This is a genomic window from Campylobacter sp. RM16189, assembly GCF_012978815.1.
GTDB lineage: Bacteria > Campylobacterota > Campylobacteria > Campylobacterales > Campylobacteraceae > Campylobacter_A.
Genome location: NZ_LIWR01000007.1, coordinates 1 through 57,671, shown reverse-complemented (window position 1 = coordinate 57,671; position 57,671 = coordinate 1). Strand labels below are relative to the sequence as shown.

General features: G+C 36.5%; 55 protein-coding genes (1 of these 55 running past the window's edge). 21 read left to right on the top strand and 34 right to left on the bottom strand.

The window, feature by feature from the left end; all coding sequences use genetic code 11:
* A protein-coding gene (locus tag CDOM16189_RS06465) for a hypothetical protein (RefSeq protein WP_169974931.1) crosses the window boundary here: on the bottom strand, positions 1-39 show its start. 156 nt of this gene lie to the left of the window's left edge; 39 of the gene's 195 nt are visible here — the first part of the coding sequence; its start codon is at positions 37-39; its stop codon lies off the left edge, out of view.
* Complete coding sequence (locus CDOM16189_RS06460) at positions 32-286, bottom strand: helix-turn-helix domain-containing protein (protein ID WP_169974929.1); 255 nt, start codon at positions 284-286, stop codon at positions 32-34. Before CDOM16189_RS06460 ends, CDOM16189_RS06465 begins: the two co-directional genes overlap by 8 nt.
* A gap of 284 nt (positions 287-570) precedes the next feature.
* Between CDOM16189_RS06460 and CDOM16189_RS06455 the strand changes: the two genes are divergently transcribed.
* The 3 genes from CDOM16189_RS06455 to dnaK are packed head-to-tail and all read left to right on the top strand — an operon-like array spanning position 571 to position 3,802.
* Complete coding sequence (locus CDOM16189_RS06455) at positions 571-1,359, top strand: HrcA family transcriptional regulator (RefSeq protein ID WP_169974926.1); 789 nt, start codon at positions 571-573, stop codon at positions 1,357-1,359.
* A complete protein-coding gene (gene grpE / locus CDOM16189_RS06450) occupies positions 1,356-1,880 on the top strand; it encodes a nucleotide exchange factor GrpE (RefSeq protein ID WP_169974924.1) in 525 nt (174 codons plus the stop codon). The genes CDOM16189_RS06455 and grpE overlap by 4 nt, the downstream gene beginning before the upstream one ends.
* 35 nt (positions 1,881-1,915) lie before the next feature.
* Complete coding sequence (dnaK, locus tag CDOM16189_RS06445) at positions 1,916-3,802, top strand: molecular chaperone DnaK (RefSeq protein WP_169974922.1); 1,887 nt, start codon at positions 1,916-1,918, stop codon at positions 3,800-3,802.
* Positions 3,803-3,850: 48 nt separating this feature from the next.
* Here the strand turns inward: dnaK and CDOM16189_RS06440 are convergent, their stop codons facing one another.
* From CDOM16189_RS06440 to CDOM16189_RS06405, 8 genes are all read right to left on the bottom strand, one after another.
* Positions 3,851-4,252 carry a DUF4156 domain-containing protein gene (locus CDOM16189_RS06440; RefSeq protein WP_169974920.1) on the bottom strand — a complete coding sequence of 134 codons (402 nt, stop codon included), beginning with the start codon at positions 4,250-4,252 and terminating at the stop codon, positions 3,851-3,853.
* Positions 4,253-4,393: 141 nt separating this feature from the next.
* Positions 4,394-5,146, bottom strand: a complete 753-nt coding sequence (locus CDOM16189_RS06435) for a flagellin (RefSeq protein ID WP_169974919.1) — start codon at positions 5,144-5,146, stop codon at positions 4,394-4,396.
* A 50-nt stretch (positions 5,147-5,196) separates the two neighbouring features.
* Positions 5,197-6,504, bottom strand: a complete 1,308-nt coding sequence (gene hisD, locus CDOM16189_RS06430) for a histidinol dehydrogenase (RefSeq protein ID WP_169974917.1) — start codon at positions 6,502-6,504, stop codon at positions 5,197-5,199.
* A complete protein-coding gene (locus CDOM16189_RS06425) occupies positions 6,501-7,301 on the bottom strand; it encodes a 1-aminocyclopropane-1-carboxylate deaminase (RefSeq protein WP_169975104.1) in 801 nt (266 codons plus the stop codon). The genes hisD and CDOM16189_RS06425 overlap by 4 nt, the downstream gene beginning before the upstream one ends.
* A gap of 40 nt (positions 7,302-7,341) precedes the next feature.
* Positions 7,342-8,409, bottom strand: coding sequence for an OmpA family protein (locus CDOM16189_RS06420; protein ID WP_169974915.1), 1,068 nt, complete (start codon positions 8,407-8,409; stop codon positions 7,342-7,344).
* Positions 8,393-9,718: a MotA/TolQ/ExbB proton channel family protein gene (locus tag CDOM16189_RS06415; protein WP_169974913.1), complete on the bottom strand. Its 1,326-nt coding sequence runs from the start codon at positions 9,716-9,718 to the stop codon at positions 8,393-8,395. Before CDOM16189_RS06415 ends, CDOM16189_RS06420 begins: the two co-directional genes overlap by 17 nt.
* Before the next feature lie 8 nt (positions 9,719-9,726).
* Positions 9,727-10,791, bottom strand: a complete 1,065-nt coding sequence (fbaA, locus tag CDOM16189_RS06410; RefSeq protein WP_169974911.1) for a class II fructose-bisphosphate aldolase — start codon at positions 10,789-10,791, stop codon at positions 9,727-9,729.
* 17 nt (positions 10,792-10,808) lie between these two features.
* Entirely contained in the window at positions 10,809-11,621 is an 813-nt protein-coding gene (locus CDOM16189_RS06405) for a peptidylprolyl isomerase (RefSeq protein ID WP_169975102.1), read from the bottom strand.
* A 106-nt stretch (positions 11,622-11,727) separates the two neighbouring features.
* On the opposite strand from CDOM16189_RS06405, the gene nth reads away from it, so the two are divergent.
* Positions 11,728-12,360: an endonuclease III gene (gene nth / locus CDOM16189_RS06400; protein WP_169974909.1), complete on the top strand. Its 633-nt coding sequence runs from the start codon at positions 11,728-11,730 to the stop codon at positions 12,358-12,360.
* Positions 12,361-12,432: 72 nt separating this feature from the next.
* Here nth and CDOM16189_RS06395 read toward each other — a convergent pair whose 3' ends face one another.
* From CDOM16189_RS06395 to CDOM16189_RS06335, 13 genes are all read right to left on the bottom strand, one after another.
* Complete coding sequence (locus CDOM16189_RS06395; RefSeq protein ID WP_169974907.1) at positions 12,433-13,710, bottom strand: M20/M25/M40 family metallo-hydrolase; 1,278 nt, start codon at positions 13,708-13,710, stop codon at positions 12,433-12,435.
* A 2-nt stretch (positions 13,711-13,712) separates the two neighbouring features.
* A complete protein-coding gene (locus CDOM16189_RS06390) occupies positions 13,713-13,985 on the bottom strand; it encodes a heavy-metal-associated domain-containing protein (protein ID WP_169974905.1) in 273 nt (90 codons plus the stop codon).
* Positions 13,978-14,292: an aryl sulfotransferase gene (locus CDOM16189_RS06385; RefSeq protein ID WP_349304337.1), complete on the bottom strand. Its 315-nt coding sequence runs from the start codon at positions 14,290-14,292 to the stop codon at positions 13,978-13,980. The genes CDOM16189_RS06390 and CDOM16189_RS06385 overlap by 8 nt, the downstream gene beginning before the upstream one ends.
* A gap of 5 nt (positions 14,293-14,297) precedes the next feature.
* On the bottom strand, positions 14,298-15,389 hold the full coding sequence (locus CDOM16189_RS06380) for a transglutaminase family protein (RefSeq protein WP_169974901.1): 1,092 nt from the start codon (positions 15,387-15,389) through the stop codon (positions 14,298-14,300).
* A gap of 88 nt (positions 15,390-15,477) precedes the next feature.
* Positions 15,478-16,182: a carboxy-S-adenosyl-L-methionine synthase CmoA gene (gene cmoA / locus CDOM16189_RS06375; RefSeq protein ID WP_169974899.1), complete on the bottom strand. Its 705-nt coding sequence runs from the start codon at positions 16,180-16,182 to the stop codon at positions 15,478-15,480.
* Between the two features lies 1 nt (position 16,183).
* Positions 16,184-17,062: a bifunctional riboflavin kinase/FAD synthetase gene (locus CDOM16189_RS06370; RefSeq protein ID WP_169974897.1), complete on the bottom strand. Its 879-nt coding sequence runs from the start codon at positions 17,060-17,062 to the stop codon at positions 16,184-16,186.
* Entirely contained in the window at positions 17,028-17,753 is a 726-nt protein-coding gene (tlyA, locus tag CDOM16189_RS06365; RefSeq protein WP_169974895.1) for a 23S rRNA (cytidine-2'-O)-methyltransferase TlyA, read from the bottom strand. The genes CDOM16189_RS06370 and tlyA overlap by 35 nt, the downstream gene beginning before the upstream one ends.
* 30 nt (positions 17,754-17,783) lie before the next feature.
* Positions 17,784-19,721, bottom strand: coding sequence for an NAD-dependent DNA ligase LigA (gene ligA, locus CDOM16189_RS06360; protein WP_169974894.1), 1,938 nt, complete (start codon positions 19,719-19,721; stop codon positions 17,784-17,786).
* Complete coding sequence (gene folP, locus CDOM16189_RS06355) at positions 19,714-20,862, bottom strand: dihydropteroate synthase (RefSeq protein ID WP_170000863.1); 1,149 nt, start codon at positions 20,860-20,862, stop codon at positions 19,714-19,716. Before folP ends, ligA begins: the two co-directional genes overlap by 8 nt.
* The gene (locus tag CDOM16189_RS06350; RefSeq protein WP_170000862.1) at positions 20,859-21,479 is read right to left on the bottom strand and encodes a DNA polymerase III subunit delta'; all 621 of its coding nucleotides are present in this window, start codon (positions 21,477-21,479) and stop codon (positions 20,859-20,861) included. The genes folP and CDOM16189_RS06350 overlap by 4 nt, the downstream gene beginning before the upstream one ends.
* A gap of 5 nt (positions 21,480-21,484) precedes the next feature.
* Entirely contained in the window at positions 21,485-22,027 is a 543-nt protein-coding gene (locus tag CDOM16189_RS06345; protein WP_170000861.1) for a HobA family DNA replication regulator, read from the bottom strand.
* On the bottom strand, positions 22,024-23,223 hold the full coding sequence (locus tag CDOM16189_RS06340) for an aspartate kinase (protein WP_169974886.1): 1,200 nt from the start codon (positions 23,221-23,223) through the stop codon (positions 22,024-22,026). Before CDOM16189_RS06340 ends, CDOM16189_RS06345 begins: the two co-directional genes overlap by 4 nt.
* Positions 23,223-23,690: an RNA pyrophosphohydrolase gene (locus CDOM16189_RS06335; RefSeq protein ID WP_169974884.1), complete on the bottom strand. Its 468-nt coding sequence runs from the start codon at positions 23,688-23,690 to the stop codon at positions 23,223-23,225. Before CDOM16189_RS06335 ends, CDOM16189_RS06340 begins: the two co-directional genes overlap by 1 nt.
* 212 nt (positions 23,691-23,902) lie before the next feature.
* Here CDOM16189_RS06335 and hemW point away from each other — a divergent pair, with 212 nt between their 5' ends.
* The 5 genes from hemW to CDOM16189_RS06310 all read left to right on the top strand — a co-directional run bounded on the left by hemW (position 23,903) and on the right by CDOM16189_RS06310 (position 28,286).
* The gene (gene hemW, locus CDOM16189_RS06330) at positions 23,903-24,955 is read left to right on the top strand and encodes a radical SAM family heme chaperone HemW (RefSeq protein ID WP_169974882.1); all 1,053 of its coding nucleotides are present in this window, start codon (positions 23,903-23,905) and stop codon (positions 24,953-24,955) included.
* Positions 24,956-25,020: 65 nt separating this feature from the next.
* Positions 25,021-25,434 (top strand): Sec-independent protein translocase protein TatB, encoded by a 414-nt coding sequence (gene tatB / locus CDOM16189_RS06325; protein ID WP_169974880.1) that lies wholly within the window; start codon positions 25,021-25,023, stop codon positions 25,432-25,434.
* Positions 25,434-26,237 (top strand): twin-arginine translocase subunit TatC, encoded by an 804-nt coding sequence (gene tatC / locus CDOM16189_RS06320; RefSeq protein ID WP_169974878.1) that lies wholly within the window; start codon positions 25,434-25,436, stop codon positions 26,235-26,237. The genes tatB and tatC overlap by 1 nt, the downstream gene beginning before the upstream one ends.
* Positions 26,209-27,249: a tRNA preQ1(34) S-adenosylmethionine ribosyltransferase-isomerase QueA gene (gene queA / locus CDOM16189_RS06315; protein WP_502707257.1), complete on the top strand. Its 1,041-nt coding sequence runs from the start codon at positions 26,209-26,211 to the stop codon at positions 27,247-27,249. Before tatC ends, queA begins: the two co-directional genes overlap by 29 nt.
* 8 nt (positions 27,250-27,257) lie before the next feature.
* A complete protein-coding gene (locus CDOM16189_RS06310; RefSeq protein WP_169974876.1) occupies positions 27,258-28,286 on the top strand; it encodes a hypothetical protein in 1,029 nt (342 codons plus the stop codon).
* Positions 28,287-28,294: 8 nt separating this feature from the next.
* Here CDOM16189_RS06310 and ruvX read toward each other — a convergent pair whose 3' ends face one another.
* Genes ruvX through ilvC form a run of 4 tightly spaced genes read right to left on the bottom strand, consistent with a single transcriptional unit; the run spans position 28,295 to position 31,656 of the window.
* Positions 28,295-28,669: a Holliday junction resolvase RuvX gene (ruvX, locus tag CDOM16189_RS06305; RefSeq protein WP_169974874.1), complete on the bottom strand. Its 375-nt coding sequence runs from the start codon at positions 28,667-28,669 to the stop codon at positions 28,295-28,297.
* Positions 28,666-29,430, bottom strand: a complete 765-nt coding sequence (locus tag CDOM16189_RS06300) for a DNA-processing protein DprA (RefSeq protein ID WP_169974872.1) — start codon at positions 29,428-29,430, stop codon at positions 28,666-28,668. Before CDOM16189_RS06300 ends, ruvX begins: the two co-directional genes overlap by 4 nt.
* The gene (locus tag CDOM16189_RS06295; protein WP_349304336.1) at positions 29,427-30,632 is read right to left on the bottom strand and encodes a divergent polysaccharide deacetylase family protein; all 1,206 of its coding nucleotides are present in this window, start codon (positions 30,630-30,632) and stop codon (positions 29,427-29,429) included. The genes CDOM16189_RS06300 and CDOM16189_RS06295 overlap by 4 nt, the downstream gene beginning before the upstream one ends.
* 1 nt (position 30,633) lies before the next feature.
* Positions 30,634-31,656, bottom strand: coding sequence for a ketol-acid reductoisomerase (gene ilvC, locus CDOM16189_RS06290; RefSeq protein WP_170000860.1), 1,023 nt, complete (start codon positions 31,654-31,656; stop codon positions 30,634-30,636).
* Positions 31,657-31,806: 150 nt separating this feature from the next.
* On the opposite strand from ilvC, the gene CDOM16189_RS06285 reads away from it, so the two are divergent.
* From CDOM16189_RS06285 to rpsR, 6 genes are all read left to right on the top strand, one after another.
* Positions 31,807-32,625 carry an HDOD domain-containing protein gene (locus tag CDOM16189_RS06285; protein WP_170000859.1) on the top strand — a complete coding sequence of 273 codons (819 nt, stop codon included), beginning with the start codon at positions 31,807-31,809 and terminating at the stop codon, positions 32,623-32,625.
* Positions 32,622-34,544 (top strand): RNB domain-containing ribonuclease, encoded by a 1,923-nt coding sequence (locus CDOM16189_RS06280; protein ID WP_170000858.1) that lies wholly within the window; start codon positions 32,622-32,624, stop codon positions 34,542-34,544. Before CDOM16189_RS06285 ends, CDOM16189_RS06280 begins: the two co-directional genes overlap by 4 nt.
* Positions 34,537-35,523: a DNA polymerase III subunit delta gene (holA, locus tag CDOM16189_RS06275; RefSeq protein WP_169974864.1), complete on the top strand. Its 987-nt coding sequence runs from the start codon at positions 34,537-34,539 to the stop codon at positions 35,521-35,523. Before CDOM16189_RS06280 ends, holA begins: the two co-directional genes overlap by 8 nt.
* A gap of 84 nt (positions 35,524-35,607) precedes the next feature.
* Complete coding sequence (gene rpsF / locus CDOM16189_RS06270; RefSeq protein ID WP_169974862.1) at positions 35,608-35,994, top strand: 30S ribosomal protein S6; 387 nt, start codon at positions 35,608-35,610, stop codon at positions 35,992-35,994.
* A gap of 9 nt (positions 35,995-36,003) precedes the next feature.
* Positions 36,004-36,576 (top strand): single-stranded DNA-binding protein, encoded by a 573-nt coding sequence (locus tag CDOM16189_RS06265; protein WP_169974860.1) that lies wholly within the window; start codon positions 36,004-36,006, stop codon positions 36,574-36,576.
* Between the two features lie 20 nt (positions 36,577-36,596).
* Complete coding sequence (rpsR, locus tag CDOM16189_RS06260) at positions 36,597-36,857, top strand: 30S ribosomal protein S18 (protein WP_169942306.1); 261 nt, start codon at positions 36,597-36,599, stop codon at positions 36,855-36,857.
* Positions 36,858-36,963: 106 nt separating this feature from the next.
* Here the strand turns inward: rpsR and lon are convergent, their stop codons facing one another.
* Both lon and CDOM16189_RS06250 read right to left on the bottom strand, forming a co-directional pair.
* A complete protein-coding gene (lon, locus tag CDOM16189_RS06255; protein WP_169974858.1) occupies positions 36,964-39,378 on the bottom strand; it encodes an endopeptidase La in 2,415 nt (804 codons plus the stop codon).
* Positions 39,379-39,387: 9 nt separating this feature from the next.
* A complete protein-coding gene (locus tag CDOM16189_RS06250; protein WP_169974856.1) occupies positions 39,388-40,035 on the bottom strand; it encodes an outer membrane protein assembly factor BamD in 648 nt (215 codons plus the stop codon).
* Between the two features lie 155 nt (positions 40,036-40,190).
* Between CDOM16189_RS06250 and fliW the strand changes: the two genes are divergently transcribed.
* Genes fliW through hpf form a run of 6 tightly spaced genes read left to right on the top strand, consistent with a single transcriptional unit; the run spans position 40,191 to position 47,122 of the window.
* On the top strand, positions 40,191-40,574 hold the full coding sequence (fliW, locus tag CDOM16189_RS06245; RefSeq protein ID WP_169974854.1) for a flagellar assembly protein FliW: 384 nt from the start codon (positions 40,191-40,193) through the stop codon (positions 40,572-40,574).
* A 29-nt stretch (positions 40,575-40,603) separates the two neighbouring features.
* Positions 40,604-44,563, top strand: coding sequence for a hypothetical protein (locus CDOM16189_RS06240; protein ID WP_170000857.1), 3,960 nt, complete (start codon positions 40,604-40,606; stop codon positions 44,561-44,563).
* 4 nt (positions 44,564-44,567) lie between these two features.
* Positions 44,568-45,161, top strand: a complete 594-nt coding sequence (locus tag CDOM16189_RS06235) for a type II secretion system protein (RefSeq protein WP_170000856.1) — start codon at positions 44,568-44,570, stop codon at positions 45,159-45,161.
* Positions 45,161-46,090: a type II secretion system protein gene (locus tag CDOM16189_RS06230; protein ID WP_170000855.1), complete on the top strand. Its 930-nt coding sequence runs from the start codon at positions 45,161-45,163 to the stop codon at positions 46,088-46,090. Before CDOM16189_RS06235 ends, CDOM16189_RS06230 begins: the two co-directional genes overlap by 1 nt.
* On the top strand, positions 46,066-46,551 hold the full coding sequence (locus CDOM16189_RS06225; protein WP_249321592.1) for a type IV pilus modification PilV family protein: 486 nt from the start codon (positions 46,066-46,068) through the stop codon (positions 46,549-46,551). Before CDOM16189_RS06230 ends, CDOM16189_RS06225 begins: the two co-directional genes overlap by 25 nt.
* Positions 46,552-46,594: 43 nt before the next feature.
* Positions 46,595-47,122, top strand: coding sequence for a ribosome hibernation-promoting factor, HPF/YfiA family (hpf, locus tag CDOM16189_RS06220; protein ID WP_170000854.1), 528 nt, complete (start codon positions 46,595-46,597; stop codon positions 47,120-47,122).
* A gap of 42 nt (positions 47,123-47,164) precedes the next feature.
* On the opposite strand, the gene CDOM16189_RS06215 is transcribed toward hpf, so the two are convergent.
* The 5 genes from CDOM16189_RS06215 to CDOM16189_RS06195 all read right to left on the bottom strand — a co-directional run bounded on the left by CDOM16189_RS06215 (position 47,165) and on the right by CDOM16189_RS06195 (position 57,607).
* Positions 47,165-47,380 (bottom strand): 2-hydroxymuconate tautomerase family protein, encoded by a 216-nt coding sequence (locus CDOM16189_RS06215; protein ID WP_169974841.1) that lies wholly within the window; start codon positions 47,378-47,380, stop codon positions 47,165-47,167.
* A gap of 11 nt (positions 47,381-47,391) precedes the next feature.
* Positions 47,392-49,206, bottom strand: coding sequence for an ATP-dependent DNA helicase RecG (gene recG / locus CDOM16189_RS06210; protein ID WP_170000853.1), 1,815 nt, complete (start codon positions 49,204-49,206; stop codon positions 47,392-47,394).
* Entirely contained in the window at positions 49,196-50,422 is a 1,227-nt protein-coding gene (locus tag CDOM16189_RS06205; protein WP_170000852.1) for a M16 family metallopeptidase, read from the bottom strand. Before CDOM16189_RS06205 ends, recG begins: the two co-directional genes overlap by 11 nt.
* The gene (locus CDOM16189_RS06200) at positions 50,419-51,471 is read right to left on the bottom strand and encodes a dehypoxanthine futalosine cyclase (RefSeq protein WP_170000851.1); all 1,053 of its coding nucleotides are present in this window, start codon (positions 51,469-51,471) and stop codon (positions 50,419-50,421) included. Before CDOM16189_RS06200 ends, CDOM16189_RS06205 begins: the two co-directional genes overlap by 4 nt.
* A gap of 166 nt (positions 51,472-51,637) precedes the next feature.
* Positions 51,638-57,607, bottom strand: a complete 5,970-nt coding sequence (locus CDOM16189_RS06195) for a hypothetical protein (RefSeq protein WP_211436598.1) — start codon at positions 57,605-57,607, stop codon at positions 51,638-51,640.
* Between the last annotated feature and the right edge of the window lie 64 nt (positions 57,608-57,671).

The window sequence follows — 57,671 nt, the reverse complement described above, 5'->3', positions numbered from 1 at the left end:
TTCAAGCGCTGCTCGCTCTTTTTGTGTTAATCTATCCATCAGTTCTTCCTATAAGTTTTTTTATCTTTTTTATCGTATATAGCAAATCTTCATCATCAAGCTCGCATAAAAGTTGACATACTGCAATAGCAGCTTGAGGTTTAGATACTCCAAGTCTCCAATCTTGATATGTTCTCATGGATATTCCAAGATTTTTAGCCATCTGAGCTTGAGAAATCTTCTTGCCCATATTTTTTGATTCAACAGCATTATGCAATAAATTAAAAATATCGCTTATCTCTACCATTTAATAATTATACGATATTTATTATTAAATATACATAAAATATTGTTTAAATAGCATTAATATAGATAAAATATAATTTTAATAGTAGTATTTATACTTTTAATAAATTATTTTATACGTAATTACGTATATATTTATATAAAATTTGTATTAAAACCACAAAATATAGCTTAGTCTATTAGACTAAGATTATCTAAATAATTTTCTTTAATTTTATCACTTGACATTTATACACTCAATGTTGTATAATGCACTTAGCAATTAAAATAAAAGAGTGCTAATATATGAAAATAAGCAAAAGAGATTTAATACTTGAATCAATCATTCAAGCCTATTTGAGCGATAACTCTCCGATAGGTTCTAGCGAGCTTGGTTCTCGTATGTCAGTATCAATTCCTGCTTCTACGATCAGAGTATATTTTAAAAAACTATCTGACGAAGGTGCAATAACACAATTTCACATCAGTGGAGGCAGAATTCCTACGACATCGACAATGAATGCTTACTGGCAGAGTCACTTAAATTTCAAAGATGAATTTTTGATACATAATGAGAGATTTTTAAAGATGCTTGTTGACAGCATGGAAATTTATTGCATGATTTATGGCGATAGAGAGCAAAATTTAGAAGAAATTTTGAGAGTAAACGACAAATTTTTAATTTTAAATTTTAACTATGACGAGATTGTCTTAAAATTTGATCCAAGGGTTGAAAAATTTCTAAACAATCTAATTGGAGCAAGCCTAAACAAACTTGAGCAGATCTCTATGCAAGTTGGTTTAAATGAGCTTAAAAATAAGATAAAGGAGTTAAAGAGAACGAAAATTTACTTTCAGGAGAATGAGGGTGTAGCCTTTAATATGTTTAAGGACGAGAGATTTAGGATGATTTTAGATCCCAGCTTTGAACATCTGATGGCTTCAAATTTGACATTTTCTCCACTTTTTGAAGAAAGTTTTATAGGCATAAAATGCAAGGTTAATTATCTTGATAAAGAAGCCAAGATGATATGCGCAGGCAGTGTTTATGCAGATTATGAAAAATTTTTTAACCAAATAAAGGATGTGGCATGAATGAAGAGATAAAAGCGGAAGATCTAATACCTGCCGAAGGAAGTGACGAGAGTATTAGCTTCGGCAGTGATAGCTTAAAAAATCTTGAACTGCAAAAACAGATTGATGAGCTAACAGATAAGTATTATAGGGCCAATGCGGATTTTGAAAATATAAAAAAACGCTTTGAAAAAGAGAAAATAGACCTAGCAAACTACGCTAATGAGAAATTTGCCAGAGATCTCTTGCCTGTAATTGATGCGTTGGAGATGGCTGTAAATTTTGATCCGGAAGGAGATGAATTTGCACAAAAAATAAAAGATGGAATAAATATAACAATAGATCAGTTTAGAAAATCTTTCGAGAAAAACGGGATAACAGCCATTAGTACGGATTGTGAATTTGATCCTAATGTGCATAATGCAATGCTTCAAGTAGAAAGCGATGGGCATGATAGTGGTGCGATAGTGCAAGTTATACAAAAAGGCTACATGATAAATGGCAGAGTATTGCGCCCTGCCATGGTTACGATAGCTAAATAAATTTAAGAAATAAAATTTAAACAAAAGGATAGAAAATGGGAAAAGTTATAGGAATCGACCTTGGTACAACAAACTCTTGTGTGAGTGTTTACGAGCGAGGAGAGAGTAAGGTAATACAAAACAAAGAGGGCAAAAACACAACTCCTTCTGTTGTCGCTTTTACCGATAAAGGTGAAGTTTTAGTAGGCGATAGCGCTAAACGTCAAGCGGTTACAAACCCTGAGAAAACAATTTATTCTATAAAAAGAATAATGGGCTTAATGAGTAATGAAGATGCTGCAAAAGAGGCTAAAACAAGGCTTCCTTATCATGTAGTTGATAGAAATGGTGCCTGCGCTATCGAAATAGCCGGCAAGGTATATACTCCTCAAGAAATTTCGGCTAAAGTTTTGATGAAGTTAAAAGAGGATGCCGAAGCTTACCTTGGCGAAAAGGTTATAGATGCGGTTATTACAGTGCCTGCGTACTTTAACGATAGCCAAAGAAAGGCTACCAAAGAGGCTGGAACCATAGCCGGATTAAACGTACTTCGTATAATCAACGAACCAACTGCAGCGGCTCTTGCCTACGGACTTGATAAGAAAGAAGCAGAAAAGATAGTAGTATACGACCTTGGTGGCGGTACTTTTGACGTAACCGTTCTTGAAACTGGAGATAATGTAGTAGAGGTTCTTTCAACAGGCGGTAATGCGTTCTTGGGAGGCGATGACTTTGATAATCGCTTGATAGATTGGTTGGCTGACGAGTTCAAAAAAGAAAACGGAATCGATCTAAAAGGCGATGTAATGGCGCTTCAAAGACTAAAAGAAGCTGCAGAAAACGCCAAAAAAGAGCTTAGCTCCGCTCAAGAAACAGAGATAAATTTACCATTTATCACGGCTGATGCGACAGGTCCTAAGCACCTTGTTAAAAAGCTAACTCGTGCAAAATTTGAGTCTATGATAGAAGATTTGGTAGGAGAGACCATATCTAAGATAAACGAGGTTGTAAAAGAGGCAGGGCTAGATAAATCTGAGGTAAAAGAGATCGTTATGGTTGGTGGTTCTACGCGCGTGCCGTTAGTTCAAGAAGAGGTTAAAAAGGCTTTCGGCAAAGAGCTAAATAAATCCGTAAATCCTGATGAAGTGGTTGCCATAGGTGCGGCGATACAAGGTGCGGTTATCAAAGGCGACGTAAAAGACGTATTGCTTCTTGACGTTACTCCGCTAAGCCTTGGTATCGAAACACTTGGCGGCGTGATGACAAAAATTATAGAAAAAGGCACAACCATACCTGTTAAGAAAAACCAAGTGTTCTCAACTGCAGAAGATAATCAAAGCGCGGTTACAATACATGTATTACAAGGCGAAAGAGACTTCGCTAGAGACAATAAATCACTGGGTCAATTTAATCTAGAGGGCATCCCGCCAGCACCTCGCGGAGTACCTCAAATAGAGGTAGAATTTGACATAGATGCAAACGGAATTTTAACTGTTTCCGCAAAAGATAAGGCAACAGGCAAAGCGCAAAACATCACTATCTCAGGCTCAAGCGGTCTAAGCGATGACGAGATAAACAAGATGGTAAAAGATGCTGAGCTTCATAAAGAAGATGATAAAAAACGTAAAGAAGCTGTGGAAGCTAGAAATCAAGCGGACAGCTTGGCACATCAAACAGAAAAGAGCCTAAGTGAGCTAGGGGACAAGATTCCTGCTGACGATAAGGCTAATATAGAAAAAGCTCTAAACGAGCTAAAAGAGACTTTAAAAGATGAGAGTGCTTCAAAAGAACAGATAGATGCAAAAGTAAAAGCTCTAAGCGAGGCAAGCCATAAACTAGCGGAAGCTATGTATAAAAAAGATGATAACGCTAATGCAAATGCTGATGCAACTTCTAAAAATAAAAAGAAAGATGACGACGTAATAGACGCCGAAGTAGAATAAAGCTCAAAAGGGATGGCGATTACAATAATCTTCCATCCCTATTATATTTTACTTCTCTCCGCACTCAAAAATTTGTGCTTTAATTTTAAAACTATGGATTGGTAAATTTGCCTTATCACAATAATAAAGACTATTCCCGTATCCACAAATTGCGACCTCATTCAAAATTCTAAGTGTTATTCGCTTGCCATTACCAGCAACTGCAACTGCTTCATTTCTAAGATCGTTATAGGCACCTTTTCTTAAAGTATTATAAGTTGCACCAACTCGTCCTGCAACTTCATCACTACCTTCTATTTCGCCAAGCGTCTTACAATTATACGGAGTACCATCCACAAGCGCAATACCTCTTGCATCTTGCGCCAATGGCTTTGGTAAAAATGCTACACCACCACAACCTGCCAATAAAATAGTTAAACATACAGTAAAAGTATATTTAAATTTTGCCATTCATTATTCCTTAAAAAATATTACTAAATTATAATTAAAAAAAGATTATATTCATTTAAAATTAAAAAATTGTTTAATTTTAATATTTTTAAGAATAAAAAATTAAGAAAGGAGAGTGTATCTCTCCATAAAAATTTAATTCTATCCAAGCAGTCTAGTGACTTGATTTTGTAAATTTACGTTGTTATGCGCTTGAGCCATAATGGACGCATTTAGTTTTAAATTATTGCTATTTAGGTCATTTATATTTTTAGCCATATCATTATTTAGCATATTATTTTCACTTGATTTAAGCGCTACATTTTTAGTTAAACTAGAATTTATGCCAGAAATCATTGCGTTTTGAATTGATCCAATCTCTGCGCGTAGTGAATTTACATTGGATATAAATTTATGTATGCTATCTTGATTAGCCACATCAATATCAGATGAGTTAATGGATGATAAATTTAGCCCTTGCATGCCGTTTTCAGTTAAAAAGTTCATCTCACCACTAAAGATATTCTTTCCGTTAAAGCTTGCTTGAGAAAGACTATCGTTCATAGATTTTACTAAAGCTGTAGCCTCACTTCTTATCATTCTTCTTTGGTCGCTATTTAAAGCGGCATTATTAAAAGACACGGATAGCTCGTTTATCCTATCTGCGCTCTTTGTGATATTTGCAAGAGTGCTATCCGCGATTTGAAGCATCGCTATAGCGTCATTTGCATTTGCAATACCCTGCTCTAGTACAGAGCTTTGAGTTTTTAAATTATCAGCTATTATTAAATTAGCACTATCTATGCCACTTATAGAACGCTCGGCAGCTATATTCTTTAACGCTTTATCGCTACTATTTTTAGCCTGTTCGAGATAGTGATTGTTTAAATTTGCACTGTATCCTGCTAGTTTCATATCAAATTCCTTTAAATTTTGCACATTATACAAATTATCTTATAAATTTCTTATATACAAGAACCTTTTATCTCATTATACCTTACTTCCACAGAGCGCTTATGAGCTGTCAGTCCCTCTGCTTCCGCAAACCTCATGCAGGCAAGCCCTAATTCGCTTATGCCTTTAGATCCAACAGAGATAATAGAAGTTTTTTTCATAAAATTTTCAACCCCAAGAGGAGAGTAAAATCTAGCACTTCCACCCGTAGGAAGAGTATGGTTTGGTCCAGCCAGATAATCCCCCATGGCTTCAGGAGTAAAGTGCCCTAAAAATATAGCCCCTGCATGCTTAATATCATTCATAATCTCAAGAGCATTATTTGTAGCAATTTCCAAGTGCTCTACCGCAAGCTCATTCATAAGAGACACACACTCGTTTATATCTTTTGCTACTATTATTGCACTTTTATTTTTTATACTTGCTCCAGCTATTTCGCGCCTTTCAAGACTCTTTAATTCCCCATTTATATGCTCTTGAACCTTGGTTGCAAAAGCTTGATTTGGAGTAATTAAAAATGCACTTGCAAGCTCATCATGTTCGGCCTGAGATAGCATGTCTATAGCTATATGGCGAGCATTTGCGCTCTCATCTGCTATTACGCCTATCTCGCTTGGTCCAGCTATCATATCTATATTGACATCTCCATATACAAGCTTTTTAGCAGTTGCCACATAGATATTACCAGGCCCTGTGATTACATCTACTTTTTTAATTAAATTTGTGCCATACGCCATAGCCGCAACAGCGCTCGCACCGCCTACTTTAAATGCCTCTTTTATACCGCATACGTGCATAGCTGCCAAAAGTAGCTTGTTTACTTTTCCTTCAACTGCAGGAGTGCAAACAACTATCTCTTTTACGCCAGCTACTATAGCAGGAATTGCATTCATAAGAAGCGAGCTAGGATATGCTGCCTTGCCACCAGGGATGTAGAGCCCGGCCCTATCAATAGGGGTGTATTTTGCGCCAAGAAGCACATCGACACTATCTCTTTTGGTCCAAGTCTTAGGTATGCTTTTTTCATGATAAGCCTTAATGCGATCATAGGCTAAGTTTAACGCCGCTCTTAGCGAATCGTCAATATTATCATAAGCGTTTTGCATATCTACTGGACTTATTTTAAAGTTACTTTCGTTAGGATTCCAGCGATCAAATTTAGAAATCTGCTCAAAAAGCGCCCTGTCTCCTTCTTTTTTAACATCATTTAAAATTCCAGAAACCACCGGCATAACATGACTCATATCCATATTAGACCTATTTACCAGCTTATCAAATTTCTCTCTAAAATCAGTATCTGTTGTAAGTAAAAATTTCATCTTATCTCCCTCATTTTTATCTTTCTTTCATATCTTATTTTTTGACTAATATTACCTAAAATTCCACCTTGATGGATATATAAAATTTCATTTTTAAATCTATCCAAATTTGCAAAAAGTGTCAAAAGCCCTACAGGATCATAGATTAGATCAAACTCTATGCCTGTTTCTTTTAAAATTTCTTGCCAAATTTCATAAAGCTCAAATTTTAAATCCCCATAGTGATATTTTTTATGAGGATTTAAAATTTCAACCTTTGAATTAGCATCTAGAGCCAAAATCTCGCTTTTTAGGTATTTTACGTCTCCTACACAAGGACAAGTAAATACATCAAATTTAATATGCTTAGCTAAAAATGCTGCACTAGTTCCGGTGCCAGATGGCAAAAAAATATCAAAAATTTTAGAGTGTTTATTGGCCCAAGACTCAATCTCTTTGGCTTGAGAGATAAAGCCCATTTCGGCCTCTTTTTGCCACACTCCTTCGTTTATAAGCAAAGAGTCTTTGCTACTTGCTAGCTCTCTTGCCTTTTGTTCTCGATCTTTATCTATAAAAATTTGCATTCCGTTTTCAAGTGCTAATTTAAAATTTCCGATCGGATTATCGGCTAAATTTGAGTTTAAGCTTGAAACCACATAATAAAACTCAAGCCCCTTTATTTTAGCAAATAAACTTAAGCTATACATCGCATTTGATTGGCTAGAACCATAGCTTACGACTCTCTTGATACCTCTTAAGTCGGCTTTTAAAAAATACTCAAGTTTTCTGGCCTTATTTCCATTAAATTCTCCGCCTATCAGATCATCGCGAAGCAGATAAAAATGAAGTCCCTTAAAGCTAATTTTGTGAATATTTTCTATTTTGTTGCTCCAAAAACTTCTCTATCTCTTGCATAGCCTCTTTGTCCGAAAATGAAATTTTAATCTCAATTCTTTTTGAAGCTTCGACATCTTCCATACCATCTTTAATAACAAGATCGCTAAAACTACGCCCGCTTGCCATCAGATACTCTTCAAGTCTCTTATCTTTATTCCAAGAATAGATAAACTGAAGCACTTCATAAGCTCTTTTTTGAGATAGATCAAGGTTATATAAATAGCTGCCTATAGAATTTGTATGTCCTTCTATAACGATTTTATCTATATGTTTTAATATCTCTTCACTATTTAAAATAGCTTCAAAATAGTTCTGCAATATCTCTTTTAGATGCTCTTTAGAGCTCTCTTTTAATTTGTATGAGCCGGTATCAAAAAGTATAGAGTCAGGAAGTGCGACTACACCGGATGCCGGATCTATATTTACCTTACTTCCAAGCTTATCTTTTAAATTCGATATTACATTTGAGCGAAGTAAGCTAATATTTTTTATCTTGTTTTTAGTATCGTTATAATCAGACTCCAAGGCAAAGTATCTGGAATTTTCTAGTTTTAAATTTGACAACAACTCATTTATCTGTATCTCTTTTTGATTTAGGGTTTGCAATGTTTTAGAAAGTTCAAGACTTAGATCTAAAATAGTCTTATTTGCATCATCAAGCCTATTTTCATAGGAAGAGGTTATACTTTCGAGTTTATCTTTTTGAGCCTTTGTGGCTTCTAGCTGCTCTTTTACTATCTGATTTATATCTACAAGCTCTCTGTTTTCACTCTTTGCGGCATTTAAATTTACAAAAATTTCTTGTATTATCTTCTCTTGTTGTTTTAGTTCATTTTGAGATATTGTGATATTTCTCTCTTGTTCTTTTAAATTTGACTGAAGTTTTATCAGATCGCTTTGGGTTAAAACATATTTAACGACAACTGCTCCTATTATAAGCATAAAGACAAACATAAGCCCAGCCATTAAATCGGCATAAGATACCCAAAAGGTCTGATCTCCGTTTTGTTCGCTATTTCTTATCTTCATTTAACATGCTTGCTTTTTCTATTGTTTGCAAGATCTCACTTGCTTCTTTATCAAGCTCGTCAATATCCTGTTTTAGCTCATTAATAAGATTTATATTGTCATCATAGGCTATATTTTCTTCATTAAAAGCCTCTTTAAAAGCACTCATTCCTTCTATTAGGCTAGTCTTAAATCCATCCATAGCTTGTTTTTGTTTTTCCAATATCTCATCGCTAAAAGTATTAAGTGAGGTGTTGAAATTTTTAATATTATTTTCTAAATCTATAACGCTTTTTTCAAGCTTTAATATGCGCTCATTTCCTACATCATAAAGCTTATTATACTGCTCTGAAAATTTCATCTGCATATCTTTGATATTGATATTAAATTTGTTGATAACATTTAAAATTTCGGCATGAATTTTAACTAGATCCCTTTGATCTTTTGAGGATTTTAAAAGGGCTGTCATGGTCTGTTTTATATGTTCGCTGCTAAGTTTTACAGCATCTCCCTCTGTTTTTACAATATCGCTAAATACTTTAAATTTATTATCTATAGTCTTATTAAGTTCTGCAAAAAATTCTTGATTGCTTACATGCTCAAATATTACACCTATCTTTTCAAAATGGCTTAAATTTTCTTGCAAAAATCTTCTATCAATCTCTTCTTTAGTCCAAAAAAACGAACTTGTAGAATTCTTTTGTCTTCTAACTAAAATTTCAAAACGACTCATTCCGTATTTTTCAAAAAATATCCACCAAAGAGCTAAGAATATTCCGTAAATTGAGACATAAAATGCGGTAGCAACGCCACTTAAAAGCATTGAAATCTCTTTTTCAAGCCCAATAGTATTTGATGAGTTAAACTCAGGCATAGATAAAGCTATACTTATAAATGTTCCCAAAATTCCAAACATAGGAAAGATGCCAGCACCCACTGAAGCAAAATTTTCATTTCTTAAATTTCTAGTATAATACTCTACAAAATCATCGAAACTAGCGTTTGACTTCGTATCTTTTCCGATCACCAAGAGATGTTTGATAATATACTCTTTTAAATTTCTCTTAAAATCAGCTCCACTTTGCTCAAAGTGACAATAGGCAAGCTCGGCGCTGTTTTTAGCAAAAATCAAAGCGATAAAAAGTATTATACCCATCATTATGACAGTATGAAGACCCACTTTAAAATCTATAACTTTAAAATAACCAAGAAGAACAATAACATATATAGCAATCGGCAAAAATACTATTTTTAAATATACCAGAGCCGACTTTCTATTCTGCGCTTCAGGCAGAGCAAGTTCGGCTAAGGTATCGTTTTTTAAACCCATATACAACCTTAATTTCTATTCAAGCAGTTTAAATCCTCAAATGCTGTAAGTAGGCGTTTCACCATAGACTCTTCTCCGCCTCTTAGCCATTTTCTAGGATCATAATATTTTTTATTAGGTTTATCATCACCTTCAGGATTTCCTATTTGACCTTGCAAATAGGCTCTATTTTTTAGTTCATATTCCCTCACTCCATCCCAAAACGCCCACTGAGTATCGGTATCTATGTTCATCTTAATTACACCGTAGCTAACAGCATCTTTAATATCTTTTAACTCACTTCCACTTCCACCGTGAAATACGAAATTTACAGGTTTTTTGCAAGTTGTGTTAAATTTTTTACTAACAAATTCCTGAGAATTTTTTAATATTTCAGGTCTTAACACCACATTTCCTGGCTTATAAACTCCATGAACATTACCAAAGCTGGCCGCAATGCTAAATTTATCGCTTATCTTGCCAAGTCTTTCGTAAGCAAGAGCCACATCTTCAGGTTGTGTGTATAAAAGAGCATTATCTACGCCAGTATTATCGACACCGTCTTCTTCCCCGCCGGTTACTCCAAGCTCGATTTCTAGACTAATTCCTAGTTCGCTAAGCTCTTTTAAGTATTTTTCGCAAATTGAGATATTTTCTTCTAAACTCTCTTCGCTAAGATCAAGCATATGAGAGCTAAAAAGTGGTTTGCCGTGAAATTTCTTATATTCACGGCTAAATTTAATAAGTTCATCTATCCATGGGAGCAATTTTTTTGCGGCATGATCAGTATGAAGGATTACAGGCACACCGTAATGCTTAGCCAATAAATGCACATGTTGCGCTCCTGCAACCGCTCCAAGAACGGCTGCATTTTCACAGGCCTTACCAGCATAAAATCCGGCTCCACCGTTTGAAAACTGAATAATAACAGGTGCTTTAGCTGTCTTTGCGGCTTCTAATACTGCATTTACCGAATTACTTCCTACAACATTTACCGCAGGGATCGCAAACCCTTCGCTTTTAGCATATTCATAAAGTTTATTAACATCATCTCCTACCAAAACTCCTGGCTTTACGATATCCAAAACACCCATTTTGCACCTCTTTTTAATTATTTATATTCAACTTTTGCTTTAGCGCGAAGATCATCGCCACGTTTTTTCATCTCGTCTCTAAATTTTTCCATTTTTAAATTACTCTCGATGTGGCCTTTAACCTCATTAAGAGTAGCTGTTCCTGCATTTTTAGAGTCCTCTTTAAATATTACGTGATAACCAAACTGTGTTTGAACAGGTTTTGTTGTAATTTCACCTTTCTTAAGTGCAAAAGCAGCATCTGCGAATGGTTTTACCATTTGAGATTGACCAAACCAGCCTAGCTCACCGCCGTTAGCGCCTGAACCGGGATCTATTGATTTAGCTTTGGCTATCTCTTCAAATTTTTTAACTAAAGCATCTCCTTTTAGACCTTTTAGCTGATTTATTATATCAACTGCATCTTTTTCAGCAGATACTAAAATATGTTTAGCTTTAGCTTGTGCAGGCTCTGCAAATTGATCTTTATTTTTATCGTAAAAATCCTTCACATCTTTTTCGCTTACTTTAATATCGTTAAAAATTTTTCTCATCCAAACATCTAGCGCTACATTGTCTTTTAAAGTCTCTATAGCATTTTTATATTCGCTATCTTTCTCTATTCCGCTTTTTTTAGCCTCTTTAGTAAGAAGCTTTCTAGCTATAGTCTCGTCTATTACCTTTTTTTGAGTATCTTTAGGAAGTTGTTCAATAGTTACTCCAGGCATAGCACCAAGTGTAAGTTGCACATCTTTTTCTTCTATATTCATACCATCAACAGTTGCATAAACAGCTGCATTTAGGCTCATAGCAGCCGCTAAACTCAAAGCTCCAAACAAAACCTTATTCATCATGCGAATCCTTTTAAAAAAATTTACGCTCGATTATACCAAGAAAGTTGTTAAGAATAGGTTATAATTCATTGAAATTTTAAACTAAAAAGGCTGAGTAATATCATTGAGAACGAAAAAAGATATACAAAATATAAAAAATAAATTTTTAGCAAATTTTGAAAACGCAAGAAGCGAACTTCAGTTTAGAAACCTATATGAACTCATAGTATGTGTGATGCTATCTGCACAATGCACCGACAAGAGAGTAAATCTAATAACACCTGAGCTTTTTAAGGCATATCCCGATATAAATTCAATGGCAAATGCAAATTTGGCGAGCGTAAAGATGCTGATACAAAGTTGCAGCTTCTTTAACAACAAGGCTGAAAATTTAATCAAAATGGCAAAAAGTGTTATGGAAAATTTCGGCGGAGAGATTCCATTAAACGAAAAAGATCTGGTAAGTCTTGCCGGAGTCGGACAAAAGACCGCTCATGTAGTACTTATAGAGCATAACGGCGAAAATTTAATGGCTGTGGACACCCATGTATTTAGAGTCTCTCATAGACTTGGTTTAAGCAGCGCTAAGACTCCTGAAGCCGTAGAAATAGATCTAACCAAGGCTTTTAAAACTGATCTAAATATACTTCATCAAGCTATGGTCTTATTTGGCCGATATACCTGCAAAGCGGTTAAACCAAAGTGTGAAGAGTGCTTTATGAGTGAGCTTTGTAAAAGCAAGGATAAGAGAATTTAAAATTTAAGGAGTGCAAATCAAACCATATCATGACTGATTTGCACTTAAAATTATTAATTAATATGCAAAAATCTACTGCATACGTGCAACTATATTTCTAACGACCTTATCCATCATCTCAACCGACTCTATCTCGCAGTGCTCGTTTACCGAGTGAGGCGAGTGGATGTTCGGTCCGATAGAGCAAGCTTCAAGGCTCGGTTGCTTGCTTACTAAAATTCCGCATTCAAGTCCGGCATGAACGGCTGAAAATTTAGCTTCAGGCTTAAATTTCTTAAGCTCTTCAAGCACTACTTCGCTAAACTCGCTAATCGACGGACTCCAGTTAGCCGAGCGGTCCCTTACGCTAACGTCAAAGCCAAGAGCATCAGCTAAAGTCTTAGTCTCAAAACCTACGATATCAAGCCCTTCTCTAGTCATAGCTCTTCCGAAGAAGTCAAATTCCACCAAGCCATCTTTTTGCTTGACGGTTGAGAGATTTATGCTGTTATTTACCATATTTAGCTCGACATTATAGCTTCTTACGCCTTGCGGGAATGAGTTGATAAGGGCTAAAATTTTACCGCTGTGAGCCAGCACCTCGGCACTATCTTCATTAAGAGCAACTACTTCTACAAGGCCGTCTGATTTTAGCTCTTGCGCGCAAAGCACCTTACATCTTGCATTTGCAGGGATAGAGTTGCTTCTTTCGCCAAAGTCAAGGCTGATCAGCTCACAACCGTTTTCGGCTAAAAATTTGCCGATTATCTTTATGGAGCTTGGGATGTTTTTATGAATTTCATTACCCGAGTGACCACCCGGAAGTCCGGTAACGCTTACTTCATAAACTTTTCCGCTTTTTTTAACTTTTTCATCGCTTACCTTTGCGCTTACGTTTATACCGCCTGCGCAGCCTAAAGTCACACGATCATCTTCTTCGCTGTCTAAATTTAACAAATTTGGAGCGATAATCTTACTTTTAAATCCGTTTGCGCCTACAAGCCCAACCTCTTCATCATTTGTAAACAGACACTCTAAATTCGCAAACTCTCTCATCGCACCCATCATCATGGCTACGCCTATGCCGTTATCTGCACCTAAAGTTGAGTTTTTAGCTCTTAAAATCCCGTTTTCTTCGATAAGCTCTAGCTTTGGAGCAGCACCTACGCAAACCATATCATAGTGGCTTTGAAGGCAAATTTTAGGATTTCCTTTGTGAGCGTGTATATTTCCAAGCTCGTCCACATCTACATTAAAGCCTTGAGATTTGGCAAATTCTACCAAGAATTCTCTCATCTGTTCTGTCTCATAGCTACAATGAGGAATTTCGCAAAGCTTTTTAAAGTCGCTCATAACGTCATTTTTTTGCATTTCTACTCCTTTAAGTTGTTTATTATCTTACCTTTATAGCCTGTGGTTGCTACCGCGTCTAAGAGTTGTTGCTCGCTTATATCTTTAAGCGTTTTAACAACTGCCGTCTTATCGCGCAAACTAGCCTTTACCTCTTTTACGCCATCTACTTTTAATAGCGCTTTTCTAACCATAGCCGTACAAAGCGGACAGTGCATCTCCTCAACCAAAATAACAACTTTTTGATCGGCAAACGAAAAAGCGCAAAGAAAGATAAGAGCGATAAATTTACGCATAGATAGCCCCCAAAACTTCAGGATATGATAGCAAAATAAACACAAAAACAGCTAAAAAAACATATATCAAAAGCCATTTTTTGCCTGTTTTTTTAAGCGAGCAACTTCTATCTTTTTTAAAAAAATAAAATATAGAAAGAGCCAAGCAAACAAGGGCAAGAATACTTAAAATCCCTCTAAATTCGCTTAGCTGCTCGGCAAAACCAAAAAGAGTAAATGTAGATCCAAATATCAAAAAAACAAGTGCCGGCAAGCAGCAAAGTGTAGCCGCAAAAGCACTTATTATCGAAGCGATGGCTAAAAACACACTTCTCAAGCTTTTAACTCTTGTGCGGTATAGTCGTAGCTAAAATCTTGTGGCGAATAATAATTTGCCGTATTTCCGTCAGTTTCCGCATACGGATAGCCGAAGTTATTTAGCGGGATTTGCTCAGGCTCGGGCTTCAAGATGAAGTCGCGTCCGTAGTTAAAGCCTACCCAGCACATCTCCCAGTTACCAAAGAGATATTCGCGAATTTTGTTTAATTTCTCATCGCTATTGCTTAGCTTTTCACCTAGACGCACTTTAGTAACATCGGCAGGATCTACGGGTATCCAGCCGTATCCTTTAAGATAAAATTCCGCTCTACAATGCTGTCCGCCTGAAATTTTAGCAAGTCCGTTTTCATCCGCCTTGCCCATCTCGTTTGAAAATCTGCTTTGACCGACTCTTATGCCAAAGAGCTCTCTAGCAGGTATGCCAACCGCCCTGCAAAGCCCTACGAAAACGGAGTTTATATCGGTGCATTTGCCCACGAGCTTTCCGCTTTCAAGTATCGCTTTTACATCTCCTAGACCGCATCCTATGACGCTGTTATCCCGCTCCATAGTATTTGCCACCCAAGTGTATATAGCTTTTGCCTTTTCAAGATCGCCCTTTATGCCTTTTACGATCTCTTCGGCTTTTTGCTTTACTATGCCTGTATTTGGGATTTGTTTAGTAGGTTTTAAGAAAAACTCTATCTCAGGGCTAAGTTTTTCGTTTTCGTTGAAATTTACCTTGCTAAAATCAGTATTTCTCTCCTGTGTCCGGACACGAAATTTAAGCTCTAAATTCGCATCTTTTTCATCTTCGCCAAATCCCGCATAAAGCGTAGGTATCACAAGATCTGAGATATAGTGTTCTTTTGCGTTTGTCGATACATCATAGTTGCTTACAAGCTGCTGATATTCGTTACCGACAAGAAGCGGAACCCAAAGCCTGCTAAGCTTACCCTGCTCTTTTAAACTATGCTTTAAGCTAACGTCAAAAATTCTATTTTTGTTAGGCGTCTTAATCGCCTCACTATTAGCTAAAACAACATTAGGCGCAAAACTAGCCGCACCGACAACCGCACTAAATTTGAAAAAATCACGTCTTTGCATGAAAATGCCTTATATAAATATAGTTGCACCGCAACTCTTAAGAGGTATTTTACTTGCTAATTACTAAAATTAGTTTGAAATTTTTATACTACTTAAATGCTATAAATGTGGCGAAATTTGCCCATCTAAACAAGCACTCCACACTCTTAAATCCCGCATTTAAAGCAAGCTCTCTGTTTTCGGCTTCAGTGTATGGTATCAGCACGTTTTCAAGAGCTTCTCGCTTTTGAGCGATTTCGAATTTAGAATACCCTTGATTTAGCTTGTAGTTTTCGTAAATTTCGATGATATTTTTACTTAATGTCTTATCTTCAAATATCATCTTTTCGCTAAAGACGAAAATTCCGTTTTCATTTAGGCTCTCATAAATTTTGCCCACGAATTCCTGTCTTTTTATAGGGCGGATAAACTGCAAAGTATAGTTCATCAGCACCGCATCTTGCACACCTAAATCGCACTCTAATATATCGGCAAGCTCAAGGCTTATGTTAGCTCCATACGCTCTTATCTTTGCGTTTGCGTTTTCAAGCATGGCGGCTGCGTTATCTATGCCGCGCAAATTTAGATCACTTCTTGCCTCATAAAGCCTAAGTAGCGTGGAAGCCGTAGAGCAGCCAAGATCGATCACGCAAGCCTGCTTTTTCAAAGTCTTTACAAGAAATTCCACGATAAGACCTTGCGCGATATCATAGTGTGGCACCGAGCGGTTTATCATATCATCAAAGACACTAGCCACTGCAGCGTCAAATTCAAACTGCTTTTTTATCGGCTCTTTAAAAATTTCATCTCTCATCTTACGCCCTGCTTCCAACTACCATCTTATCGTCTATATATAGATCACAAGTTCCCACAAACTGCGAAGCCTGCTTGATATCAAGCCTGATCTGCTCTTTTAGCTCGCTTAAATTTCTAAATTTCATATTGCCGCGAAGTCGCTTGATAAAGCATACCGCTACATGGCTGGCACTTGGTATGTTTTCGTTTATCACGTGAGTTTCTACGCTAAATTTGCCATCCGTGCTTAAGCGATTGCCGATAAAAGTTACCGAGCCATAGGTATTATAGCCGATTCTTGTGCGCGTTGCATAAACGCCCTCGATAGGCAAAAGATAGTTTTTTACATCCAAATTTAGAGTCGGCACAAGCTCTTTTTGCCCTATTCCTTGACCTTTGATCACATCGCCTTCGATTGAGTATTCGCGTCCCAGTAGGTGATTTGCCTCATAAATTTTTCCCTGTTTTATAAATTCTCTAATAGCCGAGCTATGCACACCCATCCCGTCAAAACAATATTCTTGCACGATATCAACTTGCCCGTCAAAAATTCGCTTTAAATCATACTTGTCCCACGCTCTGTTTCGCCCAAATCTAAAATCAAATCCCACGACTATCTTTTTTAAATTTTTAAAATCTCTTTTTAAAAGATCGATAAATTCAGGTCCGCTCAAGCCTTTTATGTCTGCAAAATTATATAAAAAGCAAGGATATCTCGAGTATTCAGCGCGTTTAAGCTTTGGAGTAAGATTGGCTTTATCCTTATCTATAACAACTAGTCCGCCAAATTCGCCCAAACGATCCAAAAGCTGCCTATGTCCGCGATGAACTCCATCAAAATGCCCGATCGCAACAGCCGTTATATCAGACTTTGTTAAAAGAGTAGAAAAATTCGGCATTTCCTTCCTTTCCTCTTATCTCGCACTGCTGGCATGCTCTTAACACTAAGCCCAAATTTGCAGCCGCAAGCTCAAATTTAGCCCTTGCTTGCGACACCGCTTTAGCATCGGTTACGACGCCTTTTTTGTTGCGTTTAGCCTCGCGCCCTACTTCAAACTGGGGCTTAAAGAGTATTATTATATCCTTTTTTGCGACTCTAAAAATATCAGCCAGTATCTGAGTTGCTGAGATGAAGCTCACATCGCAGGTTACTACATCAAATTTCATACTTTCATCTTCAAATTTCGCCTCGCGAGCAAACTCTCTTATGTCGGTATCTTCTTTTACCTCGACCCTACTATCGCTTTTTAAGCTCTCATCAAGCTGGCTATTGCCCACATCAAGCGCGGTTACTCTACTTGCGCCCTCTTTAAGCAAAATTTGCACGAATCCACCTGTACTACTACCGATATCAAGAGCTGTTTTGCCCTTTAAATCAAGCTTATAATGTTCTAAAAAGCTCTTTAACTTAAGCGCTCCTCGTCCGACATAAACCTCTTCAAGCAAATTTATCTTGTCATCTTCGCCAGCTTCTTTATTTGGCTTTGTCTCAACTTCGCCGTTTAGTAAAATTTTACCCGATTTTATGAGCTCGCTAGCCTTGTTTCTGCTGATATCAAGCCTTTGTGCCACAAACAGATCAAACCTCATCACAACCCCTAAAAACAGCCAAATTTAACCTCAAAGCATCTCCACAAGTTCTTCTTCGCTTATCACTCTAACGCCAAGTTCGCGCGCCTTATCAAGCTTACTTCCGGCTTCACTTCCAGCCAAAACAAAATCCGTCTTTTTAGAAACCGAGCCTGAAACCTTAGCGCCGTGAGCCTCTAAAATAGCCTTAAATTCATCCCTGCCCTTACTAAGTGTGCCCGTTATCACAAAGATTTTGCCGCTTATATCGCTTTGTTTAACTTCAAATTTCTCAAATTTCGGAGTTACGAAGCTTAAAAGCTGGGCTAAATTTTCTCTATTTACCTGCATAAACTCCACATAGCTCTCAGCCATCGCGTCACCAAAACCGTCAATGCTCATAAGCTCCTCATAGCTAAGTTCTAGCCACTTGTCGCCAAACTGTCTTGCTATCTTCTTAGCCGCAACCTCTCCGATATGCTCGATACCAAGACCGGTTATGAAGCTATGCAGATTCGGAGTGCGCGCGATATTAATAGCATTTAGCAAATTTGAAATTTTCTTATCCTTAAAGCCCTCAAGACTTGATAATTCATTTGCGCTAAGCCTGTATATATCGGCTATTTTATTTACAAAACCCGCCTCAAACAGCTGATTTACGATAGCTTCGCCAAGCCCGTCGATATTTAGACAGCGCTTTGAAGCGTAGTGGATGAGTGAGTTTATGACGCGTGCCTTGCACTCTAAATTTTGACACTTGATAAAAACCCCTTCATCAAGCAGCATAGTACCGCAAACCGGGCAGTTATGCGGACGCTCTATCGGCGTTTCGCAGCCGTTTCTGCGCTCTTTAAAGACTCCCGTTATCTTTGGTATCACATCGCCTGAGCGGATAATGCTTATAAAATCACCTTTCATAACGCCAAGGCGCTTAATCTCATCGAAGTTATGAAGAGTGGCTGATTTAACCTTAACGCCGTCGATATTTACCTCATCAAGCACGCCTACGGGAGTTACGACACCGCTTCTTCCCACCTGAAGCGCCACATCAACAAGCCTTGTCGTCTTTTCAATCGCAGGAAATTTATAAGCGACCATAAATTTCGGGAATTTTTCGGTGTATCCAAGCTCGTTTGAAAACGCTACATTATCAACTCTTACGACCATTCCATCCATCATAAATGGCTTATTTTCACGCAAATTTAGAAGCTCACTGTAAGCGGTTTTTATCTCTTCAAGATTAAGGCAAATTTTAAAAAACTCCTCGCGCTCAAAGCCAAGCGAATAGATAAACTCCATGATCTCAGAGTAGTTTTTAAGCCCTAAATTTTGAGCACCATACCCCCACGGACGAAACTGAAGCCGTCTGCTCGCCGTTATCTTGCTATCAAGCTGCCTTAGACTACCTGAGGCTGCGTTTCTAGGATTTGCAAGCTGGGTTTCGCCTCTTTGCATGCGAGCTAAATTTATCTCGTCAAAATCACTCTTTGAGATTACAACTTCACCGCGAATTTCGATCTTGCCGCTATAAGCGATAGTTGTCGGGATATTTTTAATCACCCTTGCATTTGTCGTTACATCTTCGCCAGTTATGCCGTTACCGCGAGTTATAGCGCGTTTTAGCTCGCCGTTTTCGTAAAGAAGATTAAGACTAGCTCCGTCAAATTTAGGCTGGATAACAAATTTTTGACCGAGCTTATCGCCTCGGTTTAGCCAAGCTACCAGCTCTGCTTCGTCAAATATATCCTCCATGCTCCACATGCGCTCTACGTGATCAGCCTTTACAAAGCCCTCGCTTACCTCTCCGCCGACTCGCTTAGTCGGTGAAAACATCGAAATTTCAGCAGGGTTCATACGCTCAAACTCAAGCACTCTGTGATAAAGCTCGTCATACTCCTCATCAGTCGCGATCGGAGCATCATCTTCGTAATACGCCTTCGCCCACAAATTTAGCAGATCAACGCTTTTTAGATACTCTTTTTTATCCATTTTGGCTCCAAAGGCTTAAATTTCTCATCGCTTCATCCATCTTAAACATCTGCACATGCTCGCTTACATCGTGTGTTCTTATTATGCTTGCACCGTTTTCAAAGGCTTTTTGATGCAGATACAAACTCCCCGGGAGTCGCTTGCTAACCTCGCTTGGGCTATAAAAATTTATGACGGACTTTCTGCTTGCGCCAACCAAAAGAGGCAAGCCAAAGTGCAAAAAATGCTCCAAATGCTTTATCAAAAGCAAATTATCTTGCGGAGTTTTTCCAAAGCCGATACCGACATCAAGCACGATATCTTCACATCCCAGCTCGCGCACTTTAGCGATTTTATCCGCGAAAAAGCTATCTATCTCGCCGAGTAGATCATCATAATGCGGACTGTCTTGCATATTTTCAGGACTGTTTTGCATATGCATGAGGCAGTACTGCACGCCGTACTTAACGGCAAGGCTAGCTAAATTTGTATCTGCCGTGATATCATTTATCATCTTAAAGCCGTGATTTAGGGCGTATTCAAGGCAGTATTCATCAAAGCTATCAAGGCTAAATTTCGCCTTTTCATGCAAATTTAGGCGGTAAATTTCAGCCACGATATCCTTAAGTCGCTCAAACTCGATTTCAGCGCCTACGTATTTACTGCCCGGACGCGAGCTAACCGCGCCCACATCGATATACTCAGCACCTTCTGTTATCATTGCTTCTATCTTTTTTATACCGCTTTTTGTATCTACTCTGCTTTGGGCGTTAAAGCTATCTTCATTTACATTCACAACACCCATGATTTGGGGTTTAATTGGTTTTTTAAAGCTTGATTTTAAAAATTTAGCCAAATTTTTAAGTCCAAAATCCTGCGCAGCTTCTTTTTTTGCAAGCTCTTTTATCTGTGCATCGGTTGCGATTAAAAGCGCAGTTGAGTTCTCGCCGTTTAAAATCGTATCTTTATGCGTTACAAGCTCGGCTCCTATGCTAAGCGCGTCTTGTTTTAGTATGTTTGCAGCAGGCGATCGGATATCTTTTAAAAGGAAAAAATTTAGATTCGCCTTTTTTTTCATTATCGCCTGGCCTTCTTTGCTTGGGCTAATAAATTTGCAAATTTCATCGAAATTCGTGTCTTGATTTATCTTAAAAATTTTCACCTTCGGCCCTTTTCATATATCATCAGCAAAATCGGCGTTAAAAGCGCATGTGATTTCGTATTTAGCTCGGCAAGTTTAACCGCCTTGTAAAAGTAGCTTAATTCATCTTGACTAAATTTAACTCCCGCTTCGCTAGCTTCTAGGGCAATTGACGAAATTAACTCCTTTAGCTCGTTTTTACCGAGCTTGTCGGCTCTTTCAAGTTCGATTTGTTCGTCTATGAAGCGATAAATTTCTTTTAACTCAAGACGAGTGAAATTTAACCCGCTTTTTATGCGTTCTTTTTTTATAAGCCTATTTTCAGTGATTAGACGTGAGCGAATCGTTTGAAGTAGCATGTTTTTAGATTCACAAGCGATTATAAATTTAATATTTCTAGGAGGCTCTTCTATGATCTTAAGGAGTGAATTTTGAGCTTCTATGCGAAAATTTTTAGCCATCACGACAAGCAGTTTTTCGCTATTTTCTGCGATATAAGCCTCAGCTATGACCTCTTTTGCATTTTCAAGCAAGAAATCTTCGGTTATAAAAAATCTTAAAAAATTTGGATCATAAAGCCTTAAAAGCTCCTCCTTTAAAGCTTCAAAATCACTCGTGATAACAATCTTGCTATGCATGAAATCTAAAGCATCACTTTAGCAAAGAGCGCGGCATCAATGCTTTTATCAAAAAGTTTATAAAGCGATAAAAGCTTAATATCCAAAAGCTCGTCGCTTGAGCTTAGATAAAAGCTGTTTTGCGCCTGCTCGTCAAACAGCCACATGTAGCTATCATCCTTGCCTTTGGCTATCTGCGCGCTTTTGTCGTTGCTTTTTCCGACGTAAAAGAAGACATAGCCGTTTGGAAAAGCAAGGCTTAGCATATCCTGCAAAAGAGAAATTTCTTCTTTTGAAGATATTGAGTCAAAAGACGGATAAAGAGCTCTAAGTGAGAAAAATGGCAAGACAGGACGCGAATTTGTGGGTTTATTTATATTTTTTAAAAAATATTTCTCAAACCAAAACCTTTCGCTATCGGTTATCAGGATAAAAACGCGCCCTTCGAGTAAAAATTTTAGCTTTGATGCAAGCAAAGGCGTCCATTCCGTGCGCCTTTCTTCCATCCAGCTCATTAGCGAGCCTTCATCTCTAATTGCCTCTAATGTCCACTTTATAAAATCACTCATTGGTCTAGCTTGTATGCCTGATGTAGCGCTCGAACCGCAAGTTCTCCATATTTTTGATCTACTATGACTGAAATTTTAATCTCGCTTGTTGATATCATCTGTATATTGATGCCCTCTTTTGCAAGAGTTTTAAACGCCAAAGATGCTACACCACTATGGCTCTTCATACCAACGCCCACTACCGATACTTTTACTATATCTTCGCTATACTCCACATGTTTTGCAGCGGCTAATTTATCCATGCACTCTTTTGCTACAGCAAGTTCATTTTGGGGAACGGTAAATCCTAAATTTGTAGTGCCATCTTGCCCTACGTTTTGAATTATCATATCAACATTTATGTTTTTTTCTGCCAAGGCCGAAAAGATCTCAGCTGCGATTCCAGGCTTGTCCACTACTCCTCTTAATGTTACTCTCGCTTGGTTTCTATCAAGTGCTATTCCGCTTACTAAAACTGCTTCCATATTCTCTTCCTTTGTTATCAATGTTCCTTCATTATGATTAAAACTACTTCTTGTGACTAAATTTACATTTAATTTTTTAGCCAGCTCAACAGAGCGATTTTGCAATACTTTCGCACCCAAGCTTGCAAGCTCAAGCATCTCATCATAGCTTATCTTATCAAGCTTTTTAGCTCTGCTTTCTATTCTAGGATCTGTTGTATAAACTCCGTCCACATCTGTATAAATTTCACACAAATCAGCGTTTAAAGCTCCTGCAATGGCAACAGCGCTTAGATCACTTCCTCCGCGTCCTAAAGTAGTGACATTTCCATCCTGATCTATACCCTGAAAGCCAGCCACGACCACTATCTTACCATCATCAAGCTCACTTCTCATACGCTTTGTGTCTATCATCTCTATTCTTGCTCTTGTATGAACATTATCTGTTATGATTCCAGCCTGCCTTCCAGTAAGTGCTACAGCCTTATAACCCATATTATTAAGAGCTATTGTAAGAAGTGCACAAGTAACTCGCTCGCCAGAGCTTAAAAGCATATCCATAGCTATAGTATCGGCATTTTTAGTAAAATAATCGGCATACTCTATAAGCTGATTCGTAACTCCGCTCATAGCTGAAACTACCACTACTAAATCGTTGCCCGCTTTTTTATTCTCAATCACTCTTTTGGCAACATTTTCTATTCTATCAAGCGTTCCTACGCTTGTTCCGCCGTATTTTTGAATGATTAGCATTAGATAAATCCTTTCTTTTTAAAGTATCCCATAACTTTAGTGTAAATCGGTTTTTTAAAATGATTAATGTCATTTAACGCCTCATCGGTAGGGACAAATTTATACTCATCAAATTCAGGGGTTTTAGTCTTAATGTCTATCCTAGCTCCGGCCTTTAATCTTACTAGAAAATATTTTTGAGTTTGACCGTCATAGGGATATTTTTTAGCTTTTAAGACATTTGGTGGAAAATCATAACTAAGCCAGTCAGGATACTCGCATAAAATCTCAACCTCATCGGTTCCGATCTCTTCCTTAAGCTCTCTTAAAAGAGCCTCCCTAGGCTTTTCTCCTTCATCAATCCCACCTTGCGGAAACTGCCAAACACCTTGCAAATCACATCTTTGAGCTATAAAAACCCTACAATCAAAAGGGTATGTGGCAGCCAAAACAACGGCGGCAACGTTTGATCTGTAGCTTTTTTGCATAGATTAAAACCTAAATGTAAAATTTGATAGATTTTAACTTAAAAGAGTTTATATCAAGCTTTAAATCGAGCTTTTAAAAAGATAAAGAGCAACTTGATTTTACATTTTCACACGTTTGTATTTAATTCAAAAAAGATGCCACTAAAATATAAAACTATGTGAAATACAAACTTTTGTATTATAATTAACTCAATTTTAAACGTAAGGCAAAAATGCTCCTATATATACATATTCCGTTTTGCGAAAGTAAATGTCCATACTGCGCCTTTGGATCGCTTGTAGGCAAAGAAAATTTAGCCAAAAGCTATTTTAAAGCTTTGATAGATGACCTGAAAGCTCAAATTTGCAAATTTGATGTTAGGAAAAATAGTATAACAAGCGTTTTTATAGGAGGCGGTACTCCAAGCGTGATTGATGCAAATTTATATGAAAATTTATTTTTTGAAATTTCTGCATTTTTAGCTTCGGATGCCGAAATAACGGCCGAAGCAAATCCGAATTCAGCAAATTTAGTTTGGCTAAAAAAGATGATGGGCTTTGGGGTAGACCGCATTAGTTTCGGAGCTCAAAGCTTTTTTGAAGATAAGCTTAAATTTCTTGGTAGGACTCATAGCTCATTTGATGTATATGAAGCAGTAAAAAACGCAAAAAAGGCAGGATTTGACAACATAAACGTAGATTTAATATATGGCACAAAATTTGATACTAAAAAACGGCTTGATATAGAAATAGAAAATATAAAAAATTTAGAGATATCTCATCTGTCGGCTTACTCTTTAACCCTTGAAGAAAAGACCCCATTTCAAGGCAGGATAAGCTATAAAAAGGATAGTCCGATACTAGCTAAATTTCTTATAAGCCAGATAGAAAAAATAGGCTTAAAACAGTATGAGATATCAAATTTTGGTCAAATTTGCAGACATAATCTTGGATACTGGCAAGGACAAAATTATCTTGCCATAGGAGCTTATGCAGTAGGATTTATGAATGAATTTAGATTTAGAAATAGTGACAATTTAAACGCCTATATAAAAAATCCGCATGAAAAAAATATAGAAAATCTAAGCTTGAAAGAGCAAAATTTAGAGCATATATTTTTAGGAGCTAGAAGTATAGTTGGGATTGAGGCTTCAAGATTATCAAAAGAGCAAGTTGCTAGAGCCAAGATTTTACACAAAAATAAAAAGCTTAATTTTAGAGATGGGCGATATTTTGCAACAAATTTTTTACTAGCAGATGAAATTTCTCTCTTTATAGTTAACTAATTTATAGAAAATTGAGCAAAAAGCTGATAGAATATTTGATTTAAAATGTAAATTTAGGATATTAAATGTTTGGTATGAGTTTGCCCGAAATAATTATCATAGCAATCATAGCAGTTTTGTTTCTAGGTCCGGATAAGCTTCCTAGTGCAATGGTTGAGATAGCTAGATTTTTTAAAACTATTAAAAAAACAGTCAATGATGCAAAGGCTAATTTTGATCAGGAGATTAAAATTGCAGAGCTAAAAGAAGATGCGAAAAAGTATAAAGAAAACATCACAAAAACTACTGAAAGTGTTCGCAAGAAGCTTACTTTTGAAGAGCTTGATGAGCTAAAAAAGGGCGTAAATGATGTAACCGGCGGACTTAACAAGAATATATCAGACATAAAAAGCAGTATTGACAATATAAAAAATCCACAAAATATAGTAAAAGATGCGGTTTTGGGCGATAAAAACAACGAAGAAAAGAAAGAGGCATAATGTTTGAAGAGTTAAAACCGCATTTAGTAGAGCTTAGAAAGAGGCTTTTCATAAGTGTTTCTGTTGTATTTGTAATGTTTATTGTGTGCTTTAGCTTCTGGAATCCAATCCTAGCTATCATGACCGCCCCTCTTAAAAATGCTCTTCCGGCCGGAAGCAATATCATCTTTACTCAGGTTCAAGAGCCATTTTTTACAGCTATGAAGGTAGCGTTTTTTGCCGGATTTATGTTTTCACTTCCTGTAATATTCTGGCAATTTTGGCTATTTGTAGCACCAGGACTTTATGAAAATGAAAAAAAATATGTAATTCCTTTTGTATTAGCAGCTACATTTATGTTTTTAGTTGGTGCTGCGTTTTGTTACTATGTGGTAATTCCTATCGGCTTTGTATTTCTTATAAATTTTGGCGGAGAATTATTTACCGCACTTCCTAGCATAGGGCAATATGTAGGCTTTTTTACTAAGCTTTTAATAGCTTTTGGTATAGCCTTTGAGCTTCCTGTTATCACTTTTTTCTTGGCTAAATTAGGACTAATAACCGACGCAACACTTAAAAATTCGTTTAGATATGCGGTGGTAATTATATTTATATTTTCTGCCATTATGACTCCTCCTGATATCATAAGCCAATTTTTAATGGCAATCCCTCTAATAGGGCTTTACGGATTGTCTATTTTTATAGCCAAACAGATAAATCCGGCTCCAAAAGAAGAGGAAGTTCAAGAAGAGTCAAAAGAAGAACCTAAAAAGCAGCAAGACAGCGACGATGACGATGACGAAATATACTACAATGGCGACTGATATAGATCTGCTATCAAGCTACGACTACTATCTTCCACCAAATTTGATAGCCTCCACTCCAACATTGCCAAAAGAGGAGGCAAGACTGCTTGTATATGAACGGGGCAAGGACAAAATACACCATCTGAAATTTAAAAATCTACACGAAATTTTACCGGATTGTTCCATTATTTTCAACGATACAAAAGTAGTAAAAGCCAGAATTTTAGGCAAAAAAAACAGCGGAGGATCAAGCGAGATACTGCTAAATACTCCTCTTAACGATAATAAATTTAGCGTCTATATAAAAGGCAAAGTAAAAATAGGAACTTTAATAAAATTCGATAAAGATTTGGTTGCGAAAGTTTGTGAAATTTATGAAGATGGTACAAGAGTGGTTGAATTTACTCAAAACGGCCAAATTTTAGATGCCGCCAGTCTATTTGACCTACTTGAAGAGATAGGGCATGTGCCGCTTCCTCCGTATATAAAAAGAGCTGATAACAAAGATGATGAGAGCTGGTATCAAAGCATATTTGCAAAATATCACGGCGCAGTAGCAGCTCCTACGGCAAGCCTTCACTTTAATGACGAGATGATAAAAACACTAAAAAAAGATCATGATATAAATTTTCTCACACTTCATGTCGGAGCTGGGACATTTAAAAGTGTAGAGTCTGAAATCATAAGGGATCATCTTATGCATGGCGAGTTTTATCAAATCCCTAAAGATACTCAAGAGCTAATAAATTCAAATAAGCCGATTTTAGGTATTGGAACAACAGTAACAAGGTGCGTAGAGGAATTTGCAAGAAGCAAAATATCAAGCGGCGAGTGTAAGCTATTTTTGAATTTATACAATAGACCTATTCGTCAAAACTATCTTCTAACAAATTTTCATCTTCCCAAGTCAACCCTCATAATGCTAGTAACAAGCTTTATAGGTCTTGATAAGACAATGGAAATTTATAAAACGGCAATTGAAAAAGAGTATAAATTTTACTCTTATGGTGACGGAATGCTAATTATTTAGGATAAGCAATGGAATTTAGCGCAATACTTTTCATAATTCTTTTTCTATATCTAATGCTGCTTGTAGCATACTATATACATTCTAAAAATTTAAATGAAAAATTTACCAACAAAAGAGTTAGGCTACTTAGAAAAAACCCTGAGTTTCAATCCGGTAATACAAGAAGAAAAATAGCACAAATGGATATATTAGAAAGCATGTTCTTTCTAATGAATTCATTAAACGAAGATTCAAAAAAAAATAATAACACAGTACTGCTTGATTACAACATGAACTATCCAAGGACATTTGATGCGGATTTTTCCAATGTCGTTAAACTAACAGATGCGCTAACTCAAATAATGCTCTTAAATTTGTCAAATTCAACAATAATTATTAAATTTTTATTAAGCAATTACAGTAAAAGACAGATCAAATTTACAATCTCAGTATGGGCCAATAATAGTTTTTACACAGATTCCATAAATAAAAGTATGATACATACGACTATGACACCGAAAAGTAGAAAGTTTTTTCGTTTAGCCCAAGAAATATCGAATAAAAATGGTTCCGCAGTATCGTTTCAATATGAGTCAAAAGGATATTTAAAAGCATCTGCCGACATATCCCTTGATCTTTCAGACGCTAAAACGGATACGCTTGAAGGATTAAAAATAGAGTATCCAAAAAACTTTACTGTATTAATAGCCGAAAAAAATCAATATTCGTTTGATATTTTAAAGAAAGAACTTGAATTTATGAATATTGACGTTAAACCAACTTCTGATCTAAACATAATCAAAAGACATATAGAAGATAATATTTTTAGACCGGATATGGTGTTTATGCAAGCAGATATTATAGATGATACAAACTTAAAAGATATAGAGAGTTATCTAATAAATAAAAAAATATGCTTGGTTATAATCAAAAACAATCATGATGGTTTAAAAATAAATCCTAATATATACGTGCAATACTTATCTCAGCCCTACACTCCAGACACTCTAATTTGTATTATTAACAATGCCTACAAACACCGTTATCATAGAGTATAAAAATATAACTATACTTTAATATATCTCTTTAAAATAATCATCGCAGCTATGCTGTCAAGCTTGCCGTCTCGTTTCGTGTCCGTATAAATTTCGCTTGCTTCAAAGCTACTCATCGCCTCATCGACATAGACTATCTCGCCGCTAAAATTTAGAAGCGATACGAAGTGGCTTATGCGCCTTCTCATCTCATCTTCGCTACTTCCACCAAGTGGAATGCCTACGACTAAGGTTTTTGCATTTAGCTCTGATAAAACGGTGCTCACGTCGCGAGCTGCTTGGTTGCGATTTTTTCTAAGAACTGGTTTTTGAGGCATCACTACGCTACCTACTGCCAGAGCCACTCCAATTCTTTTTAGCCCCACATCTATAGCCACTATGCTCATGCCAGATTAACCCTTAAACCTGAAATTTTCAGCCTGCCAAGAAGCTCGTATTCGTAAATTTGACTACCGAATTTTGCCAAGGCATCATCTAAATCTACTCCATTTTTGCAAAATTCTAAAATTTCATCTTTTGTGACATTTGCTACTTCGCCAAATCGCGTAGCAAATTTATCAAAATCATTTATTAGTTCGGCTTTTTTAAGAGCCAAAAGCTCATTTGTTCCTCTACTATCATTAATCCTTTGAGGCAAAACGTAAATTTTAATACCAAGTTCATATGCCATTCTTGCACTCTGCATTGAACCACTTAAAAGATCGGCTTGAGCCACGATAAGAGCTTGAGATAGGGCCACCACTATACGATTTCTCTGCAAAAACTGATAACCTCTAGGCGTAACATCCGGAGCATATTCGGTTATGGCAAGAGAATTTCGATAGATCTCATCTATCATTTTAGCATTTGATTGAGGATAAATTCTATCAAGTCCATTTCCAAAAACGGCTATAGTATTAGGAAAGGCTCCTTTATGGGCCGCTATATCCACACCAATAGCAGCTCCACTAACCACACAAACTCCAGAATATGATAGGATTTTAGCCAGATTAAAAACACAATCCTTGGTATATGCGCTAGCCTTTCTAGAGCCTACTATAGAGACCAAAGGCATATTTAAAAGCTCTAAATTTCCTTTGTAGTATAGCTGATCGGGAGGATTTTTAAGCCTATTTAGCTGTGACGGAATTTTACTTAAAGTATTCACAGGGCATCTTTTAGATAGACTACTTCAACGTCTTTTAAAATATCGCCGCTCTGCCTTAAAACTTCAAGTGTATTTTTATAAGGATGTCCTATAGCTATGGCCTTTGAGTTCTTTTTAGCTAATTCTATAGCATATTTGAGCTGTTTTCTAATAGTATTCTTATCATCCTGATGATCTAAAAACACATCCCTTACGATATATGGCATAGAATGATTTCTAGCAGCTTCTTCAACCTTGCTATTTGATATGGTCTTGCTATCTATAAAAATAAGATTTTCATTTTTTACAGCCCTCATCATCCTATTCATAGCATCAAGATCACTCGTAAATTTACTTCCGGTATGATTATTTATATACATTAGTTCCGGAAAATCTCTTTTGATATCACGTAATCTTTTTAAAATTTTATCATAGCTATCGTTGGTATGCAGGGTATTTATCTCCTCTTTTTTAAATCCATGAGCCTGCATTGGTAGATGAATCATATAGAATTTAAACCTTTTTGCAAGCTTTGGGGTATCAGGATGATGCTTTGTCGGAGGAAAAATAGACGGAGTGAGCTTTAAATTTATAGCCTTTACGGCATCCACCTGATGCTTATAGGCAATATCGTCGATTATAATTACTAATTTTGGTTTAGAAGAAGATGATCCCTTGCTATCTAGCGTAAATTTTTGATTTTTATCTACATCATTTTTTTTATCTTTTTTTGTTGCATTTCTCTCTACAATCTCTATATGAATTTTATTTCCAGACTCACTTATCTTTCGCTCTTTTGGTTTTATTAACTCTTTTTGTTTAGATAAATTCACATCATTTTTCTCCATGCTCTTTATTATATTTTTTATAGCACGGTTTTCATTTTCAGTTAAATTTAGATCCTTTATTGATCTCTTTTTTTCTAAATTTGACTCTTTGTTTTTTGTTCTTTCTTGTGCTTTTGACTCAAATTTTAGAGCAGACTCTTTTTTAGCACTATCTCTTTTTATCTCTTGTTTTTGACTATCTAAGTATTTTTCTATCTTATTTATAATTTGTATATTATTATCGCTTTTACTATATAGATAGTTAAGTAGAAAATATGTAACAGCACCTACGCCTAAAGCTATAAGCAGGATTATAAAATAGCTCCAAAAGGAGCGTGTTTTAGCACTATGCTTTACACGCCTTTTGGTAGTTTTTCTCTTTGTTCTTGGACTCAAATTAATTTTTGCTTTGATCTACGATTTTACCTGCGCTTATCCAAGGCATCATAGCTCTTAGCTTTTTGCCGGTTTGATTTAGTAGGCTTCTTTCGGCAATTCCTCTTTCGGCATTCATCCTTACATATCCTGCTTTGCGCTCAAGGATAAAGTCTTTTGCAAATTTACCGTTTTGAATCTCTTTTAAAATTTCCTTCATAGCCTTCTTGCTATCTTCGTTTACGACTCTTGTTCCGCTTACGTAGTCGCCATACTCAGCTGTGTTTGAGATAGAGTAGCGCATATCCGCCATTCCACCTTGATACATCAGATCAACTATCAGTTTTAGCTCGTGCAAGCACTCAAAATACGCCATCTCAGGCTCATATCCTGCTTCAACCAGCGTTTCAAAGCCCGCATTTACCAAGGCGCAAAGCCCGCCGCAAAGCACTGCTTGCTCGCCAAAAAGATCGGTTTCTGTTTCATCTTTAAAAGTAGTTTCGATGATGCCTGTTCTTCCGCCTCCTATCGCACTTGCATAGCTAAGAGCAAGCTCTTTTGCTTGACCTGATGCGTTTTGCTCAACTGCGATTAGATCAGGGATACCGCCACCTTTTACAAATTCGCTTCTTACGGTGTGACCAGGAGCTTTTGGAGCTATCATTATCACATCGATTCCCTCAGGAGCTTTGATCTGTCCAAAATGCACGTTAAATCCATGCCCGAAAGCTATCGCATTGCCCTCGCTTAAATTTGGCTTGATCTCGTTATAAAAAATTTCAGCCTGCATCTCATCAGGGGTTAAAATCATAATCACATCTGCCATCTTTGAAGCCTCGCTCACGCTTTTTACCTCAAAGCCCTTAGCTTCCGCTTTCGCCCAGCTTTTTCCGCCTTTTGCAAGACCGATGACAACCTTTACTCCGCTATCTCTTAAATTTTCAGCGTGAGCGTGTCCTTGAGAGCCAAAGCCGACAACAGCGACTGTCTTACTTCTAATAAGACTTAAATCGCAATCTTTGTCATAATAAATATTTACTGCCATGTTTTCCCCTTTTTTGCCATAAATTTTGCAGATTATACACTCATACAACTCAAATATCACTGAAATAAAATAATTTTTATCATTTAAGTTTTTTAACAAGCCATTTAGTGTAAAATGCCGAAAATTAATTTAAATTTAAAGCGTGAAAATATGAATCAATCAATATATAAACACATTAAGACACTTCCACCGCTTGATGATACGGTTATTAAAATTCAAGCTATTTGTGCTGATGAAAATAGCTCTCTTGGAGATCTTGCACAGATAATAGAAAAAGACCCGATGCTTACGGCAAACATTCTTCGTTCGGCAAACTCTCCGCTTTATGGTTTTAGCCGCGAGATAACTACTATCTCAAGAGCCGTTTCACTCTTTGGAATGGCTACAATTCGCGGTTTTGCGCTGTCAAGTGCTGTAAAAAAGAGCTTTAGAATAGATCTTGATCCATACGATATCACAAGTCAGGATTTTTTAAATATATCAATAATGCAAAACGCCCTAATGTACAACTGGTATAATAAGATAAACCCTGGCGCTTTGGCTATCTTATCTCCAGCTTCATTCATGCTTGAAGTTGGTAAAATAGTACTTTCTCACGAGCTGATCGAGACCGGAAAAGCAAATGAGTTTAAACATAAACTAAAAGATATATCAAACCCATTTGATCTTGCCGAGCTTGAAAATGAAGTGCTTGACATATCAAACGAGATTGTAACTGCTAAAATTTTTGAACAGTGGAATTTGGAATCAGAGCTCGTTGATTCTATATTTTTCTCAAATTCTCCAGAAGATGCGCCTGAACATATAAAAATGTATTCAGTAGCCCTTAGAATCGTAAAAAATGCGGTAAATATCTTCCATCAGCTTGACGATGAAAGCATACAAAACACGCTTCCGTTCCTTGACGAATACGGCTTTGCTCACGATAAATTCCTAGAAGCCGTGGCTAAAGTAAAAGCTAATTTGTGAAAGAATTTTTAACCAGACTACTTGATGGATTAAGCGAAAAAGAGATTTCAAGCGATCACAAAGAGACGCTTAGAAATCTCCTAAATTTAGGCGCTATCACCTCTCACAATAACAAATTTTACCTAAACAACGGCTTTGTATGCGGCAAGCTTGATATAAGCTCAAACGGCACAGGATTTTTGATGCCCTTTGACAAGCGATTTAAGCAAGATATCCTCATAGAAAACAAAAATTTAAACAACTCTCACTACGGCGATATCGTCTTAACCAAGCTACTTCCGCTTAAGAAAAAACGCCAAAGCGCAAAGGTCGTTCTTACTTTAAAATTAGCCAACGAAACGAGCGTGGTTTATACGAAACATTTTGGGCAAGCTATTTTAGGAGTAAATTTAAAAACAGGGCTTAGCATAGCGCTAAAAGCCACTCAAAAATCGCTAAAAGCTCTGCCTATAGGCACACTGCTAAAAATCAACAATCTAAACAACGAGATAACCGAAGTCATAGGCAACATCAACGATCCTTTTTCAGATGAGAAAATTTCACTTGCGATCTATAACAAAAACGATAAATTTAGCGAAGCGAGCGAACTTGAAGCCAAGGCTTGGGGAGATAGCGTTGATGCCAGCATGTATCCAAACAGAGCTGATCTGCGTGAGCTTGAATTTTGCACGATTGATCCGATAGATGCAAAAGACTTTGACGACGCGATATATTTTGATGAGAAAAATTTAGAAATTTACGTCGCGATCGCCGATGCAAGCGAATACGTAAGCAGCTACGGAGCAATTGACAAAGAGGCTAAATCACGTGGATTTTCGATATATTTTCCACACATCGCCATACCCATGTTGCCAAGAAGCCTAAGTGAAAACATCTGCTCGCTTAAACCGAACGTAACAAGGCTTGCGTTTTGTTTCAAGATCAAACTTAATAAAAATTTAGATGTTGTTAGTGAAGAGCTCCTTGAAGCTATTATAAATTCTAAAAAGAGATTCAATTACGACGAAATCGATGAAATTTTAGAAGACAAAAGGATAAGCGAGATATCTTGGATAAAGCCGCTTTTTGAACTCACCTCAAATTTGCGCGCCAAAAGGCTTAAAAACGCATTTGACTTTAGAACAGAAGAGCTTAGAATGAGCCTTGATGATGAGGGCAAGCTGCTTGCAACTAGATTTGAGAGCGACTCAAACTCACACAGACTGGTTGAAGACTGCATGCTTTTAGCCAACAAAGCTGCGGCAAAGCTGATAGAGGGCAAAGGAGTTTTTAGAAATCACGGCACACCGGACATCAGAAAGATCGAAAATTTACTTCAGGATTTAGCCGCTCTTGGATTTGATTTCACATACGAAAGCGATTTATCCAATCTAATACGCAAAATTCAAGCCCAAGCAGATGCTATGGGCAACCGCGAAGAGATAGATAAACTGATCATAAAAGCTCAAAAAAAGGCCGAATACTCAGCTCAGAATTTAGGACACTTCGGGCTTGGGTTTGATCGCTATACTCACTTTACAAGCCCGATTCGCCGCTACTCGGATCTTACTTTGCACCGCTTGCTTAAAGCGAAAATGAAAGATGACAAAAAGCTTTTTAACTACCTGCTTTTAAATATCGAAAGTACTTGTGCGAATTTAAGCGAACTTGAGCGAGAAGCCGATAAAGTGGCATACGACTTTATGGATAGGAAATTTGCCAGATGGGCAAAAGAACGTATCGGACAGAGGTTTAAGGCTTATGTAACCGAAAATCAAAATATGCTTGTCGCAAAGCTTGACGATGAAATAAAAGGTGCAAGAATATTTTTAAACTCATATTCTGCCGAGCTACTTCAAAAACTTATCATAGAAATTACCGACGCGGACATCGCAAGCGGTGAAATTTTCGGTAGGGTAATTAAAAAAATCGATGTATAGAAGAGAGCTTGAAGGACTACTGCAAAGTCCGAAATTTCCAAATACGTTTCTGCTTTTTGGAGCGGATGAGTATCAAATAGAGCTATTTGCAAAGGAAATTTTAGCCAAATTTGAAAGGCTCAATTTACTTAGCCTTTACTACGACGAGTATGATTTTAACCTTGCTAAATCACATCTTTGCGAGCCTTCGCTTTTTGGCGACGAGGCTTTGCTCCACATAAAAAGCGACAAAAAAATCCCTTCAAAAGAGCTTAAAATTTTAATCGAAGCTTGCAAAAAAGGTGGAGCCTTTATATATGAATTTTACGAAGCGGACACAAAGATAACCTTTGATACGCAAAAAGCCTTCGGCGTAAATTTCGCTAGATTTTTTAAGCCAAATTCGCCTGATGAAGCCGTAACTCTATTGAGCAGGCAAGCGGGTAAGATAAATTTAAATATAACCAAAAACGCTCTTTTTGAGCTTTATAGAATTCACAACGAAAATTTATATTTAGCCGCAAGCGAACTAAACAAGCTTGCAAGCCTAAATGAGCCGATAAATGAAAATACGGTCAGAAATTTGGTATTTTCGCTTTCAAGCATAAGTTTTGATGATTTTTTCGACAAATTTATAAATTTAAAAGACATCAGGCAGGATTTTTTCTCATGCGCAGACGATGGAAATTTCAACGAAATATTATTTATAAATTCACTCTATAGAGCCTTTTTTAGGCTGCTTAAACTGCATAGCTTTATAAAGATAAACGGAAAATTCGATATCAAAGAAACTCTTGGTTACACACCGCCTCCAAACATAGCAAACGAGCTTAAAAGACAATGCCTAAGCATAAATTTAAATAGCTATAAAGAAATTTTTATAGCCTTAAATTTGATGGAATTTGAGATAAAGACAAACACAAAGCTTGATAAAACGCATTTCTTGCTATCCTCACTCATCTCTATGCAAAATTTAATCCATAAAAACAGCAAATATTAAGTAAAAAAAAGATAAAATCAGTCCTTGTCTTTAAACGGACATCCCCTTGCTCGCATGCGAGCTTAATACCCACAAGGAGAATTAATGAAGCATTACGAACTTTTATTCGTATTTAAGCCTACTTTGACTGAAGAAGAAGTAGGCGCAAAAGTTGATTTCATAAAAGAAATCCTTACAAAAAATGGTGCAGAGATAGCATCTTTATTGCCACTTGGTACAAGAAAACTTGCTTATACCGTTAAAAAATATGAGCGTGGTATATTCTTTGTAGTATATTTTACATCGCCTACTGCCGCTATCGCAGAAGTTGAGCGTATCATAAGAATCAATGAGGAGATCATTAAATTCTTAACTGTAAAATTCGAAAATAAAAAAGAGATAGCAGCCTGGGAAAGGCTAAGCAAAGGTATCAAACAAGGCAAAAAAGAGTCAAAAGCTAAAGCCCAAGAAATTCCGGCAGAGGAAGCTTAAGGATAAAAAATGTTTAATAAAGTGGTTTTAGTAGGAAATCTTACAAGAGATATCGAGCTTAGATACACAACATCAGGAGTTGCGATAGGAAACAGCTCTATAGCCGTTACAAGAAAATTTACAGCAAACGGTGAAAAGCGCGAAGAGACCTGCTTCATCGATATTACATTTTTTGGAAAGCAAGCCGAAATAGCAAACCAATATCTAAACAAAGGCTCAAAGCTTCTAGTAGAAGGTCGTTTGAAATTCGACCAGTGGACCGATAATAACGGACAAACAAGAAGCAAACATAGCGTAAGCGTAGAGAATATGGAGATGCTTGGCTCAGCTCAAGGACAAGGCGGATTTAATCAAAATAGTAATCAACAAGGCGGATACAGCCAAAGCGGCAGCTACGGTAATCAAAACTATAGCAACCAAGGCTACGGTCAAAACACAAATAGTTATGCAAGCAGCGGTGCAAAAACACCAAATCAGCAAAGCTACAACAGACAGTCTAGACAAGATGATTACAACGATAAAATTCAAGATATAGATGTGGACGCTGACAAGTACGACAGCGACGAAACAATACCATTTTAATTAAGGATTAGGATTTAATTATGGCAGAGAAAAGAAAATATTCAAGAAAATACTGCAAATATTGCGAAGCAAAAGTTGATTTTATAGATTATAAAGACACAACTCTTTTAAAATACTCTCTTTCAGAGCGTTTTAAAATAATGCCAAGACGTTTAACAGGCAACTGCAAAAAACACCAAGAGATGGTTGAGCAGGCTATAAAAAGAGCTAGACACGCGGCATTTATCCCATATATCGTAGATCGCGATAACGTAGTTACAAACCCTTTTGAGGGACTATAATAATTTAAAGCCCAATTAAGGGCTTTAAATTTAAGCTTCCTAACAAAATTTTCAAATTTACATTGTAGCTTTTTACAAGGGATCTCTCCCTCATAAAAAGCAATTATTATTTTAATACAAGAGCGTTTTTAAGCACATCCTCTATTGTATCAACCGCTAAAATTTTAACATCCCTCTTTACATCTTCAGGTATCTCGTTTAGATCGCGATCATAATTTTTACGAGGAATTAAAGCCGTCTTTATACCAGCCTTATGTGCAGCTATAAGCTTTTCTTTGAGCCCGCCTATAGGTAAAACTCTACCACTTAAAGTTATCTCTCCTGTCATAGCCACATCAGCCCTAACCTTTGTATCGGTAAGTATCGAAGCTATTGCAGTTACCATCGTGATTCCAGCACTTGGACCATCTTTGGGAGTCGCACCTTCTGGCACATGTATATGCAGATCAAACCTACGATACACATCGCTTGGCTCAACTTTCTTTTTATCATCTGCAAAAACAGGTATGATTTTAGTAGGCACTTTTATCTTCTTATTATCTATCAATACCTTAACGAGACTAAATGCTATGTATGCACTCTCTTTCATCACATCGCCCAAAGATCCGGTTATCTGCATAGAGCCTTTGCCTTGAATGCGAATAGCCTCTATTTTTAGAACATCTCCACCCACACTTGTCCAAGCAAGACCATTAACCTGCCCTACTTGATCTATCTTATCCGCAGGCTCTATCTCGTATACTTTTTTTTCTAAAAACTCACTCAAATTTTTAGTAGTGATATTCACTTTTTTAATACTCATATCACTTAAAAGTTTTTTTGCAACTTTTCTAAAGATATCTGCTATGCGTCTGCGTAAATTTCTTACTCCGCTCTCTCTTGTGTAATCAGATATAATTAAATTTAAGACATCTTTGCCAAAACTTACCTCGCTTGATTTTAATCCATGTTTTTTAAGTTCTTGAGGTATCAAATATTTCCTGGCTATCTCAAATTTCTCTTGTGGAGTATATGAACTAAGCTGGATAAACTCCATCCTGTCGCGTAGTGCAGGTGGGATAGAGCCAACATCGTTTGCAGTAGCCACAAATACTACCTTACTTAGATCTATATTAAAATTTAGATAGTAATCTCTAAATTTATTGTTTTGTTCCGGATCTAAAATTTCAAGTAAAACAGCCGTAGGATCACCACGAAAACTTCTGCCGACCTTATCTATCTCATCAAGCACTACGACAGGATTCATCTGCTTAGCTTCAATTAAACCCTGCACTATACGCCCCGGCATTGCTCCTATATAGGTTCTTCTATGACCTCTAAGCTCATTTACATCTTCAAGCCCACCAAGTGCTACTCGCACAAGCTCTCTTTTAAGCGCCTTTGCGATAGAGTTTGCAAGGCTGGTTTTACCCACACCCGGAGGTCCTGCAAAGCATAAAATCGCTCCGTTGTTTACCTTATCGGCAATTCCTCTAAGCTCTAAAAGCTCTCTTAGAGAGAAGTATTCCTCTATCCTCTCTTTAGGTCTGACGAGTCCGTAATGATCGGTATTTAGGTGCCTGCTAACCTCGGCTACGCTTAGCTTTTTGTTTGCAATATTTTCAAAAGGCACCTCAATAACCCAGTCAAGATAGCTCTGGATAGTATTCGCATCAGCAGAATCTGGATGCATGCGACTTAGTTTATCAATCTGCTTTTTAATCTCTTTATAAGCATCATCAGCCATGAATTTTTTCTTTTTCTCAAGTTTCTTGCGATACTCTTCTATCTCATTTTCACGGGTAGTATCGGTACCAAGCTCTTGTTGAATCTGTTTTAACTGCTCTTTTAAAAAATACTCCTTATTGACCTTGTCTATGCGAGAATGAACCTTGTTTTTTATCTCGCGCTGCAGTTTATTAGCCTCAATCTCCTCAATAATATAGTCAATTAACTTTAGGAGTTTTTGCTCCAAATTTTCCTCTGTAAAAAATTCGTAAGCAATCTGTTTTTTTAATCTAAGCGAACTAAGCACAAGGTCACATACCCTATTAACCTCTACACTTTCCTCTATAGTTTTTAATAGGTCAGGCGGGAAAAAATGGCTAAGAGCGGCCAAATCCCTAACTTTTTCCCTAAGAACGGTTACCAAAGCATCACTTTTAACAGCCGTAGGGTGCTTTTCATGGACAACTTCCACAATAGCCCTTAAAGGCTTGACACCAATTTTATTGATTATTCGACCCTTGCTTGAGCCTTGAAATAAAATTTTCACTCTGCCGTCAGGAAGCGGAACTTTTCTCATAATCGTGCCTATAACTCCTGCATCATAAATACCTTCAAAATCCCTCATTCCTTCATTTTGTGGCTTTGTCGGAGCTACTAAAATTTGACTTTGATTTTCTATAGCCAAATTTAGGGCGGCTAAATTTTCATCATCATTTAAAAATAGTGGAGTTATCATAAAAGGATATAAAAATAGCTCGTCTTCAACTATTATAGGAAGCTCAGCCGGAAAAGCTTTTGATTCATTTATTTGCAACTTTTTCTCCTATTCAAATATTTTTCTATACCAAGGAAGCTTTGGCGGTATCAAATTCGCATCCATTAGAGGCGATTCTTCGACTTTTTGTCTATAAATTTCAGCCGATTGCTCTCTTCCTGTTCTCTTATACAGATCAGCTATCTGCTCATCCAGATAAAATATGGCAAGCTGAAATTTAGTAAGCATAGTTTCAATCAAGGGTCTATACTTGGTATTTGGATATATATATAGAAATTTTTCAATCTCCGCCACGCTATCCTGCATTAGTTTTTGATTACGATTTGGTTGTGAGAACGAGTCGAAATTCGCCTTTATCTTAAGATATTGGGCAAATTCACTCTTAGGTCCATTATCGCCGTATCTTTTAATATACTCATCTAGATAAAAATTAGCTAGCAAATACTCCTCTTCGTTTGCATGAGCTTGCGACAATATTAGTAAAATTTGCTCAAGCATCGGACTTGCGACATGCTCGCTTGACATAGATGTATAATGTTTATCGGCACTTTCCAAGTCTCTATCATTAATGTCTGATATTATTTGTGTATACCACTCATCGGGTGTTAAGTTATAAAGTTCGCTGTATTTTTCAGCGCAACCGCTTAAAAATACGATCAAAATAAAAAAACTCAAAATTTTAACAAACGAGCTCATGTTATTCCTTATTTTAAGATTTAAAAAACCGTATATTTTACTACCGATTCGGTTATTTTTCGATAAATTTAGATATTTTTATATTTTATTATTCATACATTGAAATTTTTGATATAATCATAGTAAAATATTTTTAAAAATTATAGGAGATATTTATGGTATTTGAAGTAAAAAGCCCGATTTTAGGATTTGAGCATATAAAAACTATGGAGCTTATGGAGCTTGATAAATTTTTTGTAAAGCTTCAAAGTAAAGACGATAATACGTCTTTTACCATGATCAATCCTTACGCTTTAAGAAATTATGAATTTGAAATACCTACATATTACCAAGAACTTATGGATATAAACGACAATAGCGAATTAAGAGTATATAACATCATGGTTGTAAGCACCCCGATAGAGACATCTACTGTAAATTTTATGGCTCCTATCGTATGCAATATGACCAATATGACGTTATCCCAGGTGGTTTTAGATGTATATAGCTATCCATACTATAAACAAGCCGAGAAAATTTCAGATTTTATACAAAAGTAAAATTCTGCCTTTTCCCAAAAGGAGATAAAATGAAAAATTTTAAAATTCTACTGATTGCAATATTTATGCTAAAAATCAGCTTATTGGCAATAAACCATAATGACAATGATGGTTTTACTCATAGTATAATTACAATTACAGACACTGGAATTGGTCGTAACGGATACATAGACAATAATGAAGAAAAAACTTTAACAAAAAGGACAATAGACGAAATAATCGGAGGGAAAAAATCTGAAAAAAAAGTAATTTATGGAGATATAGAAACTATAGGAGCTACGGTAGTTAAAACTATAGGAAATAGCCAACAAAATTTTTACTATAATTACAACCCATGGAGTCCACTGCAGTATCCTACAGAAAAAACATCCATAACAAAAGTGGAATTTGAAAAAGAAGATAATTCATATACAACAAATTCCGCAAAAGCTACATTTAAATTCTCAGATAGAAAAGATCAAACAGGAGCAAGTATAGACAGTAAAATAACAGGAGAAAAAATAATATTCGCCAGATTATACTGGGGAGCAAGCATAGTAAAAAAATGGAGCAGAGAACAGAATAGCTATGAAAACACTATAAAAAAATACTTCGAAGATATTAAAGGGTTTAATAAGATAAAATTTGGATACCCAAACGACAGTGGTGGAATGGATTACAAAACTCTAAACGCTTTAGAAAAAGATACAAAATGGTTTGGTTCGCTTACCAACAGAGGTTTTAGATTTCAGTATCAAGCCAGCTATGATGTAACAGATATAGTTAAAAAAGCATTAGGCACAGCAGGACGAAGAACATTTAGTGCTGGAGATATAAAAGTTTATGATGGTGCTCCACCATTTATACCAGGCTTTATATCTTTATATGATCCAACTAATCCACTTAAAGGAAAATGGTATGCTGGTGTCGCCTCTCCTACTTATGGAGGATGGGCGCTTGTTATAGTATATGATTTTGGTACCACAGAAAATCATAATGTAAAGCCAAAAGGTATAAATATATACGATGGAATTAAAGTATTAACTCCTCTAGTAGGAGATGCTAGTACAGAAATGGAATTTAAAGATTTTTATACTCCAATACATGGTGATTTTGATGCGTCTTTGACAATCTTATCCTTTGGGGCGGCCAAAGAGATACCTGCTGAAAATATTCAGCTCAAAAAAAATCAAAATGATTCATACTCGGATGATGATTCAGTATATGTTGCCGGCGCAAATTCAATAAATCCAAAAGGTTCTCAGTTTAATAGTACAATTGCTAGATTTAACGAACATATGAATTCAAATAAAATATACAATGCAAGTATGGATCTAGACATATATGATATTTCTTCACTAATGGACAATGGTCAAACTCATGCATATGCAAAACTAAGCGCCAAAGTTGTTTCTCAAGGAGGTTCTTCAATGGGAGATGAAGCCACAGTAGGCTTAGTTGCATTCTCTACAGATCTATATGTGCCGAATGTATGCTATGAAGAAAAATTGTTTTATAAAAGAAAAAACGATAATGACGCAGCATTTAGAGAAGTAAGCAAATCAAGCGGATCAAAAACAATTTTAAAAAAAGATGATATTTTAAGAGTTGAGCTTAGCATAAAAAATAAAACAAACGAAAGAGTAGAAAAACTATCAATAATTGCAAGTACAGATCCTACAAGTGGAAAATATGATAATAATAGTACATATATTTACAAGTACAAACAAGGGGATTCTAGCTTTTTGTTAGGTTCGCATAATCCAGATAATACAGATCTTCAAAAAAAGATCGCAAATGGTATTAAAATAAATATAGGACAAGGAGCCAATAATAGTAATGGTGGAAAGCTTGATCCTACAGATAGTGCTTTTATCAGATACGATATAGTACTAAATGAGACTTTTAAAGAATCTACATACAAAGCATCATTTTCTAACGACGCTCTTAATCTTGAATACAATGATGGAATAATTATAAAAAAATGTGAAAAGAAAGACTACTTCTTGTCTATTTTTAATATAGCTGAATTTAAAGCGGTCAATCATAATTTTACTAAAAAAGGTGATTCGGAGCGCCTTTATACACAGCTTGCAGGAAAGGGATTTAATACCAAAATTGTCTATATGCATGAAAAACTAAAAGACAACGAAACTCCCAAAGGTCCATCTGAGGATTTAGAAGTAAGTGTTGAAGTAGTTGAGGATTGTGACAGTGACTCTATAGTGCCTAAAATAGAAGGTCTAAAATTTAATAAAAACACAGGAATGATAGAAATACCACAAGATAAACTATTGATAAATAATGTTTATCCATCATTGACATTTAGACTATCTTATATAGATCCGGCTCAAGATCCCGTTATAGACCCACAAGATCCTACCGCAACACCCAAAAAGAAGATTATAGTAAATTGTCTTTCAGATAGATTCTCTGTAAGACCAGAAAAATTTAGGATGTATAATACTTCATCTAATAGTTTTCTATCTGATGCTAATTTAAAGAATTTAATAGGAGGCAGAAACTATTCTGACACAGGAGTTGTGGCAGTATTCAAGCAAGACAATATAGCCACCGGATATACTAGAGATTTACAAACAGAATCTATCGAAATAGCTCCAGGCAAGGGCTCTATATCAAATATAGTCCAGCTAGCGCCAAATCCAAATGAGATATGCATAAATAATATAAATTCTAGTGTGTTATCAGAAATAACAGGTCACAAAATAAGAGCTGATTTTAATGAGGGTAAAGCAAATTTTTATAAATCAGGTGCAATAAATTTCTCTTACCCAGACATAGGTCCTGCAAAACTCACACTACAAGACTCATCCTTTACACTTGTAGACCGAGTCTCTGGCGACTGTATAGCCGATAGTGATTCAACTACCCCAAATGCGGAAGGAAAGATAGGTTGTGATATCAAATCGACTTTTAACTTTACTTTCCTGCCTAATGACATATTTATAGATAACGTCACTGTTTCAAATTTCGAAAACAATATGACATATACTTCAAGCGATTCAGGAATGTATGCTAGAGTATTGTTTGATACAAAAGCAAGAATTGATGATGCGGCGAAAAGTATAGCCAAACTATATACAAGAAGCTGCTATGCCAATAATGTAAATTTTACATTAGATATAGATCAACTAATACCTGAATATAAAATAGGCAACAATGGAAAAGATATAACAAATATAGCCGAATTAAAAAATGATCTTTTATTTTTTGATGATACAACCAATTTAAATATTAGAAAAACGATAACGGGTACTGGCAACACTGGGCAATATCAAATATTAAATACAGCCTTTAGTGATTCTACAGCGATCGCAAGCGGAGAAGTAAGGTTTAATTTTGATAAAAATATTACAAGCCCAAGGAATCCTTTTGCCGTAAATAGCAATATATTTACTTTTAATAATATATCAGATACAAATGGAGTAGCTGGCGCAATATATTCAAAACCAAGCAATGAAACTAATGCTGATTTTTATTATGGTAGAGTATATGCCACTAAAGGCAAGGGTCCTAAGAAAGGGTTTGATCACAATGTATATTTTGGCGTATACTGCAATCTTTGTGATACGGATAAATACACTATAGCAAAAAATGCCGAATTATTTCCGGATCAAACCAATTGGTTTGTCAATAAAGAACACGATGATATAAACATGGGAGAAGTCAAAAACTATAAACCAAATTCTCCTTCTACGAATGTATCCGTAACAAAATCCGTGCAAGATGGTATTGAAAAAATATTTTTATCAAGCTCTATTCCGGGTTCTGATACTATAAAGATGGAAGCCTCGTCTTGGCTTTTGTTTAATCAAGTAGATAGCAATGCAAAGACAAATGATTTTATAGTAGAATTTACGGATGGTACCGTATGGGGAGGACAATCTCTAAATAAAAAAGGCGAAAATAAAGCCGGCGTAGGTTCCGTAATAGGCGGAAGCAAATTAGAGGACATACCAAGCCAAACAAATAGAAGGCTGGAATGGTAATAATATGAGACGCGGGTTTTCTTTGCTTGAGCTTGTAATTTCTATCGTAGTAATGGGAATAGTTTTTTTATCTATTCCCACTATAGTAATGCAAAATGCAAAAAACAATACATCAGCCATAATCCAACAAAGTGTAATGGATACTAAAACACGTATGGCTCTTATACTTAAAGCACCGTGGGGATGCGAGAATAACACTTCTCTTATAGGTAACTCTACTCCTATTTTTAATGGCAATCCTGCAGATAATTTTTACACAAAAAATTCAATTTCAACAAGCAATAGAAGAACTTTTTCAAATAAATCAGGAGATGATTGCTTGGCTTTGGTAGAAAAAAGTATAAGTTCGTTTGATAGTAATAAATCATTGGATTTTAATGTAAGTTCAAAAACCACAACATACAACAGGGATAATGTAGTAAGTGCAACAATGAAAACAAAGGTTGATAAAAAAGACATGACAGGAGCGACAAATAATAACATCAAAGTCATAGAAATAAACACAACCGCACACACTATCCCGGATACAAACATAGTGCTTAGGGCATATTCGGCAAACATAGGCGATAGCCCTAAAATACAGACAAGATCATGGTAATGAAAAAAGCTTTTACACTTCTTGAACTGATAGTGGTTTTAGTTATTACAGGTATTATTTCAGTTCTAAGCACAGACATAATACTAAATATATACAGAGGATATTTACAAAGTAGAGCGATAAATACTCTTGAGGCTCAAACTGAGATAGTTTTAGAACAAATTTCCAAAAGACTTATGTTTAGAGTTAAAGGATCAACTATAGGCAGAAAGCCTACGGGAGAATTTGTATCTACTTCTGATGCAGGACTTAATCAAGACTACACTATCTTAGAGTGGATAAGCTACAGCTATGAAAGCTTTCAAGATGGAGGATGGAGTGGTTTTATAGACCTAAATCATCCCAATACAACTAAAACAGGAACTGGCACAGGTGCAGGAACACTAGAAACCCCGGGGAGCGATCTTACATCCGCTAATCAAACAATATCCGATCTTACTAGAGTTGATGCCACTACAAGCAAAGCCAATTTAAGCAATAATACAGTCGGAATTTTCTTTAGAGGCCTAGGAGCCAAGATTGATACATCTTTTGGCTATAACAAGACAGATGCGAATTCAATAGGGATAGTCAATACTACAACAGGTAGCACTACAAATTTGACTATGTCCACATACAAAGGAACTGATATATCAGAGTATTATTACTTACTCCATACTGCTTATGCTATTGTTCCAGGAACTCCTTCTGCTAACGGCGACTCTGATTTGATATTGCATTACAACTATCGTCCATGGTTATTAGGAGAGGACAACCAATATAATGGTAAAAATTCAAACAGTGTTATAATTGCAACAAACGTTACCAGATTTAATTTTACGGAAGTAAATGGCATGATAGTGCTTAAACTATGTATAAGAGATGCTGGCAGGTCACTTGGTAATGGCGAAGAGGAATCCACCGTATGCAAGACAAAGGCGATATACTAATGAGACGCGGATTTACAATGATTATGGCGATATTTTTTATGGTTTTAGTAGCCACTCTTGGAGCGTTTGCACTCAGTCTATCGACTTCTACAGCAAAACATACTACCGATATATTTTTAAGGGAGCAAGCCGAGCTTTTAGCACAAGGTGCAACAGAGATAGCTGTAATGAACTTGCTCGAACGCAAATTTGACTCTACAACAGCCAATTGTCCTACGGCAACAGGTGGAGATAGGCGTATTTTTACACCAAATCCTTTAAATTTTCCAGACAACACCAATCCACTATTTACTATCCAGGTTGAAGTAGTTGAAATTTTTGGTGATATTAATGGTTGCGGCACAGCTATATCCACAGATGCGTCTAAAGGCACAGTAATACTTGATGTTACAGTAACAGCAAATCAAGCTATCACAAATACCCCTATTAGATTCCATAGACGTACTATTCAAAAGCTCTAATATGTGTTATAATATGGCACATTTCTAATAAAGGAGCCATATAATGAACACAAGCATTGTAGGTAAACAATTTGAACTAACAGACTCTATAAAAGGTTATGTAGAGAACGCATTTGACGCTCTTGGAAAATATAATCTCGACATCATTTCAGGACGTTGCGTCATCTCGGCAGATGAAAAAAACGGCAAAAAGGGCTTTTCAGTAGAATTTGCGATAAATTTAGCAAGAAAAGACACTATAGTAATACGCCAAAAAGATAAAGATTTATACGCAGCAGTTGATTTGGCAGTAGATCGCGCCTCAAAGGTTCTAAGAAGAGAGCACGACAAGATGACAACGGTCAAAAACAAAGACGAAGGCAAGGAGATAAGAGCCAGAATTGCAGATGAGCCTGTGGAGGGTGTCGACGAGATAATACCTATGGAACTAGAGCTTTACAAACCGCTTGAGATAGAAGATGCTTTAGAGAAGTTAAAAAATAGCGAAATGCAATTTTACGTATTTAACGATATAGACGCAAGGATGCGTGTAATATATAAGCGCACTGATGGCAAATTTGGACTTTATTAAAATTTAGAGCGGAAAGATCCGCTCTTCTATCTTAACCTACTCTTAATTTATCCTGCTTTTAGCTCTTAAATTTGTGATTGCTTCACCGCCGAGTCCGTAGTTGTCACTATCAACCTCATCTATTATCACAACTGTCGAAGCCTTACTCCTACCTAAAATTTCCGCCACTAGCTGAGTTACACCGGCAATCAGTTTTTGCTTTTGCTCTGTCGTAGGCTCGTTATTTTCTTTGGTTACTCTAATATTTATAAATGGCATCATCATCCCCTTTAAATCATTTTTGTTTGCATACGTAGGCGTTTTTTTGCACTTTGAGTAATATGCTCTTCAAAATCATAGTATTCAAAAGTAGCTCCATGTTGAAAAGCTCCGCCCAAAATATCGCCACTCTGACGGTTTTTAAGATCTATTTCGGCGATTTGAAATCCGTCAAGAGTAGCACAGAACTCCTTTAGTCTCTCCGGCGGATTTTTAAGCTTGGTAAAAAGAAAGCAAAAGCCCTCCCCGCCTTGCCTACCTACTCTGCCTCGAAGCTGATGAAGCGTGGCAAGCCCAAGCCTCTCAGCTCCAACGACCACGATAGTGCTAAGTCTTGGCAAAGATATACCAACCTCCACAACCGTGGTAGAGAGCAAGATATCGCCATTAGCCCTAAATTCACGTAAAATTTGCTCTTTCTCCCTATCTTTTCCATGAGTTATAAAGACATTTTTAAAATTTTTAAGCCAAAATCCTTGGGCTTCGCTTAAACTCTGATAGTTTGAGCTCTCACTGATCTCTACCAAAGGATAGACTATTATGACCTGTTTTTGATTTGCAATTTCTCTTCTAATATGTTTTATAAGCGTTTCAAAATCGCCACTTTGCAAAATTTGCGAATGGATATTTTTTTTAAAAGGCATCTGCTTTAAAAAACTAAATTCCACAAACGAGCTTTGTATCATGCTAAGCGTGCGCGGTATCGGCGTAGCGGAAAACTGTATCACATGAGCGTAATTTTGCCCGTCTTTAACGAGCTGATTGATCTTCTCACGCTGGTTTGAGCCGAAGCGATGCTGCTCATCTATCATAACGACTGCCGCCTTTGGAAGCTCGTTATAAAGCAGTACATGAGTGCCTATTATTAAATTTACACCATCAAATTTAGGCTCTTTTTCGCCACTTTTTACAAGTTTTATCTTCATAAAATTTGGCAAAAGCCTAACAGCTTCATCATAAATTTGCTCGGCTAAGATAGACGTAGGTGCCATCACAACGGCAGTTTTTGGATAAACCATCAAAGCAGACGCAAGGATGACAACCGTCTTGCCGCTTCCTACATCACCCATAACAACGCGTCTTTTAGCCTCAAAGCCACTAAAATCAGCCCTTATATCAGCTATAGCCTTTTCTTGATCGCTTGTAAGGCTAAAGGGCAAAGAGCTTATCCATCCCACAATATCAAAAATTTCTATATCGTTTGCTTTAAAATTTCTCTTTTTAGCGCTTAGTTTTTTTAGATAGTTATAGATTTCTACAAATTTTAAAATCTCAGCTCCATAGCCATTTTTATTTAATTCATCTATTAAAATCACGCTATTTTCATCATTTTTGTGAATTTTGGTTAAAAACTCGGCTTCGTTTTGACTTAGCCCATCAGATATCAAATTTTCAAATTTGATATATTTATCGATCAAAGAGCGAAATCTATCGTCACGCAAATTCAGTTTGTATTTGGGTAATATTTCATTTATTTTAGTGATAATCTTGGGATTTGTTATCTGCCATCCGCCAAAAGCATAGGAACACTTGCCGTTAATATATATTTTCTTATGGAGCTTAAAAGCTCCAAAGTGCCAGGCTTTCGCATTAAAAATCACTATCTTTATATTTGTAGACCAGCTTTCGCACCAGCTTACAATATGCAAAATCCCATTTTGTCTATATGAGTTTTTTATCTCCACTTCCACGCTCACACTACCATCTTTAGGAGTATTTGTAAGCGTGGTATCGTCGTAGTTTTTCGGGATTTTTAGAGCCAGATCAAGCAGAGTAAAAATCCCGATTTTATTTAAGTCTTCTTTATCTTTTGCGTCAAATTTCATTATACAGCACAGCAAAACTTAGCTTGGTTATCTCCGTATGCTCGGCAATAAATTCATTTAATTCGCTAAGTTTTAGTTTTGAAATTTTATTAAGCTCCTCTTTAAAATACCCAAGCTTAAATCCATTGTAAAATTCGTTTTGAGCGATATTTAATCTATTGAGCAAAGTCTCTTGCATGAGAGGTTCTGAGCCTAGTAAAAATTTCTTAGCCTGAGTCAACTCATAGGCGCTTACACCGTTTTTAACAAATCTTTCAAATTCGCTTCTGACTACACTCATGGCCTCATTTTTATTTTCGTTTTTAGTTTGCAGATACCCTGCTATTTGAGAATGGCTAGGAGCAAAACCCGATCTGGCATAAGCCGAATATGCAAGTCCTCTCTTGACACGAATCTCCTCCATTAACCTAGAGCCAAATCCTCCCTCTCCTAAAATAAATGTAGCCACTCTAGCCTTAAATCTATCTTCTATATTCACCCTAAAAGGGGTACCAAAATATACGTATGCTTGCTCGCTTGGCTTAATGATAAGCTTTTCGCTCATTTTTTCACTTGTTTCTATTCTCTCTTGAACCCTTTTCTTTCCGCTTTCCAAATTTGACAAAATATGGCTTAAATTTAGCTCATCCATAGCCACATCTCCACCAAACACCACAAATAGATTTGCTAAATCAAGATGGGCTTTTAGGAAGTTTTTGACATCATCAATAGTTATTTTTTCTATACTCTCTTTAGTGCCTGTTGTCTGATTTGCTAAAGCTGTATTAGGATACAAAAGCTCATTTAAAGCCGATTTGGCTACATAGTCATAGTTGTTTTCATTACTTAAAATTTCGCCAAGTGTAAGTTTTTTCAGCTTATTTAAAATTTCATCGGTTAAATTCGGCTCTCTCAACAGCTCTTGAAGTTTTTTAAGGGCGAAGCCAAAATACTCTTTTAAACAATTCAGCTCTATACTTATCGTCTCAAATCCGGCGCTTGCATGCATATTGATAGCTCTTATTTCAAGCTCTTTAGCAAATCCACTCGTGCCTTCGCTAAGGGTGCCTTCATTTAAAATTTTAGCCGCCAAATTTGCAAGACCGCTATTTTGTGAGTCCTCGCAACTTCCGGCAACTTTAAAAATAAGCTTAAGATAAACTACAGGCAAAACCTTTGAACTTTCAAAGATAACGGGAATTTGAGTGTTTTTAACTTTTAAATTTACAGCTTTCATTCGTAGAATTTCTCCAATATGTCGTAGTTTGTATTGCGTTTTGCAGGCTTTTCGCCAACATCGCGTATTAGATTTATCATCTCGTCTTGATTCATCCTGTATGCAGCACCTGCTGCCTTTACGACGTTTTCTTCCATCATGGTTGAGCCTAGATCGTTTGCACCAAAAAGTAGCGCAAGCTGACCGATGTAGCTTCCTTGCGTGACCCAGCTGCTTTGAATATTTTGAAAATTATCCAAAAATAGCCTTGAAACCGCAAGCAGCCTTAAATAGCGATTTGATGACTGTTTTTCGATTTGCGGCTGCTCGGCGATTAGCTTGGTATTTAGCCCTTGAAAGCTCCACAGGATAAATGCTCTAAAGCCGCCTGTGAGGTCTTGCAGATCTCTGATGTGCTGCCAGTGCTCAACTATCTCGCGAGTCGTCTCAACCGTGCCAAACATCATCGTTGCCGTTGATTTCACCCCAAGCTCGTGGGCTTCTTTATGAATTTTTAGCCAAGTTGCGGTGTCGCATTTCTTAGGAGCTATGATGTCTCTAACTCTGTCGCTTAGCACTTCAGCGCCTGCCCCAGGGATCGAATAGAGTCCTTTATGCTTTAAGCGGGCTAGAACTTCGCGAGTTGAAATTTTAGAAACTCTTGCGATGTAATCAATCTCAATCGCCGAAAAACCGTGGATAGTTATCTGCGGATAGGTCTTGCTAATCCACTCGACCAAATTTTCATACCAATCGATCTTTAGCTTAGGATGAACTCCACCTTGAAAAAGAATTTGCGTTCCGCCGATGGCGATTAACTCCTCGATCTTTTGCCCTATCTCTTCAAAGCTGAGCACATAGGCGTCTTCTTCTTTTGCGTGGCGATAAAATGCACAAAATTTGCAATCGACCCAGCATACGTTTGTATAATTTATGTTTCTATCGACGATAAAAGTTGTGATTTTTTCGGGATGAAGCTCTCGCTTTTTGGCTAGAGCCATAGCCCCAAGCTCATTAAGCTCGGCATTTTCTATCAAATTTATAGCTTCATCTGCACTAAGTCTTGCCAAAATTTTCCTTTGTTTAAATTTGCAAAAGTGTAGCCAAAAATGGTTTTAATTATGATAAAAGATTAAATCCAAAAGTTGTTTAGTTATAAAATTTGAGAAAAAGTATCAGAATTAAAAATTTAATACTCCCAAAGGAGAAAAATCTCTCCTTTGGGGTAAAAACAGATTAAAAATCTGTTTTTATATCTGTATCTATCATAATTTGAACAGTTTTTCCATCTATTTGATTTACACTGTCATAAAGTTTAAATCCTGCATGGGCCTTCATTTGATCAGCGGATAGAGTCCACTCGCCATTACCTTCAACCTTATCGTTGCCATCGCCTAGAATTTTTAGAATAGTATCCGACTTATCTGTTACATCCAGCACATCTTGAGCCGTTATGGTTAATTTTACGGCTCCTGCTGAATCATCTTTACCCAGTCTTATCATCTCAAAGCTATCTATTTTCTTATCCAGGCTATCAACTTTACTTAGATCAATATCTGCATTAAATACTAAAGTATCATTTCCTAAGCCACCATAAATACCCTCTTTGTTGGCATCATACTCGATAGTATCACTTGCCTTATCATCTGTTATTTTTAGTTTAAACGTTACGGTTGAACTCTCAATATTATCTTCAGAAACAGTTTTTGAAGCAACCGTTATATCTGTGCCAGGCTTTGTAAGGATGGTTGCTCCAATCTTTCCAAGATTCATATCCTGCTCACTTATCGGAAACTCTTGTGTAATATTTTTTGTATTATCATCAGGATCGGTATAACTTATCACCATCTTATCGCCAACAACCGCATCATCAGGTAGACGCATAAATATCTTTGTAGAGCTTATGTCTTTGTCTGCTTTATTTTGAGTACGATCTATCTCAATGGCACCATCTTTATTTATGCTACCTTCTGTATATTCCATAGCCTTAATATCTTGCATTTTTAGCAATGCAGCTTGATCTACGCTACTTGAGCCATGTTTACCATCGCTATCTGTAAGTTCTGCTTTTACGGATGTAAAAATTTCTTTTGGTTTATCAGTATCAAGCATAGCTACTTTTTGAAGCTTAATGCTATTGCCTTCAATTATAAAATCCAAACTTGCAGCATCATTACCATTAAGAGTTATATTTCCATTATCATCTTTATTTATAGTAAGCTCTTTTGAAACATCAGTTTTACCAGGCTCAGAGATAGTTAATTTTATCTTATCTCCTGTCACTACATTGCTTGGCAAATTGATGCTAGCTGTGGTAGATCTAAAACTGCTATCTTTCATAGCCTCATCTCTACTCATAATGCCGTCATTGCTAGTATCCTCATCAAATACGACTTCTAGCTCTTTGCCTTTGATGCTTTCTAGCCCAATATCAGCTTTTTTAGGGTCGACGATAACTTTTTCTGTATGATCTTTAATTTTAGCCTCTACTGATGTTGTTTTACCTTCTTGGACTACCACACCGGGAATTGCTATTGTATTATCAGTTACTGTGGCATTTTTACCGACAATGAATTCTTCAGTTCTTGTGGCGGATGAACCGTCAGGTTGAGGCTCTGTGATAGTAACTACTATTTTATCGTTCTCAACGACATCTTTAGGTATCGTTACTCTAGCCGTAGTTGTATGCAATGTTTTATCATCAGCCATACTCTCATCTCTACTTAAGATTTCGTTTCTACTTGCGTTATCCTCATCAAATGAGACGGTTAGCTCTTTTGTGATAGGTGTTAGCGTTACAGAACCTTCATCAGAGCCCTTGCCTGCAACTTCAGCTTTAAGAGTAGATGCTTCGCCATCAACCATTCTTATACCATCTATCTTTATATTGCCATCACCATCTACAGGAACATTTTTTCCGTCTTTATCTTGAACGGTTATAGTGCCGTTATCGTTGCTTATGATAGTATATACTCTAGGCTCACTTGTCCCATCCCCATGCTTAATAGTGATTTCTACCTTGTCGCCAGCAACAACATTGCTAGGGATCGTAACTCTAGCAGTAGTAACATGCAGATCTTTATCCTGCATAGCTTCTTCTCTAGTTAGCTTGCCATCTTTGCTATCACTATCCTCGTCAAATATGATACGCATCTTTCTAGGACCCGGTCCTGTTCCCGTTACTTTCAGGCTTCCTAAAGCGCTAACTATATTTGTATTATCGCCCACATTAGTAACTTCGGCTTTAACAACAACATCACCTTCGGTGATAGGAATTTCTATCTTAGCTATATTATTAGATACGTTAATAGTACCGTCTGCGCCCTCAAGAGTAATATTGCCGTCGGCATCCTTCTTTATAGTATAAGGCTGAGTGCTACTTGCGCCTCCTTGAGTGATGATCAAGTCAAGCTTATCTCCATCTACAGAGTTACTTGGAATTCTTACACTTATAGTAGTCTTATCAGGATCGCTTGAATTTTCATTTGGAGATAAAATTCCATTCTTACTGCCATCCTCATCAAATTTGATAGCCATATCGTCATATAGTTTTTCAAGCTTGCAATTGTTCTGAGCCTCTACTTTGCCTATGCCTTTACTATCTTTTGTTATAGCTTCTACTATTGTATCTTGTGTAGTGCTCATAGTCACACCACTGACTTGGATTATACCGTTGGATATTGGAACTATATTTCCGCCACTATCCTTAACAGTTATAATGCCTGCCTGATCTCTTTCAATATCATAAACTTTTGCAGAGCTTGTATCTTTATTGATTGTTACTGTAACAGTATCTCCGGTCACAACATTACTTGGAATTTTTACATTGACAGTAGTTTGAATCAAATCACTGTCTTTTGTAGCTTCGGTTCTAGACATGATTGTGTTTTTATTGACATCCTCATCAAAATATACAGCCATCTCATTTAGTTCCGCTAAAGTATTTTCACTCGTAGCTGTAACAGGACCAAATACATCTTTTATTTCAGCCGTAACTATAGTCTTTTTGCCAGGAAGAGTATCTAGACCCTTAATCTGGAAGCTATTATTAGTAATCATTTCTACGTTAGCTCCGCTATTTGTATCTTCTGCTATAGTTACTTTACCGTTATTTTCATCTTTATTGATGGTGTATATTTTTACTGTCTCTTTATCAGCTCCACTCTCTTGCGGTTCTTTAATGGTTACAGTTAATTTGTCACCTGTTACTGCATTCTTTGGAATTTTGATAGTTACTGGAGTATCAAATAGCTCTTTATCAGAAACAGCATTTGTTCTGCTTGTAACTTTAGCGCCCTTAGCCTCATCAAATATAACTTCTGGGGCTTTTAAAGGCTCTAAGCCGATAGTCTTTGTGTCTGTTAAAAGCTCTACAGTACCATCACCTTTGTAATCAATCTTAGCTGATATCTTGGTATCATTTGCACTCGGATCAAGACTATCAGCATCTCTTGGCTTCATAGCGAGATCTTCTAGCCTAAAGTTATAAGGCTCACCATCAACTGGCGTCAAAGATTTGCCTGTGGCGTCATCTGTAACTGACTCTATCTTGCCTTTATCATTAACTGTTATAGTATAGTTTATTGAATACTCATCCTTATCAGGTTCCTTAACAGTTAAGATTAGCTTATCTCCTGTTTTTACGTTATTTGGTATATTTACTGTAGCATCAGTTTTGTCTAGTTCTTTATCGGATAAAGCTTCTAGTCTTGTTATAACATCACTGGTGTTTTTTATCTCATCAAATTTTACATCAAGCTCCCTTAGCTCAGGTGTAACTACATCTATATTTGATTGCATGCTCTTGAGAGTATCGCCACTATCTGTTAATATAGCGAAAACTTTTGATTCGACACCAGCAAGCACAGGTACATCTGTAAAAATCTTGGCGTTTGTTATATGATTATCTTCTAGGATAAGCTCTTTAATCTCAAGTTCATTTGGCTTATCAATGTTGGTATAAGACAAGACTAACTTATCTCCGGCTACTGCACCTACAGGTATTCTTATCTCAACTTTTGTATTTTTAAGATTATAATCTTTATAATTTTCATGAACTGTTAAAATTCTATCATTGTTTATATCTTCAGTGAATATAACCACAGGAGCAATCATCACGGTAGTTACGTCAGAAGCCTCATCACTAACACTACCTACGCTATTTCTTATAGTTGCTTTTACTTCATACTTAGTGCTATTAGTCAAATTTTTAATTACAACATTATGACCGTTATTCTGAAGGTTTTGTAGCATAGTGTCATCTTCAATAGTAATTGACTCTTTGCCTATAACACTACCCCATCTGTAAACAAGTATATCTAAAATATCTCCTACTTTAGCCACGTTATGTTTTGTAGTATCCACTTCACTGTCTTGCGGAACTTTTACATTTACGGTTGTCTCTTTTTGATTACCATCACTATTGTTTTCGGCATAAGATAGCTTTCCATCATCTGCAACGTCTTCTATAAATACAACTTTAGGTGGTGGTGGTGGAGTTAAATTTGTTGTTAATTCATCTATGTTTGATGGTTCTCCTTTATTGCCTGCTTCATCGGTTATAGTAGCTTGCGCTGTATATGTTTTTCCGTTTTTTATATCTACGTTATGCACAATATGACCATTCTTCTTAATATTGGCAAGATCCTTATCGTCTGTAATTTTATGACTAAAAGACTGACTAGAGCCATCAGAACTTTTAATTATGATATTTATAGTATCCCCTACTTGAGTACCGACCGGAACGGTTACCTTTACAGACGTCTGATTAGGATTTTTATCTTGGGCATTTTCTCTATTGTTTAAAATAGTATCGTTATTCTTATCCTCTGAAAATTCAATTACAGGAGCGGTAGGGGGAGTCATGTCAACTTTAACTTTGTCCGGATCAGATTTTTGACCTTCATTGCCTGCTGGGTCTTTTATCACAACTTGTGCGGTATATGTTTTCCCGTTTTCTATTTTTACATTATCTACTATATAGCCATTATCTTTTATATTTTGAAGATTTGTTTCATCAGGAATTTTATAGCTAAATGATTGGACCTCACCACCAGGAGTTGTAACTGTTATATTTATAGTATCCCCCACTTGAGTACCAGTCGGAATAGTTACTTTTAGAGATGTTTGATCAGGATTTTTCTCATTTTCACCTTTGCTTAATAATTCATCATTATTTTTATCTTCTATAAATTCTATTGTAGGCTTACCTGAAGGTGGTGTTATATCCACAGTCACTTGATCGCTTCCAGGAACACTTACGTTGCCGGATTTGTCTGTTATGGTAGCTTCTACCTTTGAAAGCTTGCCATCTTCCACAGGAATATTATCTATAATATGTCCATTTGTCTTAAGATCATTGATATTATCATTGGTAACAGGAATATTTACTGTCTCTTTTTCTCCATTAGGTTTTGTAATTGTAATATTTAGTATATCGCCTGCTTCTGTTGCAGGTGGAACGGTTATAGTTACTTTTGTTTCGTTTGACTTACCGTCAGCATCATTTTCATTTTTATTTAAAACACCGTTATCATTAGTGTCTTCATTAAATTTAACCGTAGGAGCGATAGGAGGAGTTAGATGAGTTGTTACTTCATCACTTCCTGAGCTGCCTACATTACCTGCTTTATCAGTAATAGTAGCTTCTACTTTTGAAAGCTTATTGTTTTCTACAGGAACATTACCCATAATATAACCGTTATTTTTAATCTCAGGAGTAACGGTTACCGTTTTAGTTTCAGTAGTTCCGTCCGGTTTTGTAATTGTAATATTTAATATATCACCTGCTTCTGTTGCAGGTGGAACGGTTATAGTTACTTTTGTTTCGTTTGACTTACCGTCAGCATCATTTTCATTTTTATTTAAAACACCGTTATCATTAGTGTCTTCATTAAATTTAACCGTAGGAGCGATAGGAGGAGTTAGATCTACAGTTACCTGATCGAAGCCAGGACCGCTAATAATATTAGTATTCTTATCGGTGATAGTAGCCTCTACTCTTGATGTTTTTCCATCGGCTACAGGAATATTCTCTATAGTGTATCCGTTATTTTTTATATCTTCGGTTATAACTACAGTGCCTTCGATCTTGCTCCCATCAGGTTTAAAAATAGTTATATTTAATGTATCTCCATTATTGGCCGAATCAGGAACTGTTATTTTTACTGGAGTTTCGCTTGCGCCATTAAGCTCATTGCTTCCCAATAGTCCATTGTTATCGCCGTCTTTTGTGAACTCGACTATTGGAATTGGTTGAGGTTGAGGCTCT

Bases quoted from the DNA above. Each gene is read 5' to 3' on its own strand.
- CDOM16189_RS06460 (WP_169974929.1), bottom strand. From the start codon at position 286: ATGGTAGAGATAAGCGATATTTTTAATTTATTGCATAATGCTGTTGAA.
- CDOM16189_RS06455 (WP_169974926.1), top strand. From the start codon at position 571: ATGAAAATAAGCAAAAGAGATTTAATACTTGAATCAATCATTCAAGCC.
- grpE (WP_169974924.1), top strand. From the start codon at position 1,356: ATGAATGAAGAGATAAAAGCGGAAGATCTAATACCTGCCGAAGGAAGT.
- dnaK (WP_169974922.1), top strand. From the start codon at position 1,916: ATGGGAAAAGTTATAGGAATCGACCTTGGTACAACAAACTCTTGTGTG.
- CDOM16189_RS06440 (WP_169974920.1), bottom strand. From the start codon at position 4,252: ATGGCAAAATTTAAATATACTTTTACTGTATGTTTAACTATTTTATTG.
- CDOM16189_RS06435 (WP_169974919.1), bottom strand. From the start codon at position 5,146: ATGAAACTAGCAGGATACAGTGCAAATTTAAACAATCACTATCTCGAA.
- hisD (WP_169974917.1), bottom strand. From the start codon at position 6,504: ATGAAATTTTTACTTACAACAGATACTGATTTTAGAGAGAAATTTGAT.
- CDOM16189_RS06420 (WP_169974915.1), bottom strand. From the start codon at position 8,409: ATGAAGATAAGAAATAGCGAACAAAACGGAGATCAGACCTTTTGGGTA.
- CDOM16189_RS06415 (WP_169974913.1), bottom strand. From the start codon at position 9,718: ATGGGTTTAAAAAACGATACCTTAGCCGAACTTGCTCTGCCTGAAGCG.
- fbaA (WP_169974911.1), bottom strand. From the start codon at position 10,791: ATGGGTGTTTTGGATATCGTAAAGCCAGGAGTTTTGGTAGGAGATGAT.
- CDOM16189_RS06405 (WP_169975102.1), bottom strand. From the start codon at position 11,621: ATGAATAAGGTTTTGTTTGGAGCTTTGAGTTTAGCGGCTGCTATGAGC.
- CDOM16189_RS06395 (WP_169974907.1), bottom strand. From the start codon at position 13,710: ATGCAAAAAAATGACGTTATGAGCGACTTTAAAAAGCTTTGCGAAATT.
- CDOM16189_RS06390 (WP_169974905.1), bottom strand. From the start codon at position 13,985: ATGCGTAAATTTATCGCTCTTATCTTTCTTTGCGCTTTTTCGTTTGCC.
- CDOM16189_RS06380 (WP_169974901.1), bottom strand. From the start codon at position 15,389: ATGCAAAGACGTGATTTTTTCAAATTTAGTGCGGTTGTCGGTGCGGCT.
- cmoA (WP_169974899.1), bottom strand. From the start codon at position 16,182: ATGAGAGATGAAATTTTTAAAGAGCCGATAAAAAAGCAGTTTGAATTT.
- CDOM16189_RS06370 (WP_169974897.1), bottom strand. From the start codon at position 17,062: ATGCCGAATTTTTCTACTCTTTTAACAAAGTCTGATATAACGGCTGTT.
- tlyA (WP_169974895.1), bottom strand. From the start codon at position 17,753: ATGAGGTTTGATCTGTTTGTGGCACAAAGGCTTGATATCAGCAGAAAC.
- ligA (WP_169974894.1), bottom strand. From the start codon at position 19,721: ATGGATAAAAAAGAGTATCTAAAAAGCGTTGATCTGCTAAATTTGTGG.
- CDOM16189_RS06350 (WP_170000862.1), bottom strand. From the start codon at position 21,479: ATGCATAGCAAGATTGTTATCACGAGTGATTTTGAAGCTTTAAAGGAG.
- CDOM16189_RS06345 (WP_170000861.1), bottom strand. From the start codon at position 22,027: ATGAGTGATTTTATAAAGTGGACATTAGAGGCAATTAGAGATGAAGGC.
- CDOM16189_RS06340 (WP_169974886.1), bottom strand. From the start codon at position 23,223: ATGCTAATCATTCAAAAATACGGCGGAACAAGCGTAGGAACGCTTGAT.
- CDOM16189_RS06335 (WP_169974884.1), bottom strand. From the start codon at position 23,690: ATGCAAAAAAGCTACAGATCAAACGTTGCCGCCGTTGTTTTGGCTGCC.
- hemW (WP_169974882.1), top strand. From the start codon at position 23,903: ATGCTCCTATATATACATATTCCGTTTTGCGAAAGTAAATGTCCATAC.
- tatB (WP_169974880.1), top strand. From the start codon at position 25,021: ATGTTTGGTATGAGTTTGCCCGAAATAATTATCATAGCAATCATAGCA.
- tatC (WP_169974878.1), top strand. From the start codon at position 25,434: ATGTTTGAAGAGTTAAAACCGCATTTAGTAGAGCTTAGAAAGAGGCTT.
- queA (WP_502707257.1), top strand. From the start codon at position 26,209: ATGACGAAATATACTACAATGGCGACTGATATAGATCTGCTATCAAGC.
- CDOM16189_RS06310 (WP_169974876.1), top strand. From the start codon at position 27,258: ATGGAATTTAGCGCAATACTTTTCATAATTCTTTTTCTATATCTAATG.
- ruvX (WP_169974874.1), bottom strand. From the start codon at position 28,669: ATGAGCATAGTGGCTATAGATGTGGGGCTAAAAAGAATTGGAGTGGCT.
- ilvC (WP_170000860.1), bottom strand. From the start codon at position 31,656: ATGGCAGTAAATATTTATTATGACAAAGATTGCGATTTAAGTCTTATT.
- CDOM16189_RS06285 (WP_170000859.1), top strand. From the start codon at position 31,807: ATGAATCAATCAATATATAAACACATTAAGACACTTCCACCGCTTGAT.
- holA (WP_169974864.1), top strand. From the start codon at position 34,537: ATGTATAGAAGAGAGCTTGAAGGACTACTGCAAAGTCCGAAATTTCCA.
- rpsF (WP_169974862.1), top strand. From the start codon at position 35,608: ATGAAGCATTACGAACTTTTATTCGTATTTAAGCCTACTTTGACTGAA.
- CDOM16189_RS06265 (WP_169974860.1), top strand. From the start codon at position 36,004: ATGTTTAATAAAGTGGTTTTAGTAGGAAATCTTACAAGAGATATCGAG.
- rpsR (WP_169942306.1), top strand. From the start codon at position 36,597: ATGGCAGAGAAAAGAAAATATTCAAGAAAATACTGCAAATATTGCGAA.
- CDOM16189_RS06250 (WP_169974856.1), bottom strand. From the start codon at position 40,035: ATGAGCTCGTTTGTTAAAATTTTGAGTTTTTTTATTTTGATCGTATTT.
- fliW (WP_169974854.1), top strand. From the start codon at position 40,191: ATGGTATTTGAAGTAAAAAGCCCGATTTTAGGATTTGAGCATATAAAA.
- CDOM16189_RS06240 (WP_170000857.1), top strand. From the start codon at position 40,604: ATGAAAAATTTTAAAATTCTACTGATTGCAATATTTATGCTAAAAATC.
- CDOM16189_RS06235 (WP_170000856.1), top strand. From the start codon at position 44,568: ATGAGACGCGGGTTTTCTTTGCTTGAGCTTGTAATTTCTATCGTAGTA.
- CDOM16189_RS06230 (WP_170000855.1), top strand. From the start codon at position 45,161: ATGAAAAAAGCTTTTACACTTCTTGAACTGATAGTGGTTTTAGTTATT.
- CDOM16189_RS06225 (WP_249321592.1), top strand. From the start codon at position 46,066: ATGCAAGACAAAGGCGATATACTAATGAGACGCGGATTTACAATGATT.
- hpf (WP_170000854.1), top strand. From the start codon at position 46,595: ATGAACACAAGCATTGTAGGTAAACAATTTGAACTAACAGACTCTATA.
- CDOM16189_RS06215 (WP_169974841.1), bottom strand. From the start codon at position 47,380: ATGCCATTTATAAATATTAGAGTAACCAAAGAAAATAACGAGCCTACG.
- recG (WP_170000853.1), bottom strand. From the start codon at position 49,206: ATGAAATTTGACGCAAAAGATAAAGAAGACTTAAATAAAATCGGGATT.
- CDOM16189_RS06205 (WP_170000852.1), bottom strand. From the start codon at position 50,422: ATGAAAGCTGTAAATTTAAAAGTTAAAAACACTCAAATTCCCGTTATC.